Genomic DNA, 57,053 nt, shown 5'->3' with positions numbered 1-57,053 from the left:
CGCTGGCGATTGTCGGCGAGTCCGGTTCCGGGAAATCCACCCTCGGCCGTCTGCTGCTGCGTCTGCTGGCCGCCAGCGAAGGACGCGTGTTTTATCAGGGGGAGGAGATTACCCACGCCACAGGCGCCCGTCTGAACCAGCTCCGGCGCGAACTGCAGATTATTTTTCAGGATCCTTTTGCCTCGCTGAACCCGCGCATGACGGTGGAGCAGATCGTCGGTGAGCCGCTGTGGCTGCACCAGAACATGAAGAAAGCGGATCGTCAGTACCGCGTCGCGGAGCTGCTCAAGACCGTTGGCCTGCCTGCCGCCTGGGCCGGGCGTTATCCGCACGAGTTTTCCGGCGGGCAGCGCCAGCGTATCGGCATTGCCCGCGCGCTGGCTTCCGGGCCAAAGCTGCTGCTGGGCGACGAGCCGGTTTCCGCGCTGGATGTGTCGGTGCAGGCGCAGGTGGTTAATCTGCTGGAGAGCCTGAAGCACCAGCTGGGGCTGACGATGGTGATCGTCGCCCACGGTCTGGCGGTGATCCGCCACATGAGCGACCGCGTGGCGGTGATGTACCTTGGGCAGATCGTTGAGCTTGCCACCGTCGACGAGATCTTTGACGCACCGCTGCACCCTTACACCCAGGCGCTGATCGCCTCGGCGCCGCAGATGCAGCCGGGTGTTGAGCGCGACGCGCCGCTGCTGCAGGGGGATCTGCCGAACCCGGCGAACCCGCCGTCGGGCTGTCGCTTCCACACCCGCTGCCCGTACGTCACCGACGAATGCCGCCAGGTCGAGCCGATTAATCAGGTGCTCGACGGCGGGCGTCAGGTTGCCTGCCACCGCTGGCAGGAAATTAACCGCGATCGCAGCGTTATCCAGATCGCACCGCCATCCGCAGCCTTTCTGCGCCGCCGCGCGCTGTTTGAACACGCGGCCACTCACTCCTCCCTTCCTTCAAGGAACTCATGATAATGACAATGCGTAATTCTCTTTTGACCGTACTGGGAAGTGTTATGTTGCTTGGCGCGGCGCTGCCCGCCCATTCTGAAAGCGTGCTGCGAATCGGCCTGGGGGCAGACCCGGACATGCTCGACCCGCACCTGGCGCGCACCTACTATGGCCGCTTCGTGTTTGCCTCCCTGTGCGACAGGCTGGTGGACGTCGACGAGCATCTGAAGGTCGTGCCAGGTCTCGCGAAATCGTGGGCCTGGAGCGCCGACGGCAAAACGCTGACCATGGATCTGCGCGAAGGCGTGACCTTCCATGACGGAGAGAAATTCGATGCCGCCGCCGCGAAATACAACCTCGACCGTGCCCTGACCCTCAAAGGCTCCCTGCGGAAAAGCGAGATCTCCTCCGTGGAATCGGTAGAGGTCACCGGCCCGATGCAGATAGCGCTGCACCTGAAAACGCCGGACGCCGCGCTGCTGATGCAGCTTACCGACCGCGCGGGCGCGATGATGGCGCCCGAGGCCGCGAAAAAGCCTGACTTTGCCGCCCATCCGGTCTGTTCTGGCCCGTACAAGTTCGACAGCCGCGTGTCGCAGGACCGCATCGTTCTGACCCGCTTCGACAACTACTGGAACAAAGGCGCCTACCACTTCGACAAAATTATCTATCTGCCGATCCCGGATGCTTCCGTGCGTCTGGCGAACCTGCGCGCGGGCGATCTTGACCTGACCGAAGGCATCGCCGCCAGCGACGTCAAAACCGTCGAAGCCGACAGCAAGCTGGCGCTGGCGAAGGTCACCGGCCTGGGCTATCAGGGGATCACCTTCAATATTAACAACGGCAAGGTCCCGGCGAACGATCCGTTCAAAGATGCCCGCGTGCGCGAGGCGTTTTCTCAGGCCATCGACCGTGAAGCGTTAAACCAGGTGGTTTTCGAAGGCCTCTACACTCCGGCAAACCAGGCGTTTTCGACGGTGAGCCCGTATCACGTGAATCTGCCGGTTCCGCCGCGCGACGTTGATAAAGCCAAAGCGCTGCTCAAAGCGGCAGGCGTCACCGCGCCGCTGACCGTCAACCTGCTGGTGCCGAACAACCCAACCTCGCAGCAGGTGGGACAGGTATTGCAGGCGATGGTCGCCGAGGCCGGCTTCACGCTGAACCTGCAGATGACCGAATTTGCCACGCTGCTGGATCGCCAGCAGAGCGGTGATTATCAGCTGAGCTTCTCCGGCTGGTCGGGTCGCCCGGATCCGGACGGCAGCATCTACGGCTTTATCCACAGCAACGGCACGCTTAACGACGGCCGTTACAGCAACGCGCAGGTCGACGAATGGCTGACGCAGGCGCGCCAGAGCACCGACCAGGCCGCACGCCAGCCGCTGTATGACAAGGTGGTGAAGCAGCTGCAAACCGACATGCCGATTGCCTACCTCTACTTCGAGCCGCGCATTTTTGGCCTGAACAAGCGCGTGCAGGGCTTTAAGCCTTACCCGGACGGCATCGTGCGTCTGGCGGGTTTGACGCTGGCGAAATAAACGTCCTGAGGAGAACCCATGCTGGAACTGATTTGCAAACGTCTGCTGCTGGCCGTCCCGACGCTATTGCTGGTGAGCATGATGGTGTTCGGGCTGCAAAAGCTGCTGCCCGGCGACCCGCTGATTGCGATGGCCGGTGAGGAACGCGATCCGGCGGTGATCGCCCAGCTGCGCGCGGAGCTGAACCTGGATGCGCCGATCCCGGTTCAGTATTTCCACTGGCTGACGCGGGCGCTGCAGGGCGATCTTGGCGTCTCCTTGCGCACGCACGAGCCGGTGACCGAGCTTATCGCCAGCAAGCTACCGGTTACGCTGGAGCTGTCGCTGCTGGCGATGATTATTGCGCTGGTGTTTGGCATCAGCATGGGGATCCTTGCGGCGGTGAACAAAAACAGCTGGGTCGATCACGGGGCGAACTTCGTGGCGATTTCGGGGATCTCTATTCCCCACTTCTGGTTGGGGATCCTGCTGATTCTGGTCTTCTCGGTGAACCTGCAGTGGCTGCCCGCGTCCGGCTACGTGCCGTTCAGTGAAGATCCGCTTCAGAACCTGCGCACGCTGCTGCTGCCTGCGTCCGTGCTCGGAACCGGGCTGGCGGCGACGCTGATGCGCCATACCCGCGCGTCGATGATTGCGGTGCTGAAAGCGGATTATATCCGTACCGCACGCGCCAAGGGGCTGCTGCCGAAGGCGGTCATTCTAAAGCACGCGTTTCGCAACGCGCTGGTGCCGGTGATCACCCTCACCACGCTGCTGTTCGGCGAGCTGCTGGGCGGCGCGGTGCTGACCGAGCAGGTGTTCACCATTCCGGGCTTCGGCAAGATGATCGTCGACTCGGTGTTCAACCGTGACTACGCGGTGGTGCAGGGCGTGGTGCTGATCGTGGCGATCGGCTTCCTGCTGCTCAACCTGCTGGCCGACGTGCTTTATGTCCTTATCAACCCGAAAATGCGAGGTTAACGATGGCGGAACTGACGACGCAAACCGTAGCCCCCGCGCTGCCGCGCGCGCAGAACCGGGTGCTGAAGAAATTCCTCGCCAATAAAAGCGCGGTGATTGGCGCGCTTGTGGTGGGTTTCTTTGTGCTGGTGGCGCTGCTGGCGCCGTGGATCGCCCCGTTTGACCCGGTTAAAGCCAACTTCCTCGCGGTGCGCAAAGCGCCGTCAGCGATGTACTGGTTCGGCACCGACGAGCTGGGGCGCGACATTTTGTCCCGCATTATCTGGGGAGCGCGAACCTCGCTGATGGCGGGCTGTATGTCGGTGGTTATCGCGGTGGTCATCGGCGTGCCGCTGGGGCTGGTGGCGGGCTACTTCCAGAAGATGTGGGACGGCGTCATCTCGCGCTTTATCGAGGCGCTGCTGGCCTGTCCGTTCCTGATCATGGCGATCGCGCTGGGGGCATTTTTAGGCCCGAGCCTGACCAACGCGATGATCGCCATCGGTCTTTCGGCGATGCCGATCTTCGCCCGCCTGACGCGCGGGCAGGTGATCGCCATTCGCAACGAAGAGTACATCGACGGCGCGCGGGCGATTGGCCTGCCGGATCGCTGGATCATCATTAAATACGTTCTGCCAAACGTGATGTCGCCGATCCTGGTTCAGGCCACGCTGGCCATTGCCTCGGCGATTATTGCCGAAGCCAGCCTGTCGTTTTTAGGGCTGGGGCAGCAGCCGCCCAATCCGTCCTGGGGGTCCATGCTCAATACCGCGAAAGGTTTCCTTGAGCAGGCGCCGTGGATGTCCGTTTTCCCCGGCGTGGCGATTTTCCTTGCCGTGCAGGGCTTTAATTTACTTGGCGACGGGCTGCTCGATGCGCTCGATCCGCGCCACGACTAAGGAGTCATGATGACCAAAGCGCTTGATTTTACATCCGGTTACGCTTCACGCCGCCCGCCGATGATGGGCCACAACGCCGTTGCCACTTCGCAGCCGCTGGCGGCGCAGGCGGGAATGAAAATGCTGCAGCTGGGTGGTAATGCCGTCGATGCGGCCATTGCCACCGCCATGGCGCTGACCGTTGTCGAGCCGACCGGCAACGGCATCGGCAGCGACGCCTTTGCCATCGTCTGGGACGGTGAAAAACTTCACGGCCTGAACGCGTCCGGGCGCTCGCCGGCCAGCTGGCATGCGGATCTGTTTGCCGGTAAAAGCGCAGTGCCGGAAATCGGCTGGGACGCGGTGACGGTGCCGGGTGCGGTGTCGGGCTGGGTGGCCCTGGCGGAACGCTTCGGCACGCTGCCGCTGACCACGCTGGCGCAGCCTGCGATTGACTACGCGCGCAACGGCTTCCCGGTCTCGCCGCTGATTGGTCATCTCTGGCAGCGCGGCTATAACAAGCTGAAAGATCAACCTGGCTTTAGCGCCTGCTTTGCGCCGGAAGGCCGCGCCCCGCGCGTGGGGGAGATCTTCCGTAACCCGGCGCAGGCACATTCGTTGGAGCTGATTGCCAAAACCAACGGTGAAGCCTTTTACCGTGGTGAGCTGGCGCAGAAAATCGCCGCCTTCGCCCAGGAGCACGGCGCGCACCTGTCAGCGGAAGATCTGGCAAACCATCGCGTGGACTGGGTTGAACTGCTGTCGCGCGACTTCGCGGGCGGCTCGGTACAGGAGCTGCCGCCAAACGGGCAGGGGATCGCCACGCTGATTGCACTCGGTATTCTGGAGCAGTGCGGCATTGAGAAACATCATCCGGACTCCGTGCAGTCTCTGCACTTATCCATTGAAGCCATGAAGCTGGCGCTGGCGGATCTCGACCGCTACGTGGCGGATGAAGAACATATGGAGTTCGCAGCAAAAGAGCTGCTGAGCGACCACTATCTGAAGTCGCGTGCGGCGCTTATCGATCGCGATAACGCCTCTGACTTTGTGTACGGTTCACCGACGCAGAGCGGCACGGTCTACATCAGCACCGCGGACGCCAGCGGGATGATGGTTTCGTTTATCCAGTCCAACTTTATGGGCTTCGGTTCAGGCATTGTGGTGCCGGATACCGGAATCAGCCTGCAAAACCGCGGCTGCGGCTTTGTGCTCGATCCCAAACACCCGAACGCGCTGGCGGGCAGCAAGCGTCCTTTCCACACCATCATTCCGGGCTTTGCGATGGACGGCAACGGCAAGCCGCTGATGTCCTTCGGCGTGATGGGCGGCCCGATGCAGGCGCAGGGGCATATGCAGATGGCGCTGCGCATCATGCTGCACGGGCAAAACCCGCAGGCGGCCATCGACGCGCCGCGCTGGCGCGTGGTGCAGGGCAGGGAGGTGATTGTTGAATCGACGTTCGATCGCAACACCATTGCCGCGCTGCGCGAGCGCGGGCATCAGATCGTGGTGGAAGATCCGCTCCAGGATTACAACTTCGGCGGTGCGCAGGTGATCTATCGTATGCCGGAAGGGCACTACGTGGCCGCGACGGAGAGCCGCAAAGACGGGCAGGCGTTAGTGAGTTAAAAGAAGCGAGCAACATTGGTAGGCCGGGTAAGGCGTAGCCGCCACCCGGCATTTTTTCACCCAATGCTAAACGGATCCGCATCCTGCCACGCCGGGAACTTCTCGCGATACTCCTTCAGCGCCGTTAACGATAATTCAGCATCAATGCGCGTCGCCTGATGCGGTTCGGCGGTGGCGATGATCTCGCCCTGCGGATTCACCACCCGGCTGTCGCCGCGGTAGTGGTGGCCGTTGCCGTCCGTCCCCACGCGGTTACAGCCCACCACGTACGCCTGGTTTTCAATCGCGCGAGCCACCAGCAGCGCCTGCCAGTGCAGCGAGCGCGGCGCGGGCCAGTTGGCGACGTACAGCGCCAGGTCGTAATCGTTGCGGTTGCGCGACCACACCGGGAAGCGCAGGTCGTAGCAGACCAGCGGCAGGATGCGCCAGCCGCGCCACTCGAACACCACGCGTTCGTTACCGGCTTCATAATGATGATGTTCATCGGCCATGCGGAACAGGTGGCGTTTATCGTAAAAATGCACCTTTCCTTCCGGCTCAACCAGCAGGAAGCGGTTCACCGGGCCGCGTTCCGTCTGCAGTGCGGCGCTCCCGGCGATCAGCGCGTTGGTTTGCTGCGCTTTGGCATGCATCCAGGCGACCACCTCTTCCTGGGGCATCGACTGTTTCGCCGCTTCCATCGCGAAGCCGGTGGTAAACATCTCCGGCAGGACAATCACATCTCGCCCGGTAATCTCTTCCAGTTGACGATCAAAGTGGCGCAGGTTGGCAGGGCCATCCATCCACACTAAAGGCTGCTGCAAAATCGAAATCTTCAAACCAGGCACGATACAGACTCCTCAAACGACCCCTTTTTGACACTGTAGCACGTCATTACGAGAAAATGTGGCAATAAAAAACCCCGCACCGGGCGGGGTTTGTCAGAGCGAAGCGGGTTATGCCGCTTCAGGTTTGCGGTGCTTCTCCGGCAGCTTTACCGGCTGCGTCGCCAGCTCTTCCGGTTCGAAATCATCCACGTTAATACTGCGCAGACGGCTCTCTTCGGCTTTCACCAGCAGCGCAGCTTCGTCGTTATTGATAATGCCACCGGCCAGCGCCTGTTTCGCCAGTTCGTCCAGACGAGTAAACGGCAGGTTTTTACCCAGCTGTTTGCAGATTTTCTGGTGAATCGGGTCGGCGGCCATCACGTCCAGCAGCGCCTCTTCCAGCAGGCCCACCGGGTTATGCGGCGTTGGCGCCAGATACTGACCGCGGCCAATGCGGGAGCGGGTTGCGCTCGGAACCTGCAGGATCTTCGCCACCTTGTGGTCCAGCTTGTCGGACGGCGCCAGATGATGACGACCGGTCGGGAAGATCACCACGCGCAGAGCGCCAGCCACGAAGCGGTTCGGGAAGTTCGCCAGCAGGTCGTCAATCGCCTGTTCCGCCTGATACATCGCATCCTGCACGCCCCAGTGCACCAGCGGCAGATCCGCTTCCTGACGGCCTTCGTCGTCGTAGCGTTTCAGCACCGCAGAGGCCAGGAAGATCTGGCTCAGCACGTCGCCCAGACGGGCGGAGATACGCTCGCGACGCTTCAGGCTACCGCCCAGCACCGCCATGGAAACGTCGGACAGCAGAGCCAGGTTGGCGCTCAGACGGTTCAGATGCTGGTAGTAACGTTTGGTCGCATCGCCGGTTGGCGTCGCGCTGGTCAGGCCGCGCGTCAGGCCCAGCCAGAAGCTCCGCACCTTGTTGCTGCCCACGTGACCGATATGTTTGAACAGCAGTTTGTCGAAGGCGTCCACGTCGTTATTCTGCGCAGCGGCCATCTCTTCCAGCACGTACGGATGGCAGCGAATCGCACCCTGGCCGAAGATCATCATGCTGCGGGTCAGGATGTTAGCCCCTTCCACGGTGATGGCAATCGGTGCGCCCTGATAGCCGCGCGCCAGGAAGTTGCCTTCGCCGAGCATAATGCCTTTACCGCCCGCGATATCCATCGCGTCAATGATCGACTGCTGCGCGCGGTGGGTACAGTGGTACTTCACAATCGCGGACAGCACGGCCGGTTTTTCGCCCAGCATGATGCCGTAGGTAATCAGGGATGCAGCGGCGTCCATCACGTAGGCGTTGCCCGCGATGCGCGCCAGCGGCTCTTCGATACCTTCCATCTTGCCGATGGAGATTTTGAACTGACGGCGAATGTGGGCATAAGCGCCAATTCCCATCGCGACGGACTTCAGGCCGCCGGTTGAGTTCGACGGCAGGGTAATACCGCGACCCACCGACAGACATTCCACCAGCATGCGCCAGCCCTGACCGGCCATTTTCGGGCCGCCGATGATGTAGTCAATCGGCACGAAGATATCCTGGCCGCGGGTCGGGCCGTTCTGGAACGGCACGTTCAGCGGGAAGTGACGACGGCCAATTTCAACGCCCGGCGTCGAGGTTGGGATCAGCGCACAGGTAATGCCCAGATCCTCTTCACCGCCCAGCAGTTTTTCCGGGTCGGAGAGCTTAAAGGCCAGGCCCAGCACGGTGGCGATAGGCGCCAGAGTGATATAGCGTTTGTTCCAGGTCAGGCGCATGCCCAGCACCTGCTGGCCCTGCCACTCGCCCATACAGACCACGCCGGTATCCGGGATTGCGCCTGCATCGGAGCCTGCTTCCGGGCTGGTCAGCGCGAAGCACGGGATTTCCTGACCGCGCGCCAGTCGCGGCAGATAGTGATCTTTCTGCTCTTCCGTACCGTAATGCTGCAGCAGTTCGCCCGGGCCTAAGGAGTTCGGTACGCCGACGGTAATCGCCAGGATCCCGGAAACGCCCGCCAGCTTTTGCAGCACGCGAGCCTGCGCGTAAGCGGAGAACTCAAGACCGCCGTACTCTTTCTTAATGATCATCGCGAAGAAGCGATGCTCTTTCAGGTACGCCCACAGCTCCGGCGGCAGGTCGGCCATTTCGTGGGTGATAGCAAAGTCGTTCGCCATGCGGCACGCTTCTTCCACCGGGCCGTCAATAAAGGCCTGTTCTTCGGCGGTCAGGCGCGGCTGCGGATAGTTGTGCAGCTTTTTCCAGTCCGGGTTGCCCTGGAACAGGTCGCCTTCCCACCAGGTGGTGCCCGCATCAATCGCTTCTTTCTCGGTGCGCGACATCGGCGGCATCACTTTGCGGAAGCCTTTAAATACTGGCGCGGAGATCATCGACTTACGCATCGGGGCCAGGTTAAACGGCAGCAGAATGATGGCAAGAGGGACCAAAATCCAGATATTCCAGAGACCTGCGACGCCAAGCGCAGCCGTCCAGGCCAGAAGAATCAGGCTGCTCAGGAATAAACTGACGCGGTGATAGAACAACACACCGAGCAGTACAACGGTTGCGAGAATGCTCAAAATCATCATAAAGAAAAGCTCCCTTGCTTGTAGGAGGTCTGACCACTTGTGATGATATGGTTGTAGTTGATGTGAATTCCTTTAGCAATGTGTTTACAAAATAATTACAACCTGGTTCACATTGTTCGCGTTTTCGCCGGCACAAAAAATCAAAACGCCGGACGATTCGCATGGCTTTAGCTTCTCGCTTTTCCCGCTATCCGGTACACTCCACTGTGTTATTTCATCAATACTGAAGGATTATCCTCATGTACCAGGATCTTATTCGTAACGAACTGAACGAAGCGGCGGAAACGCTGGCGAACTTTCTGAAAGATGATGCCAATATTCACGCTATTCAGCGCGCGGCGGTCCTGCTGGCCGATAGTTTTAAGGCCGGTGGCAAAGTGCTCTCCTGCGGTAACGGCGGTTCCCACTGTGACGCCATGCACTTCGCCGAAGAGCTGACCGGACGCTATCGCGAAAACCGTCCGGGCTACCCGGCGATTGCGATTTCCGACGTGAGCCACATCTCCTGCGTAGGCAACGACTTCGGTTACGACCACATCTTTTCCCGCTACGTTGAGGCAGTAGGCCGTGAAGGCGACGTGCTGCTGGGTATCTCTACCTCCGGTAACTCCGCGAACGTGATCAAAGCGATCGCCGCCGCGCGTGAAAAAGGGATGAAGGTGATCATCCTGACCGGGAAAGATGGCGGTAAGATGGACGGTACGGCGGATATCGAAATTCGCGTTCCGCACTTCGGCTATGCAGATCGCGTTCAGGAAATTCACATCAAAGTGATCCACATCCTGATCCAGCTGATCGAAAAAGAGATGGTTAAGTAAGGCTTCGCTGGGGGGCACCGGTGCCCCCCGCTGTTGTGGAGGTGATGTATGTGCGAACTGCTCGGGATGAGCGCCAATGTGCCAACCGATATCTGCTTTAGCTTCACCGGGCTGGTTCAGCGCGGTGGGGGAACCGGGCCGCATAAAGACGGCTGGGGCATCACCTTCTACGAAGGCAAAGGGTGTCGCACGTTCAAAGATCCACAGCCCAGCTTTAACTCACCGATTGCCAAACTGGTGCAGGACTATCCCATTAAATCCTGTTCGGTGATCGCGCATATTCGCCAGGCAAACCGCGGCGAAGTTGCGCTGGAAAATACCCATCCCTTTACCCGCGAGCTGTGGGGCCGTAACTGGACCTACGCGCACAACGGGCAGCTTACGGGCTATAAATCTCTGGAAACGGGCAACTTCCGTCCGGTGGGCGAAACGGACAGCGAGAAGGCCTTCTGCTGGCTGCTGCATAAGCTGACAGAACGTTATCCGCGCACGCCCGGCAATATGGCCGCCGTATTCAAATACATCGCGACGCTGGCAGCCGAATTGCGTGAAAAAGGCGTGTTTAACATGCTGTTGTCTGACGGGCGCTACGTGATGGCGTTCTGCTCGACGAATCTCTTCTGGATCACGCGCCGCGCGCCGTTTGGCGTTGCTACGCTGCTCGATCAGGATGTGGAGATAGACTTTCAGAAGGAGACCACACCGAACGATGTGGTCACCGTTATTGCAACGCAGCCGCTGACGGGCAACGAAACCTGGCAAAAGATTATGCCAGGCGAGTGGGTGCTATTTTGTCTCGGGGACCGTGTAATTTGACGCCAGCTGCGGGTGGACGACTTCGTGGCTCAGCGGTTTGCTGACCACGTAACGGCCATCGACGATAGAGACTACCGGCGGCTTGTGGGTCTGCTCAAAGTAGTCATAACCCGGCTTCAGCTGTTTCCAGAAATCGGCGTAGTAAGAGTACTTATGGCGCGCCATATTGGCATCGGTCATGCGGAACGGATAGATGCTGACCTGAACGTTAGGCTGCCCAAAGACCAGTGCGCCGGTTACGAACTGGAAAATCTCATCAATGCCGGAGTCGGTCATCGCGTAGCAGCCGACAGACACGCAGGCACCGTGGATCATCAGGTATTTCCCTTCATAACCGTGAGCACGGTCATAGGCGTTCGGGAAACCAATGTTGATGGCTTTATAGAAGCGGCTATCCGGCTTTAGCTGGTTACGCTGAACGTTGTAAAAACCTTCCGGGCTTTTGAAATCGCCCTGACGCTGTTTCGGGCCCAGCCCGCCGGAATAGTTACAAATTTTGTAGCTATCAAGCAGCTGATATGTTTCGCCCATTTTTACAAACAGATCGAGCGTGCGCTCTTCCTTGAAGATTTGAATATAAACCGGGGATCCCATTAACTGCTGTTTATATTCTTTGCTGATCGGCGTGGTGGAGCTGTTGCTGCTGAGCAGCCCGGCAAACGACATGCACGGAATCAGAAGCATCGCAATGAACAATGCGATTTTACGCATACTACAAATTCCTTGATAAAACCTGGACTAACTTGCCAGGACGGCAAAAGAGACCCGAAATCAGATTATTCTGTTAGGTGCGCTCACATTAGCACCGCTATAGATTTTCGCAAGAGCCGGGCGGTGAGTTTACAAATTAGTTTTACTTTATAAACCATCAAAAACGCGCTGGCTCCAGGAACTTTGCGTAATAGCTCGCATTTTGGCGCGCCCGACCGTGGATCCCCTGCCCGAGAGAAGGGGAAAATGTTACACTTTGCGCCCACTGGATCGTTGTTTATGGAAACCTGCTAACCACATGTTTAAAATAAAAAAAGGACTTAATTTGCCGATTGCAGGCGTGCCTGAGCAGCACGTCTCGTGTGGCGCAAGCGTCCGTCATGTCGCAATTTTAGGTGACGATTATCTGGGCATGCGTCCCTCAATGCTGGTGCAGGAGGGCGATCGCGTGATCAAAGGGCAGGCGCTCTTTGAAGACAAAAAAAATCCCGGCGTCATGTTCACGGCCCCCGCCAGCGGCACCGTGGTAGCGATCAACCGCGGCGAGCGTCGCGTGCTGCAGTCGGTGGTAATCCGCATTGAAGGCGATGAACAGCGTGAGTTTGCTCGTTATGATGCGGCAGACCTCGCGACGCTTAGCCGCGAAGATGTGCAGGCTCAGCTGCTCGCGTCCGGCCTGTGGACGGCGCTGCGTACGCGTCCTTTCAGCAAATCACCCGTTCCTGATACCGCCCCGGCTGCCATTTTCGTGACGGCCATCGACACCAACCCGCTCAGCGCAGACCCGCAGCCCATTATCCTGGCGCAGCGTAAAGCCTTTGATGCCGGGCTGACCGTTCTGACTCGCCTGACGCCCGGAAAAGTGCACGTTTGCCAGGCCAGTGGCGGCAAGCTTGGCGGCCATCCGCAGGGACAGGTTACGTTTAATGAATTTTCCGGCCCGCATCCGGCGGGTCTGGTCGGGACCCATATCCACTTCCTTGAGCCGGTGAGCCTTAAAAAACAGGTCTGGCACCTTAATTATCAGGATGTCATTGCCATCGGTAAGCTTTTTACGACGGGTGAACTCTGCGCTGAACGGATTATCGTCATCGGCGGGCCGCAGGCCGCAAACCCGCGTCTGGTTAAGACGCTTCTGGGAGCAGACATTAATGAACTGCTGGCAGGGGAAACGAAAGAGGGTGAAAACCGCCTCATTTCCGGTTCGGTACTCAGCGGCCGCCGCGCTGTCAATGCGCACGCGTACCTGGGACGTTTCCATCTTCAGGTGAGCGTCGTTCTGGAAGGGCGTGAGAAAGAGCTGTTCGGCTGGGTTCTGCCTGGCGCAGAAAAATACTCCGTCACCCGCACCACGCTTGGCCACTTTCTGCGTCATAAGCTCTTTAACTTCTCGACCAGCACGAACGGCGGCGAGCGCGCGATGGTTCCGATTGGCAACTACGAACGTGTAATGCCGCTGGATATTCTGCCTACCGTGCTGCTGCGCGATCTTCTGGCAGGCGATACCGACGGCGCGCAGGCGCTCGGTTGTCTGGAACTGGATGAAGAAGATCTGGCGCTCTGTACCTATGTGTGTCCGGGTAAATACGAATATGGACCCGTATTGCGCGAGGTGTTAACCCGCATTGAGCAGGAAGGATAACCATGGGATTAAAACACCTCTTTGAAAAAATTGAGCCGCACTTTACCGAAGGGAAGCTCAAAAAGTACTACCCGCTGTATGAAGCGACGACGACTATTTTCTACACTCCGGGTCTGGTGACGAAAGGGGCAGCGCACGTTCGCGATGCCATCGACCTGAAACGCATGATGATCCTGGTGTGGTTTGCGGTTTTCCCGGCCATGTTCTGGGGCATGTACAACGTTGGTCTGCAAACCATTCCGGCGCTGCATCATATGTACGACGCCCAGCAGCTGGCGCAGGTGATCCAGTCTGACTGGCACTATCGTCTGGCGCAGTCGCTGGGCGTGAGCTTTGCGGCTGATGCAGGCTGGGTCAGCATGATGACGCTGGGGGCCGTCTTCTTCCTGCCGATCTACATGACCGTCTTTATCGTGGGCGGCTTCTGGGAAGTGCTGTTCGCCATCATCCGCAAACACGAGATTAACGAAGGCTTCTTCGTGACCTCCATTCTGTTTGCGCTGATTGTTCCGCCGACTCTGCCGCTCTGGCAGGCGGCGATGGGGATCAGCTTTGGCGTGGTGATTGCCAAAGAGATTTTCGGCGGCACCGGACGTAACTTCCTCAACCCGGCGCTGGCGGGGCGTGCGTTTCTGTTCTTTGCTTACCCGGCGCAGATTTCGGGCGACCTGGTGTGGACGGCTGCGGACGGTTTCTCCGGCGCGACGCCACTTTCACAGTGGGCGGCAGGTGGCGGCGAAACGCTGGTCAACAATGCTACCGGCCAGCCCGTGACCTGGTTTGACGCGTTTCTTGGCAACATTCCGGGCTCTATTGGCGAAGTATCTACCCTGATGATTTTGATCGGCGGGGCCATCATCCTCTTTGGCCGCGTGGCGTCCTGGCGCATCGTCGCGGGCGTTATGCTCGGCATGGTGCTTACCGCCACGCTGTTCAACTTCATTGGTTCAGACACGAACCCGATGTTCTCCATGCCGTGGTACTGGCACCTGGTGCTGGGAGGCTTTGCGTTTGGCATGATGTTCATGGCCACCGATCCCGTCTCGGCCTCCTTTACCGACAGGGGGAAATGTTGCTACGGCGCGCTCATTGGCGTGATGTGTGTACTGATTCGCGTGGTCAACCCGGCCTATCCGGAAGGGATGATGCTGGCCATTCTGTTTGCCAACCTGTTTGCGCCGCTGTTCGACTACCTGGTCGTGCGCGCCAACATTAAGCGGAGGAAGGCGCGTGGCTGAGGTTAAAAATAACGACAGCATCAGCAAAACGCTGCTGGTGGTTTTGGTACTGTGTCTGGTCTGTTCCATCGTGGTTGCCGGTTCCGCCGTAGGGTTAAAGCCGCTGCAGCAGGAACAGCGCGCGCTGGATAAACAGCGCAACATCCTGGCCGTGGCCGGGCTGATGCAGGAAGGCATGACGAAGGACGACGTCGCGGCCGTGTTTGCTGAACGCATTACCGCACGGCTGGTGGATTTAAAAACCGGCGAGCTGATGGATAAAGACCCGGCGAAATATAACCAGGCGCTGGCATTAAAGGATCCGCAGATGAGCACCGTGCTTGACGCCTCGCAGGATCCGGCTGGCATTAAGCGCCGCAGCAATGTCGCGGAGATTTACCTCGTTCGTGACGAGCAGAAGCGCATACAGGAAATCGTGTTGCCCATCTACGGCAACGGCTTATGGTCAATGATGTATGCGTTTGTGGCACTGGATACCGATGGCCGCACGGTCAAAGGTATTACTTATTACGATCAGGGCGAAACGCCGGGGCTGGGTGGCGAAGTGGAAAACCCTAACTGGCGTGCGCAGTTTATCGGTAAAAAAGTGCTCAATGATAACGGTCAGCCTGCGCTGAAGGTGGTGAAAGGAGGCGCGCGTCCTGGGGATGAATTCGCCGTTGACGGTCTTTCCGGCGCCACACTCACCTCTAACGGGGTGCAGCACAGTTTTGATTTCTGGATGGGTGAATTGGGCTTTGGTCCCTTCCTGAAGAACGTACGTGAAGGAGCGCTGAACAATGGCTGATACGGGTGAACTGAAAGAAGTTAAAAAGGTGCTGATTGGCCCACTTTTAGCCAATAACCCGATAACCCTGCAGGTGCTGGGTGTGTGCTCGGCTCTGGCGGTAACGACCAAGCTGGAAACGGCGGTGGTGATGACGCTGGCGGTAACGCTGGTGACGGCGTTTTCCAGCATGTTTATCTCGATGATCCGCCACCACATCCCCAACAGCGTGAGGATCATCGTGCAGATGGCGATCATCGCCTCGCTGGTGATCGTGGTCGATCAGCTGCTGCGCGCGTTCGCCTATGAAACCTCCAAACAGCTTTCGGTGTTTGTCGGGCTGATTATCACCAACTGCATCGTGATGGGGCGCGCTGAAGCCTACGCCATGAAAATGCCGCCGCTGGCGAGCTTTATGGACGGTATCGGCAACGGCCTGGGCTACGGCGTGATCCTCCTGACGGTCGGTTTCCTGCGCGAGCTGATTGGCAGCGGCAAGCTGTTTGGCGTTCAGGTGCTGGATACGGTACAGAACGGCGGCTGGTATCTGCCGAACGGCCTGTTCCTGCTGGCCCCAAGCGCGTTTTTCATTATCGGTTTGCTGATCTGGCTGATTCGTACGTTGAAGCCTGAACAGCAGGAAAAGGAGTAACCGACAATGGCTCATTACCTGAGTTTATTTGTGCGCGCGGTGTTTGTTGAAAACATGGCGCTCGCCTTCTTCCTGGGCATGTGTACGTTCCTTGCCGTCTCTAAAAAGGTCTCGACGGCATTTGGCCTGGGCGTGGCGGTCACCGTTGTGCTGGGGCTTTCGGTTCCGATTAACAACCTGGTGTTCAACTTCGTGCTGCGGGACGGCGCGCTGGTGGAAGGCGTCGATCTTAGCTTCCTGAACTTCATCACCTTCATCGGGGTGATTGCGGCGCTGGTACAAATCCTGGAGATGATCCTCGATAAGTATTTCCCGTCGCTGTACAACGCTCTGGGGATCTTCCTGCCGCTGATCGCGGTGAACTGCGCCATCTTCGGTGGCGTCTCGTTTATGGTTCAGCGCGATTACAACTTCAGTGAATCGGTGGTGTACGGCTTCGGTTCCGGTATCGGCTGGATGCTGGCGATTGTCACTATGGCGGGGATCCGTGAAAAAATGAAATATGCCAACGTGCCTGCGGGGCTGCGTGGCTTAGGGATCACCTTTATCACCACCGGCCTGATGGCGTTGGGCTTTATGTCCTTCTCCGGTGTGCAGCTATAAGGGCTAACAGATGGAAATTATTCTTGGCGTGGTGATGTTCACGCTGATAGTACTGGTGCTGTCAGGGTTGATTCTGGCGGCGCGCGCAAAGCTGGTTAATTCCGGGGATGTGATCATTGATATCAATGACGATCCGCAGAACCAGATCCGCACTCCGGCAGGGGACAAGCTGCTTAATACGCTCTCGGGCAACGGGATTTTTGTCTCGTCAGCCTGCGGTGGAGGCGGCTCATGCGGGCAGTGTCGTGTGACGGTGAAAGAGGGGGGCGGTGATATTCTGCCTACTGAACTGTCGCATATTACGAAGCGTGAAGCGAAAGAGGGGTGCCGCCTGGCGTGCCAGGTCGCGGTGCGTCAGAACATGAAGATTGAGCTGCCGGAAGAGATTTTCGGCGTGAAAAAATGGGAGTGCGAGGTTATCTCGAACGATAACAAAGCCACGTTCATTAAAGAGCTCAAGCTGCGTGTCCCTGAAGGGGAGAGCGTCCCGTTCCGTGCAGGTGGGTATATCCAGATTGAGTGTCCGGCGCACACCGTGGCCTATGCGGACTTCGACGTGCCCGATGAGTACCGGGCCGACTGGGATAAATTTAATCTCTTCCGCTTTGTTTCCGAGGTAAAAGAGCCCGCGCTGCGCGCCTATTCCATGGCTAACTACCCGGAAGAGAAGGGCATTATCATGCTCAACGTGCGTATCGCCACGCCGCCGCCAAACGTGCCTGACGCGCCGCCTGGCGTGATGTCGTCGTATATCTGGTCCCTTAAGCCAGGCGACAAGGTGACGATCTCCGGTCCGTTCGGCGAGTTTTTTGCTAAAGATACCGACGCGGAAATGGTCTTTATCGGCGGCGGTGCGGGTATGGCCCCTATGCGCTCGCACATCTTTGATCAGCTCAAACGTCTCGGCAGCAAGCGTAAAATCAGCTTCTGGTACGGTGCGCGCTCGCTGCGCGAAATGTTCTACGACGATGAGTTCGAACAGCTGGCGCGTGAGAATCCGAACTTTACCTTCCACGTGGCACTCTCCGATCCGCAGCCGGAAGATAACTGGACGGGCTACACGGGATTCATTCACAACGTGCTGTATGAAAACTACCTCAAACAGCATCCGGCACCGGAAGACTGCGAGTTCTATATGTGTGGTCCGCCAATGATGAACGCCGCCGTGATCAAGATGCTCAAAGATCTCGGCGTGGAAGATGAAAACATCCTCCTTGATGATTTCGGGGGCTGATAATGTTGACCTTTCTGGCAACCTTTGCGGTGTTTTTGTTGGTGGTGTTCGGTATGTCTTTAGGCTGGATCATCAAGCGTAAAAGCATTCAGGGCAGCTGTGGAGGTATCTCTTCCATCGGAATGGAAAAGGTGTGCGACTGCCCGGAGCCCTGTGATGCCCGTAAAAAACGGATGGCCCGGGATCAGCAGAGGATCATCTAGGAAAAGGCCGCTTCGTGCGGCCTTTATCATTTATTTTGCCCAGCTTTTGGCTTTGGCTGGTGAGTCTACAAGAACCCCTTCGGCACCCAGTGTTTTCGCCTTCTGGTAATCCTCTTCAGAGTTCACGCCGATAAAAATCAGATGGGCATTGCCCTGAGAGCGGAAGCAGTCAACGGCCTCTTTGTCCCACGTTAATGTTGCAGGAGAGACACCTTCGCCTAAGGTGAATTTCTCGACCACTTCTACTTTTCGGTTTAATTCAAGCCCATACCAGTAATCGTCCATTTTTTGTGAAGGAGGCAGACATTCATGGCTCAACGAAATCGTGGCCAGACGCGTGCGGGTTTCGCTGCGCGTGACAAAGCGGGGGATTTCGACAGGCAATGCTTCCATATAGCGATCTTCGGTTGAATAAACGCGAACGCGATTCAGGCTGTTGGTCTCTTTCAATACGTTAAGCAGCGCGTTGCCCATGGTCGCCGGATCGGCATCCGGCGATTTGATGTCAATGAAAAAACGCATATTTGGCCAGGCGCTCAGCACCGACTTCAGCGTCGGTATCGGGGAATTAAGCAGGCTTTCCGGCAGGCCCTTATCTTTCCACTTCACGCTGGCATCCGCCTTTGCCAGTTCTTCAGCGGTATACTGTGACACCTTTCCCTGCAGATTGGTTAACGCTTTCAGATCGGCAGGTCGATAGAGAACCGGTACGCCATCCCGACTGAGCTGCACGGTTATCCAGACGATATCTGCTTTGTTTTCGAGGGCGAGCTTAATGGCTGGCAGGGTATTTTCAGGTGCATCCGCAGTCCCGCCCCGGTGGGCAACGATCGCAGGGGTAGCAGATGCAGCACTCGCCAGAAACAGTAACGAAATCGAGAGAATTTTCTTCATGAATAATTACGCTCCATTGATTACATAAGTGTATGTATATAAAGGTTTTATTACGAATGTTTGTAACACGTTTATATGACAACCGTGAGTAAGGAAAATAGCTGACGCATTTTTTGCCTTTTGTTATACTGTATATAAATACATGTGTGGTATGACCGATGCGCAAAATAATCCATGTCGATATGGACTGCTTTTTTGCCGCAGTGGAGATGCGTGACAACCCGGCGCTGCGGGATATTCCCATCGCCATTGGCGGCAGCCGCGTTCAGCGCGGTGTGATCAGCACCGCCAACTATCCTGCACGCAAATTTGGCGTGCGCAGCGCCATGCCGACGGCGATGGCGCTGAAACTGTGTCCGCACCTTACTCTTTTGCCCGGGCGCTTTGACGCCTATAAAGAAGCCTCAAACCATATACGCGAAATCTTCTCCCGCTATACCTCACTGATTGAACCGCTTTCGCTGGACGAAGCCTATCTGGACGTCACCGACAGCCTGCACTGTCACGGCTCCGCTACCCTGATGGCGCAGGAGATCCGCCAGACCATTTTCAACGAGCTGAATCTCACCGCGTCGGCAGGCGTCGCGCCGGTAAAATTTCTCGCCAAAATTGCTTCCGATTTAAATAAACCCAACGGCCAGTACGTCATCACCCCTGAAGAGGTCCCGGCGTTTTTAAAAACGCTGCCGCTTGGCAAAATCCCCGGCGTAGGCAAAGTCTCCGCCGCGAAGCTGGAAAGTATGGGGTTACGCACCTGCGAAGACGTGCAGCGAAGCGACCTAGCTATGCTGCTCAAGCGCTTTGGGAAGTTTGGCCGCGTGCTGTGGGAGCGCAGTCAGGGCATTGACGACCGCGATGTAAACAACGAACGGCTTCGTAAATCGGTCGGGGTTGAGCGCACGCTGAGCGAAGACATCCATGACTGGTCGGAATGCGAAACCATTATTACGGAACAGCTCTATCCGGAGCTGGAGCGACGCCTGATCAAAGTAAAGCCTGATTTACTGATTGCCCGACAGGGCATCAAGCTGAAATTTAACGACTTTCAGCAGACGACGCAGGAGCACGTCTGGCCGCGCCTGAACAAAGAAGATCTTATCGCAACAGCGAAAAAGGCGTGGGAAGAACGACGAGGCGGACGAGGGGTGAGGCTGGTGGGACTGCATGTCACGCTGCTGGATCCGCAGCTGGAGCGTCAGCTGGTTTTGGGATTGTAGATTACACTCATCGTAGGCCCGGCAAGCGTAGCGCCGCCGGGCAACAGACGACAAATTACTTCGCAGGGATCGCCTTCAGCAGTTCCGTCAACAGCGTCCAGTAATGGCCGACGCTTTCAATATGAACCTGCTCATCCGGCGAGTGTGGACCGGTAATGGTTGGCCCGATGGAAACCATGTCCATGTCCGGATACGGCTTCTTAAACAGACCACATTCCAGACCCGCGTGGATCACCTGGATGTTCGGGGTGCTGTTGAACAGACGCTGATAAGTTTCACGCACCAGCGCCATCACCGGAGAGCTTGCATCCGGCTGCCAGCCAGGGTAGCTGCCTTTGGCGGAGGTTTTCGCGCCCGCCAGCGCACCCAAAGATTCCAGCATGCTTACTACATACTCTTTACCGCTGTCGATCAGGGAGCGGATCAGGCAGATAATTTCCGCACTGTCGTCGCTCATGGTCACCACGCCCACGTTCAGAGAGGTTTCCACCACGCCTTTCGCCACGTCAGAGTTGCGAATCACGCCGTTTGGCGTCGCGTTCAGCAGCTGAACGAAGCTGTCGCGAGACTGCGCGGTCAGGGCGGCTTTATCCGTAGACACGGATTCCAGCACCACGGTCAGGTTCTTCTCTTTCGCCGACAGTTCGTTTTTCAGGATATCCAGGTAGACGCTGGAGAGTTTTTTCAGCTCGTCCGCTTTCGCCGCTGGCACCGCCACGGTGGCGAAGGCTTCGCGTGGGATCGCGTTGCGCAGGGTACCGCCGTTGAAGTCTACCAGATGCAGGTCCAGCTCGGCCGCATGGCCTGCCAGGAAGCGTGCCAGCAGCTTGTTGGCGTTGCCGAGACCCAGATGAATGTCGCCGCCGGAGTGGCCGCCTTTCAGCCCTTTCAGCGTCAGCTTGAAGGTCTGGAAGCCGGCAGGGATCGCTTCGCGCGACAGCGGCAGGGTAGAGATGAAATCAATCCCGCCCGCGCAGCCCATGTAGATCTCGCCTTCTTCTTCGGAGTCGGTGTTGATCAGGATATCCGCCTGCAGCCAGTTCGCCTGCAGACCGAATGCGCCGTCCATGCCCGCTTCTTCGGTCATGGTCAGCAGCACTTCCAGTGGACCGTGCTCAACGCTGTCGTCCGCCAGCACGGCCAGGGCAGAGGCCATACCGATGCCGTTATCCGCGCCCAGGGTGGTGCCGCGCGCTTTTACCCAGTCGCCATCGATGTACGGCTGGATTGGGTCTTTAGTGAAGTCGTGCACGGTGTCGTTGTTTTTCTGTGGCACCATGTCCAGGTGCGCCTGCAGTACAACCGGTTTACGGTTTTCCATGCCTGCGGTAGCCGGTTTGCGGATCAGAATGTTGCCAACCTGGTCGCGCTCTGCGTGCAGACCTTTTTCCTTCGCCCAACCCATAATATGTTCGGCAAGCTGTTCTTCATGGTAGGAAGGGTGTGGAATGGAGCAAATTTTGGCAAAAATATCCCACAGCGGCTGCGGAGATAATTGAGACAGTTCAGACACGATAAGTCTCCTTGTCGAGGCGCTGCAAACAGGGTTGCAGGCCACAGGGTTAGCAGGTTAATAGTTACCACAAGACAGGCTTGCGAGATGCAACTGAGAATACCACTTTCTCTGCTGGCTGGTAGCATAAAGCATGTAAAAACTCAGGCAGGGAGCGCTAAACACTGGTTTTTAGTGCGCCAGATCTCTATAATCTCGCGCAACCTATTTCCCCCTCGAACACTTTTTAAGCCGTATAAAAACAGGCTGGGACACTTCACATGAGCGAAAAATACGTCGTCACCTGGGACATGTTGCAGATTCACGCACGCAAACTGGCTGCGCGTCTGATGCCTTCCGAACAGTGGAAAGGCATTATTGCCGTCAGCCGTGGCGGTCTGGTACCGGGGGCGCTGCTGGCACGTGAGCTGGGTATTCGTCATGTCGATACCGTCTGCATCTCCAGCTATGACCATGATAACCAGCGTGAGCTGAAAGTGCTGAAACGCGCTGAAGGCGACGGTGAAGGCTTCATCGTTATCGACGATCTGGTAGACACCGGCGGTACTGCGGTCGCTATTCGCGAAATGTACCCGAAAGCGCACTTCGTCACTATCTTTGCGAAGCCTGCTGGCCGTCCGCTGGTCGACGATTACGTGATTGATATCCCGCAGGATACCTGGATTGAACAGCCATGGGATATGGGCGTGGTCTTCGTACCGCCTATTTCTGGCCGTTAATTTCAGTACGTAACTTTACACGCCCGGCTATGCCGGGCGTTGTTCTTTTTATCCCGCCACGCGTTACAATGGGCACTATATGACGTATCCATGGAGGCAACGCAATGACGCAGGCAAATCTCACCGAGACGCTTTTCAAACCCCGTTTCAAACACCCTGAAACGTCGACGCTGGTCCGTCGGTTTAATCCGGGAACCATGCCTGCCGTCCAGTCTGCGTTAGACGGTAAAAACGTGCCCCACTGGTATCGCATGATTAACCGCCTGATGTGGATCTGGCGCGGTATCGATCCCCGTGAAATCCTCGACGTGCAGGCGCGTATCGTAATGAGCGAGTCGGAGCGTACCGACAGCGAGCTCTACGACACGGTGGTGGGCTACCGGGGCGGGAACTGGATCTACGAATGGTCTAAACAGGCGATGCTCTGGCAGCAAAAAGCCAGCCAGGAAGAGGATGCCACGCGAAGCGGCAAGCACTGGCTGCATGCGGCCAACCTCTACGCCATCGCCGCCTATCCGCATTTGAAAGGGGATGAGCTGGCCGAGCAGGCTCAGGCGCTGGCGAATCGTGCCTATGAGGAAGCTGCTCAACGTCTGCCGGGTCAGATGCGCGAGCTTGAGTTCGCCGTTCCGGGCGGTGCGCCCGTCACCGGGTTCCTGCACATGCCTGAAGGCGACGGCCCGTTCCCGACCGTGCTAATGTGCGGCGGGCTGGACTCTCTGCAAATCGACTATTACAGCCTGTATGAGCGCTACTTCGCACCAAAAGGGATCGCGATGCTGACGCTCGATATGCCTTCTATTGGATTCTCATCGAAGTGGAAGTTAACGCAGGATTCGAGCCTGCTGCACCAGCATGCGCTTAAAGCGCTGGAAAATGTTCCGTGGGTTGACCACACCCGCGTCGCGGCGTTCGGCTTCCGTTTTGGTGCCAACGTTGCGGTGCGTCTGGCTTACCTTGAATCTTCACGTCTGAAGGCCGTCGCCTGCCTGGGCCCGGTGGTTCACGCCCTGCTCAGCGATCCTGCCCGTCAGGGCAGCGTGCCGGAGATGTATCTGGACGTCCTTGCCAGTCGACTTGGCATGCATGATGCCTCAGACGAAGCGCTGCGCGTCGAACTCAATCGCTACTCGTTAAAAACGCAAGGGTTGCTTGGACGCCGCTGCCCGACGCCGATGCTGTCCGGTTTCTGGAAAAACGATCCGTTCAGCCCGGAGGAAGAGTCACGCTTAATCACTTCGTCATCTGCGGATGGCAAATTGCTTGAGGTGCCGTTCAGTCCGGTGTATCAGAATTTTGACAAAGCCTTGAAAGAGATCACGCGCTGGATCGCCCAGAGAGTGTGTTAATAGATTGCTAAATTTCGCTGGTTTGGTAAAACAGTGGCTTCACAAAAGGAGATCGCAATGACGTTACCGAGTGGACACCCGAAAAGTAGGCTGATTAAGAAATTTATGGCTCTCGGCCCGTATATTCGAGAAGAGCAGTGTGAAGAGAATCGCTTTTTTTTCGACTGCCTGGCTGTATGCGTCAACGTGAAGCCTGCACCCGAAAAACGTGAATTCTGGGGCTGGTGGATGGAAATGGAAGCAGAGGAGAAACGTTTTACGTATAGCTATCAGTTTGGCCTGTTTAACAAAGACGGTAACTGGCAGGCCACGACCATCAAAGATCAGGAAGTGATCGATCGCCTAGAATACACCCTGAAAGAGTTCCACGACAAAGCGAGCGCGCTGCTGGCCACCCTGGACCTTAAGTTCGAGCCTGCGGATGACTTTTCCAGCGAAGCGGTGAAGCTGACCGCGTAATGGTTTTTCCCTCTTCCTGTGGAAGAGGGCCGGGGTGAGGGCAGCAGACCGCATTTACCCAGGGCAAAAAAATCCCGGCTTGTATGCCGGGATTTTCTTATTTGGATAATCTTAGAACTGATACGTCACACCCAGCGCAACGATATCATCGCTGCTCACGCCCAGCTTATTATCGTCGTCAATCTGGTTGATTTTATAATCAACAAACGCGGACATGTTTTTGTTGAAGTAATACGTGGCGCCCACGTCAATATATTTCACGATATCTTCGTCGCCAATGCCTTCGATATCCTTGCCTTTGGACTGTACATAACCCACGGATGGGCGCAGACCAAAGTCAAACTGATATTGTGCAACCACTTCGAAGTTTTGCGCTTTATTTGCAAAACCACCGGAGATAGGGGCCATATTGCGGGTTTCAGAATAAATAGTGGCCAGGTAAATATCGTTCGCGTCGTATTTCAGACCGGTTGCCCAGCCCTCGGCTTTTTTACCTTCACCGCGCGCCTGCAGGTTCTGCGCGTTGGTGCGATCGGAGCTGGCATAAGCACCAATGACGGAGAAATCGCTGCCGCCGAAATCGTAGGCCAGAGACGTACCAAAGCCGTCACCGTTCTGCTTTTTCACGTCGCGGTTTTCGTTTTTGCCCTGGTATTGCAGGGTCATATCAAGACCGTCTACCATGCCAAAGAAGTCGGTATTGCGGTAGGTGGCCAGTCCGGAGGCACGTTTCGTCATGAAGTTGTCGGTCTGTGCCAGGCCGTCACCGCCGAACTCAGGGAACATATCGGTGTATGCCGCGACGTCATAAAGCGCGCCCAGGTTACGACCGTAATCCAGTGAACCAAAGTCTTTCAGTTTAATACCGGCGAACGCCAGACGTGTTTTCTGCGAGGAGTCGCTTTCAGCTTTGTTACCTGCGAATTCAGCTTCCCAACGGCCGTAGCCCGTCAGCTGATCGTTAATCTGGGTTTCGCCTTTAAAACCGAAACGAACGTAAGTCTGGTCACCATCTTTGGTGTCATCATCACTGATATAGTGCATAGCTTTCACTTTGCCGTACACGTCCAGTTTATTACCGTTTTTATTATAAACTTCTGCTGCGTGAACAGATGCGGAAGCCACCACGCCCATAACCACTAATGCCAGAGTGCTCTTTTTCATTTTCGATCCTGTCTTATAAACGCGCTTTAAAAATTCGCTGGACGATAAGCTGATGCTTAAGTCCCGTGAAAAAACAGGAAGGGTTTTATCGTTCTGGAATGAAACTTTTATGACAAACTAAGAATAATTTTAAAAAACTGTGATTTATTATTACGGTAATAAATTTGTCAAATTCTGCCGCTACGCTTCCTGATCCCGCGCAACAAAGTGCCTGGTGATGCACTAAGGCAGTTGGCAACCGGGCTGACTCCTGTTAAAACGTTCGTTCGACATTACTTTCCCTTATCGTTGAACGGCAGAGAATCATGAGTGACAGCCAGACGCTGGTGGTAAAACTCGGTACCAGTGTGTTAACAGGCGGATCGCGCCGCCTAAATCGCGCCCACATTGTTGAGCTTGTACGCCAGTGCGCTCAGCTGCATGCCGCAGGGCACCGTATTGTGATTGTGACCTCCGGGGCGATTGCCGCCGGGCGTGAACACCTGGGTTATCCCGAACTCCCCGCGACGATCGCCTCTAAACAGCTGCTGGCCGCCGTGGGACAAAGCCGACTCATTCAACTCTGGGAACAGCTGTTCTCTATCTACGGTATTCACGTCGGGCAGATGCTGCTGACGCGTGCGGATATGGAAGACCGGGAGCGCTTCCTGAACGCCCGCGATACCCTGCGCGCGCTGCTGGACAACAATATTGTTCCCGTTATCAACGAAAACGATGCCGTTGCCACCGCTGAAATAAAAGTAGGCGATAACGATAACCTCTCTGCGCTGGCCGCCATTCTGGCCGGGGCCGATAAACTCCTGCTTCTGACCGATCAGCAGGGGCTGTTCACCGCCGACCCGCGCTCCAACCCGGAAGCCGAGCTGATTACCGATGTTCATGGTATCGACGATGCGCTGCGCGCCATCGCCGGTGACAGCGTGTCCGGCCTCGGAACGGGCGGGATGGGGACCAAGCTGCAGGCCGCCGACGTGGCGTGCCGCGCCGGTATCGACACCATCATTGCCGCGGGCAGCCGCCCTGGCGTGATTGGCGACGTGATGGAAGGCATTTCCGTCGGCACCCGCTTCCACGCCCAGGAATCCCCGCTGGAGAACCGCAAGCGCTGGATCTTTGGCGCGCCGCCTGCCGGTGAACTCACCGTTGATGAAGGGGCAACCGCGGCGATTCTGGAACGAGGGAGTTCATTGCTTCCTAAAGGAATTAAAAGCGTGACAGGCAACTTCTCCCGTGGTGAAGTGATCCGCATCCGTAACCTGGAAGGTCGCGACATCGCGCATGGCGTAAGCCGCTATAACAGCGATGCCCTGCGCCGCATTGCGGGCCACCACTCGCAGCAGATCGACGCTATTCTGGGCTATGAATATGGCCCGGTTGCCGTGCATCGCGATGACATGATTATTCGTTAAGGAGCCAGAACATGCTGGAACAAATGGGCGCAGCCGCGAAGGCCGCCTCTTACAAACTGGCGCTCCTTTCCAGCCGCGAGAAAAACCGCGTGCTGGAAAAAATCGCTGATTATCTGGAAGCACAGTCTCAGGACATTTTGCTTGCCAACGAGCAGGATCTGCTGGAAGCGCGTCGAAACGGCCTGAGCGAAGCGATGCTCGACCGCCTGGCGCTGAACCCGGCGCGTCTTAAAAGTATCGCCGACGATGTTCGTCAGGTTTGTAATCTGGCCGACCCGGTAGGGCAGGTGATTGACGGTGGGCTGCTCGACAGCGGTTTGCGTCTGGAGCGTCGCCGCGTGCCGCTCGGCGTCATCGGCGTGATTTATGAAGCCCGTCCAAACGTGACGGTTGACGTCGCTTCCCTGTGCCTGAAAACCGGTAATGCCGCAATTCTGCGCGGTGGGAAAGAGACCTGGCGCACCAACGCCGCGACGGTGAAAGTCATCCAGCAGGCGCTGGAAGAGTGCGGCTTGCCGGCGGGGGCCGTGCAGGCGATTGAGAGCCCTGACCGCGCGCTGGTCAACGAGATGCTGCGCATGGACAAATACATCGACATGCTGATCCCACGCGGTGGCGCGGGCCTGCACAAGCTGTGCCGTGAGCAGTCGACCATTCCGGTCATCACGGGCGGCATCGGCGTATGCCATATCGTGGTGGACGACAGCGCCGAAATTGAGCCAGCGCTGAAGATTATCGTCAACGCCAAAACCCAGCGTCCAAGCACCTGTAACACCGTGGAAACGCTGCTGGTGCACCAGGGGATTGCGAGCGCTTTCCTGCCTGCTCTGAGCAAGCAGATGGCGGAGAGAGGGGTGACGCTGCACGCTGATACCAATGCCCTCGCGCTGCTCCAGGGTGGCCCGGCTAGCGCGGTTCCCGTAAAAGCGGAGCAGTACGACGACGAGTTCCTGTCGCTGGATCTGAACGTGAAGGTGGTTGCGGATCTCGACGACGCTATTGCGCACATTCGTGAACATGGCACGCAGCATTCTGACGCGATCCTGACGCGTACGCTGCGCAATGCCGATCGCTTTGTGAATGAAGTGGATTCCTCTGCGGTATATGTGAACGCCTCCACCCGCTTCACGGACGGCGGCCAGTTCGGACTTGGCGCAGAAGTGGCGGTCAGCACGCAGAAACTGCACGCGCGCGGTCCGATGGGCCTTGAAGCGCTGACCACCTATAAGTGGATCGGCTTCGGTGACGATACGATTCGTGCGTAAATAGTCACGGGTGATGCAAAAACAGCCGTTTGATTCAAAAGGGCATTGACGCATCATCCGGTTAGATCTAACCTTTTGCCCCGTGGTTACACTCGTAACCGGCCTCTCAGGGCCGATATAGCTCAGTTGGTAGAGCAGCGCATTCGTAATGCGAAGGTCGTAGGTTCGACTCCTATTATCGGCACTCACACAACAAAATCCTATAAAAACACTGACTTAAGGCGATTATCGCTCTCAAGGTATAATCTTTTTTTAAGGGATTCTATGACCAACAGTTGCCGCTATGGTTAACAGTGGCTACTCAGGGATGTGAGCACGTAGCGGCCTGTAGTTGTAAAGCTCGAACAGGTACAAAGCGTGAACAGTCCCCACGAACCGCTATCAACTCGAAGCTGATGACGCTGCCAATGTCTCTAAAACCTCCCGAAACAGATTGATCACACGCATTCAAGCCCGATGTGCGGCCTTGTGGCTGCGTAAACAGGTGAATAGTGGTAATGCTCCGGTAGCTACAGATCCGGCTCTGCCAGCGCTTCGCTCACGCTCCGAAAGGTACATGAGCACCCTGATAAGGTGTGATCCCTCTGACAATCTGATTTGGTCACTGGTGACTTTCGCAAAGCGAAACCAACCAGGTTGGCCAGATGAAGTCGCTACGCTCCGCTTGTCTTCTTACCACTAACGGGGCTTTATGGCTTCTATTGTCTGAAATCTGCTACATTGCACAAACATCATATGGATTACTGTAAAGTTCATCATTATGATTATGTGTGCCATTGCCAGTTAAGAAATGCGGAGAGGACAATATGGATGTTACTGATGAGGCTTTGTTGAGTTCTGGCTTTACACCATCGGATTTGAAGAAGATAAAGAACAACGTTGAAAGCTATGGTGGAACGTTGGGGAATGCAATCAGGGACCTGGCCAGGCGATTTATTCTAGCCGTGTGGGTTGTATCCGGTTGCCTTGCTGTATTCATTTTTCTTGTGATGTTCGCATCTGAGCAGAGTGTTTTCTCTGGTGCTATTGGCCTTTCTTGTGGCGCAGCGGTTGCAATTTTTATACAACCGCCTGTACTTGCTTATAAATCTTGGCGATTCTGTAGAGCGAACAAATCTTAATTAGTACTGTTATCAGTAGCCAGAAGATCAAAAATGACTTTCGCTTTGACACCATATCCAGCGATTTTCATCGTTAGCTTAGGCTTGCTCATTGTGTCAACTTTTCGGTAGTAATCACGCGGCAGCCAACGGAATAATCGCCAAGCTCCGGGTTTCCTTGCTAAGCCGAAGATACTATAGACACTCGCCCCTAGAGTCACCGTATTATAAAGAGCTAATCCACTTTTTGGGCTAAACCCCATAAATTGTGCGGTCTCCATTGCGCCATCAGCAAAAATCCCTTCCGATTTGGATTGTTCACCATAGCGAAGATGGCTTGCTTCTTTTGTTATACCGTTAATACCATCAACAAATAAAACGGCTCCTGCAAGAACTCCAACAGGGGTCATAGTGGACATCATAACCATCCCACCAAATAATGCTGCTCCAGATACCACTATATGGATTGCCGAAATAACGTATCCGACGATTTTATTGTTTTCCCTGACAAACTCGACCTTTGCATAAAGTTGGGCGGCTCTGGTTCTTAACAGGCGTTCTTGTTCTTGCAGATTATCTGTTTCGGCACGCAGATTTTTGATGCATGCAATGCATTCTTCATCGGTTTTGGCCCGTCGTGCAGTTTCAAATTCTTTCTCTACGACCTGCCTTATCTCTTCGACAAACTTGATACGTGTTATCCCATCTTGCAAATAGAATGCTGATAGCCGATTTGCAGTTTCGACGAGTTTCCGGGCTTCCAGATTTACCATGGTATCTGACCATGTTCTGTTCCAGCCCCTGTTGAGCAGCGCAATATCCATTAAAGACTCCTTCCCAAAATGTGTCTGGTCATTTTACGTGCAATAAGGTCGAAGATAACAGGAAATACTTTCACAACCCGCCCCCGTGGGTGTCCCGTTGTTTTATCCTTCCAGTTTACATTCTCCTGCTGAAAATATCCCCGCCTCTGTTGGACCGCTGCTAGGCCGTCAGCCCAGGCCCTCGGTGAAAAGCGCTTTTCTTCGCCAAATTGGCTTTTTTGGTCAGGTATTGCTTTTCGGCGCGTTGGCGTGAAGCGGGGTATACAACAGCGATTTGATCAACAGAAGGATAGCATTCGGGAGGATTTGAGGTGAGTTTACTTGTTCAAGGATTTTGGATGAGTTTGTCTGGTCACCCCACAACTTCAGGTTTCAGGCCTTTGATTCTGCCAGAGCATTAAACGCCATAAAAGCATATTTTTCTATTCACCAGCAGATGCAAAGTCACCACGGCGACGTTACCACAACGGGTAGAAGGTCTACCCTCACCTGGCGAAATTCTCCCGTCCTGGCGGTCATAGATGCGTATCTTTTTCCACACCAGCGCATGCAGTCCCATCAATCCCTTCTACGCTTCACCAGAAGCCCTCAGCGGCGATTTCTAGCACCAGATAGAACTGGCGTACCGATTATCCATGACTTCCCACGGCGCGATACAGGATTCACCAGAGGGCATCTGTCTTGATGACAGTACGTCGTCTTGCCCTTGAATAGCATTAAGTGTCGCCGCATAAGCAACTTAATCCTCGTCATCACTCTGTAATACCCTACGCAGGATTCGGCTCGATTCCAGTATCGGCAGATCTTCCATTAATAACGCCGATCGCGATGGCAATTTATTAAACAATCGCTCTGTTTGCGAGGCGAGATAGGCCACCAGAGGATGTGCGTCAGGGTCGCCTGAAATCAACTCCACGTTGTATTGCGTGACCGTGCCTTCACCAAAGACCCCCGAGCAGTAGGTGGTCCCGCCCAAGTATCTGAAGTCTTCAATAAAAAAGCTGAACATGCGCATTATTTTGTGAGCATCGCGTTGGTCAGTACGGTTGTCTGCTATCCGAAACAGTATGGTATTACCTTCAATGTCATATTGATAACGAAGGCGGTGCTGCTTAAATAGCAAGATAAGCAGTAAACGATTTATCCTCCTGAACTGTTCCGTCACCCTGACAACGTTGTTAATCATAGTATCTGACCGCTTTTTCATTTTCGCGTGGCGATGCGCCGCGCTTTTGCCGGGCCGAAGCTGTGGCTTTTCGATTCCCTGAAGGAGCTGAGCATCAATGACCCCATGTTCAATGACGTAATGAATATGCTTAATGGCGGGCTCCAGCGCCTCAATGGAAAACAGCTCGGTATAGCCGTCGCCGGCATCAATGCCCGTTTGATATTTGGCCAAAAGAAAATGCAGCATTTTTTCCAGCTTAAAGACCTCGGACTGTGGTAACGCAATGCGGTAAGAATGGGCATAATCCACATCGCCCCAGACCCGTTTTAGCGACTGAATGCGGTTATAGATATTATTGGCTTTACCCACTTTCATCATCTTTTTGGCCGGGAAAAGCAATAAATAGAGAAAAGAAGGGGTGTCCATAAAGCGCCTGTGAATGCGGTAACGGAAAAAGCAATGATAGAAGTTTTTTCATGCCAGGCGTAGCGCAGCGTTCACAATGCTGAGCGCTTCATGCTTAAGGCCGGTATAGCCCCAAAAGGCTATACCGCCACTCCCTCCTATCGTGCAATTAACGCAAACACGCCCCAGCCAATATATTCCCTTGTGTAAGCCACATGGCGCTTAGGCGCTGCCGTCAGCTCCGCGCGCACCTCCTGTGCAAAATCATCGTCGGGGTTTTGATCCAGCCAGCGGCGCAGGGTCATCCATTTCGCGGCTTCGTATCTGTCCCAGCCTTCCTGATCTGCCAGCACCATTTCGACCAGGTCATAGCCCTGGCGATCGAAAGACGCGACAAGGTCGGGCAGGGTGAGAAAGTCTGCCGTGGACGAGACGCCGCAAGCCCGAGCCGTCTCCTCCGTTGCGGGAACCTGTCGCCAGTAAGGTTCACCGATGAGCATGATTCCCCCGGGCTTAAGGCTTTGTGCCAGCAGTTCCATCGTCCCGGCAACGCCGCCCGCAATCCATGTGGCGCCAACACAGGCCGCCACGTCGCATTGTTCATCAGCCACGTAGCCAGCCGCGTCGTTATGCACAAAATGGACGCGTTCGCTGACGCCGAGCACCTCTGCGCGCCGCGTTGCCTGCGCGGTAAAGAGCGGGCTCATGTCGATGCCAATACCAGTAATTCCGTGATCGCGTGCCCAGGTGCAAAGCATCTCTCCCGAACCGCTGCCGAGATCGAGAAGGCGCGCGCCTGGCTTCATGCGTAACACGCGCCCCAGCGTGGCGTACTTTTCTGGCGTGAAGGGGTTATGAATGCGGTGTTCGCTTTCGCTAACAGTAAATATGCGTGGGATATCCATCATCCTCTCCTTAACGATTATCAGGCTGGGCACGGACGTTGTTCAGCCCGGTAGTATTAATGCGGTAGGGCTGACCGTTAACGGATTTGATCAGCTTTTTGGTTTTGAGTTTTTTGAAGACGGCGAGCGTGCAGTCGCTGAGCAATAGCCCTTCGCGGCTGTAACATTCAACGGCGGTGACGCGGCCGGACGTATCGCGGACGTGCACAATACGGCCACCTTTGGCGAGAACGTGTAAGGTACGCTGTTCCTGACGGGATAAATTCATACTGGAAAACCTGTTTAATCATCATGTGCAAAACGTGCAAACACACAGCGGTGTCCGCATTCGATTTCGGCGCATTGATAATCAGTCCGGCCTGAAAAGGTCGGGGAGCTGATTATCGGATGATTACATTCTCCAGCATCAAAGCCTCGGATTGAGTTGAAAGGTATTTACGGGGTGAATGATAACACCCGGTCATTGTATGTGTATACCCAGGGTTGAAAAGTGTGATCCCGGTAAGATCACACTGTACCGTTTTTTATATTTTTATCGATTTCAGCCTGTGGCTTTCCGAACAGATAGCCCTGCACGAGATCGCAGCCCAGCGCCTGAAGCCGTTCAAGCTGCGCTTCGGTTTCCACACCTTCTGCAATGACCCGCATATTGAGGCTCTTCGCCATGCCGGTTATCAGTTTAACGATATTAAGCGCATCGTCTTGGGTGGATATCGGATTCACAAAGGATTTATCAATTTTAATTTTATCAAAATTGAGTTCACTCAGCCTCGAGAGCGAGGAATAACCCGTTCCAAAATCATCAATGGAGATTTTTACCCCCAGCGATCTGAGCTTTTTGAGAATAGTGAGCGGCGTGTTGCTGTCACTGAAGAGCGAAGACTCCGTAACTTCCAGCTCAAGGCGGCTGGCCGGCAAGCCTGTCTCTTTCAGGATGGACTGAACCATTGCAGTAAATGATTTAGTCCCCAACTGAACAGGTGAGACGTTTACCGAGATTCTGGCCGGAACCGCCCAGGAAGCTGCCTCCCGGCAGGCAAGTTCAAGCACATTTTTGCCAATCTCATTAATCATCCCTGTTTTTTCAGCAACAGAAATAAAGTAATCAGGCGACAAAATCCCCTTTACTGGGTGTATCCAGCGAATAAGCGCTTCATAGCCGTAAATTTCATTGCTGAATGAATCGACAATAGGCTGGTAATAAACAACGAATTCATGGTTGCTGATCGCGAGAGCCATATCATGCTCAAGGGTTCTGCTTTCCTGCAGCTTCTGCAGCATCCACTGACGGAAGACTTTTATCTGCTGTGAGCCCTCTTTTTTGGCTTCGTAGAGGGCCAGATCGGCAAATTTATAGAGATAATCAGAGCGCCGCTCATTATCAGATAAAACGATACCTACACAGGTGGCAATTTTTATCAGCTGGTTATTGATCGTATAGGGCAGACTGATGTGAGCGCTGATCTCTTTGGCGCGCGAAACCGCCGCGTTCTCGGTCAGGCCGCTGGAGAGAAGTGCAAATTCGTCACCGCCCAGGCGGTAAAACGTATCCGTCGCGTTACTCATTGAGGTAAGCCGTCGGGATACCTGATTCAACAGTAAATCGCCGGCGTCATGGCCATAGGTATCGTTGACCTCTTTGAACCGATCTAAATCAAATAACATCACCGTGACAGGGGTATGGTTTTTATCTGCCTGAAGGGTAATTTTATTGAGATCGTCCCAGAAGAACAGACGGTTTTTCATGCCGGTAAGGGAGTCATGATACACATCATATTCCAGCTTCGAATTCTGTATTTGCAGTGTTTCTTTTGACCGCTGAAGTTCGTCAGCGAGGGTTTTAACCTGCATGTGGGCTTTAAGAATATTTTTATTCTGATAGATCATTAAGAATCCCAGAATAAAGCTTAATATCACCAGAAGTAACGAAAGTACGGAGTAAATATAATATAGGATCTGTATTTTATGGTTGGATTCATTAATTGTGTTAATATCTTTGGTTAATGCGCTTGAAGACAGTTGACTGAGCGGCGCGTCGAGCAGGTGCATATTTGCCAGGTACTTTTTTAATTCCTCATGGCTCATTTTTTCCAGGTTACTGTCCAGATACGCCAGTATTTCTTTCAGGCGTGCAGCGATCTCTTGATGCGTTTTATCGCTCTCAATATAGCGGCCTAAGTCTCCCCCGTTCAGTAACTCGCCCTGGCTGAGCATAATTTCGAGCCGCATGCGGGCCTGGTCTATCGTAACGTCATCGGTATCGGTTGCGTATAGACCAAGCCATGATTCAAATCGGTAATACTCTGATACCAGTTGAGCCACGGACCAGGACTCAGTGTAGTGAGTCAGTTTTTGCAGCTCTTGCTGACGATCGTAAACAAGAAATGCAATATATCCCGTCGTGATAAAAAGAGAAAAAATGATACCAACCAGTATCCTGTTCATTATGTTCTCCTGAACTGCTATTCAATCTTCATTTTGCTAACCTGCCATGCTGAACGCGAGTAATAAATTTGATTATTCAACTCGGGAAGACTGTCATAAGGGTATACAATGAATGATGGGCCTTTATCGCGGATACGCATATATTCGCCATTAATCTTTAAGGCAAGAATAGCATTATATTTCTTAAAATCGCTGAGAGGAATAGCGGTAGCGTAATCATTAAGGGCAATAACATTAACGACAGAACCCTTTGCTCCAACATAATCCATGAGTTTGTTCATTGGAACACCCTCAAACTTCGTCCTGCCCGTATACCAGGGAGATGTCGTCTCGAAACTCACCATCCCGAGTTTTTCAAGGCTTGCGAGATCAAACACTGCTTTTCCATCTTCGTTAGTATTTTCTATATTCCCGTAAATCGTCAAAATGGGTTTTCCGGCGGGTTTCGGCAGTTCACCCGCCCAGGCTAAACTCTGAACCAGACAGCATACCAGCATTAGGATTAATCGCATTATGGCCTCCACTTTTGCACAGAAGTATATGAATTATAATTTAGTTATCACAGTAGTTTATGTATTTTATTGCGTCGCTATTACTTCTGTACGCGAATGTGGGGTAATTTCAATGTAATCAAATGGTTACGTGATTGCGGAAGAGTGATTTCAATCACATACAACACCTCTTTTTTTTGAGGCACGCTACGCTTACTTGAATAAACTCTCTTACGTTTAAAAAACGATCGCTTTAATTGAGCGTTATTTCCTCACCTCAAAGAATGTACCTGTGATGGACAGGTAAAAAAAACGCCACCCGATGGGCGGCGTCGTCATATTTAGCGATTGTTCAGCACGGTGCACCGTTACTTTTTCGTGGCCGGTGAAGCGCTGGGAGGTAAACGCCATAGCTCGTAGCGTTCATGACCGGGTTTGACCGCGCCAGCAAAGTGGTCATTGAGGCTGCTTGAGGTGAAGATCAGGTCACCGTCCGGACGAATAGCCGGCCTTTCTCGCTGATTTATGCGCCTCACCGGCGTCAGTCGGCAGCCACCCGGGCCATGATCGATCTTCTGACCACGGAACAATGACGCGGGTGTCTCCGTCATGAAAAAAGTGTCTTATTCTTAACCCGCCTCCAGCATCCCAAAACTCACAATTCGCGAGCGTCCCAGCTCTTTCGCCCGGTACAGTGCCACGTCCGCGGCGCGCAGCAGGTTGTCACTTTGAGCATGCTCTGGATAGCTGGCGATACCAATCGACACATCCACCGGCCCAATCTCGGTCAGCCCGTAGCGAAGCGATAGCGCATGCACGCCGTTGTAAATCTTCTGCGCGCAGGCGTGCGCTTCTGCTTCACCGGCCCCGGGAAGCAGAACCAGAAACTCCTCGCCCCCGTAGCGGAATGCCAGCCCGCCGTCGTGCGCGGCTCGCTGAACAATCGTCGCCACGTTTTTGATTACCTGATCGCCGGCCTCGTGACCGAAGCGGTCGTTAATGCTTTTAAAGTGATCGATGTCGATCATCATGCAGCTTAACGGCTCGCCGTTGCGCATGGCCTGCGTCATTTGCGTGTGCAGGGTGTCTTCCAGATGATGACGATTACGCAGGCCGGTAAGCGGGTCAAACAAGGCTTTTTCCAGCAGCGCGTCGCGCAGGCGCTGATTCGCCAGCGCCAGTCCGAGCGCCTCGGCCATCAGTTCCAGATACGCGCGTGCAGGAGCATTTTCCGGGGTGATGTTCTGGAACGAGAGCAACCCAATGGCCTCGCCCTGGGCGATAAGCGGTACGCACAGCGCGCTTTCCGCCTGTGATTCCGGGAGATGATAGCAGGCGACATCCGGTTCACCGTTAACCGGCGGATGGCTCTGACCGCGACGCACGGCCCAGCACGCATCGGGGTGGAACGTGGCCTCATCATCTGCCGGTGAAAGCCACTGGGCGACGCAGCGCATTTGCCACGGATCGCGGTCAAAAACGTAGAGCCGGCCCGCTATCCCCGGCGCGATATTGGGCGCAAACAGCTCCGCCACGTTGATCACATCGTCAAAGTTTTCACACCCCTGCAGCCGCTGCGTCATGCGCGCCAGCAGCTCGCGGATGGCCCAGTCGGCGTCACGCTCTTTTTCCAGACGCTGTCGCGCAAGGCCGTTTTCACGAAAGATGCGGATGGCCTGGGCCATATCGCCAATCTCATCAATCTGGTTAAAGTTGGGCGTTTCAACGGCGAAGTCCTGAGAGGCCAGACGGTGAACCACGTCGCTCAGGCGTACCACCGGGCGCAGCACGCGGCGTTTTAATATAAAGCCGAGCACAAACAAGAACAGCAGGGCGGTCAGGCCAACCATCACTTCAGAAGCCGTGCGCAGCGCTTTCGATTTTTTCGTCGCCTCCCGCACGGAGGCAATGACACGTTTGTCGAGTATCTGGCGAAAGCGATCGATTTGGGTTTGTGCGCGCTCAAGCTCCTGCTCGTAGGGCATGCCATAGAGCAGGGCAACGGCCTGCGCATCTTCACCCCGGGCCGCGCTCGTCAGTGCTGCCTGCTGCTCATCCTGCAGTGCATCAATGATTTTTAAACCATCATGTAGCAGGGCCAGCTCGTCATCTGAAGCGCCGGTGTCCTGCAGTTTCTCCAGCTTCAGCTCGATGCTCTTCAGTTTTTTCTCTGACGCATTGTACTCATCCAGGATTTGCGGATTTTTTTTGATGACATACAGGCGCGCTAAATCGGACTGTTTCCAGGCGTCGGTTTCAATATTTTCTGTAAGCTCATCAAAATTTTGACGTAGTTCAATGGCCTGACGTTCGGCAGTGTCAGCACCGGAGGCCATCAGCATGATAATGCCGGAGGCGATAGTCAGGCAGACCGTGGCACCGTAGGCCCAGTTGGTTATTGTCGCGATTCGCACCTGGAGATCCTTTTACTGCATAAAGAGGATGGCGTTCTTCAAATTATAGAAAACGTATGATTTAAGGCGAAAAAAAAGGCGGCACAGCGCCGCCTGATGTGGTCGTTATCGTCACGTCCCTACAAATCTGGAGAGTTTTTTCCCTCTTCGATGAACTCGGCGTCCAGCTCTTCGGCATTCCCCGCGTGATCGCGGCCGGAGAAGAGGTTCCAGCAGGCGATAAACAGCGCGGCGATGAGCGGCCCAATCACAAAGCCGTTAATGCCGTACAGCTCCATACCGCCGAGGGTAGTGATTAAAATCAGGTAGTCCGGCATTTTGGTGTCTTTCCCCACCAGCAGCGGGCGCAGGATATTGTCCACCAGCCCGACAATAATCACGAAGAAGCCAACAATAAACAGCCCCTGCCAGAGCTGGTGCGTGGCGAACAGGTAAATGGCGGCTGGCACCCAGACAATCGCCGAGCCGACGGCGGGGACCAGCGAGAGGAACGCCATCAGCGCGCCCCAGAGCACGCTGCCGTCGATGCCCACGATGGCAAACGCGATCCCGCCGAGCGTGCCCTGAACGACGGCCACCACTGCCGTCCCTTTCACCGTCGCCCGGGAGACGCCGACGAACTTGGCGAACAGGTGCTGTTTAACAAAATCAGACAGCGGCAGGGAGTCGAGGATCTGGCGTACCAGATACGGTCCATCCTTCAGCAGGAAGAACAGCAGGTAAAGCATGATGCCGAAGCTAATCGCAAAGCCAAACGTGCCTTTGCCGATCAGGAACGCGCTGCCTGCCAGATACTGCCCGCCCTGCAGCGCAACGTCGGAGAGTTTTTTCTGGATCTGCGCCGCGTTGGTCAGGTTGTGATCCGCCAGGAAGCCGCTGGCCCAGTCCGGCAAGTGGTTGAAGATGCTCGCCACTACCTCCGGGAATTGGGTGTTGTTCTCCTGAAGCTTCGTGTAAACCACGTTCAACTCAATGGCGAGCGAGGAGAGGATCACCATCAGCGGGATAAAGACGATCAGGCAGATAATGCCAATCGTCAGCAGCGAGGCCAGCCCGTTGCGATCCCCCAGCGCGGCGCGCAATTTGTTTTTTACCGGGTTGAAAATGACGGTCAGAATAGCGGCCCACAGTATCGCGGAGAAGTAGGGCGACAGCACGTCGAAGAAGGCCCAGGTCACAAGGGCGAGAATGAAAATAAAGAAACCTTTGGTCAGTCCGTTAAAGCGCATCAGTCAGTCCTGGTTACTAAGAAACTGTGACGACTATAGAACCGATTGCGAGAATTACCAACCCGGCGGCCAGTTCAGCAATATCGCAGTATGAATTTGCGCTTCACGGATAGCACTTTTGACTGACCGAAGATCGCACGCTCCCGCACCATGCTGTTAGTATCTGCTTGCGGAGGTGCTTATGGCCTGGCGTCCCATTCTTTATGTGATCCTCACAACCCACCCCAGACTCAGCGCGCGGCGTGCCCGTTTACGTCTGGTCATCTAGCTTTTTATTAACAATCGCGGTATAACACCTTCTTTGGATGTTTAGATGTCCATACGTATAGAAGGTAATATGCAAACACAACAAGAAAATGGACAGCTTAAGCGCACCATGAAAACACGCCACCTGATAATGCTCTCGCTGGGCGGCGTGATTGGGACAGGGTTATTCTTCAATACCGGATACATCATTTCCACCACCGGGGCGGCGGGCACGCTGCTGGCGTACCTGATCGGCGCGCTGGTGGTCTGGCTGGTGATGCAGTGTTTGGGTGAGCTCTCCGTGGCGATGCCGGAAACCGGCGCGTTCCACGTCTATGCCGCCCGCTATCTCGGCCCGGCGACGGGCTATACCGTGGCGTGGCTCTACTGGCTCACCTGGACGGTGGCGCTCGGCTCGAGCTTTACCGCCGCCGGGTTCTGCATGCAGTACTGGTTCCCGCAGGTGCCCGTCTGGGCGTGGTGCGTGGTCTTTTGCGTGGTGATATTCGGCCTTAACGTCATCTCCACGCGCTTCTTTGCCGAAGGGGAATTCTGGTTCTCGCTGGTGAAGGTCATCACCATCATCGCCTTTATTATCCTTGGCGGGGCGGCGGTCTTTGGTTTCATCCCGATGCAGGACGGTTCACCCGCGCCGGGCTTAAGCAACCTCACCGCCGAGGGCTGGTTCCCGCACGGCGGCCTGCCGATCCTGATGACCATGGTGGCGGTGAACTTTGCCTTCTCCGGGACCGAGCTTATCGGCATCGCAGCGGGTGAAACGGAAAATCCGCACAAGGTCATTCCGGTTGCGATCCGCACCACCATCGCGCGGCTGATCATCTTCTTTATCGGCACCGTGTTTGTGCTGGCGGCGCTGATCCCGATGCAGCAGGCGGGCGTGGAAAAAAGCCCGTTCGTGCTGGTGTTTGAAAAGGTCGGTATTCCCTACGCGGCGGATATTTTTAACTTCGTGATCCTGACGGCGATCCTCTCGGCGGCGAACTCCGGGCTGTACGCCTCCGGGCGCATGCTGTGGTCGCTCTCGAATGAGAAAACGCTCCCGCGCTGCTTTGCCCGCGTGAACAAAAACGGCGTGCCGCTGACGGCGCTCTCGGTTTCCATGCTCGGCGGCGTGCTGGCGCTGTTCTCAAGCGTGGTGGCCCCGGACACGGTGTTTGTCGCACTCTCGGCCATTTCTGGCTTTGCGGTGGTGGCGGTGTGGATCAGCATCTGCGCGTCGCACCTCGTTTTCCGTCGCCGTCATCTGCAGTCCGGTCAGCCGCTCTCTGCGCTGCAGTACCGCGCGCCGTGGTATCCTCTGGTGCCGGTGCTCGGTTTTATCCTCTGCGTGGTGGCCTGCGTCGGCCTGTGGTTTGACCCCAGCCAGCGCATTGCCCTTTATTGCGGGCTTCCGTTCGTCGCCCTGTGTTATGGTGCCTACTACCTGACCCGAAATATGACATCGCAGGAGCCTGAACATGTCGCAGAATAATCCGCTTACCGCCATCCTTGAAAAACAGCCGTTTGTGGTGCTGGATGGCGCAATGGCAACGGAGCTGGAAGCGCGCGGCTGTAACCTTGCTGACAGCCTCTGGTCGGCCAAAGTGCTGGTGGAAAACCCGGATCTTATCCGTGAAGTGCATCTTGATTACTACCGCGCGGGCGCGCAGGTGGCGATCACCGCCAGCTACCAGGCCACGCCTGCGGGCTTTGCGGCACGCGGTCTGGATGAGGCGCAGTCCCGCGCGCTGATTGGCAAAAGCGTGGAGCTGGCGCGTAAGGCGCGCGAAGCGTACCTGGCCGAAAACCCGCACGCGGGCACGCTGCTGGTAGCGGGCTCCGTTGGGCCGTACGGCGCGTATCTGGCAGATGGCTCAGAGTATCGCGGCGACTACGTGCGCAGTGCCGAAGAATTCACAGAATTCCACCGCCCGCGCGTGGAAGCGCTGCTGGACGCGGGTGCAGACCTGCTGGCCTGCGAAACGCTGCCGTCGTTCACGGAAATAAAGGCGCTGGCCGCGTTGCTGACGGCGTATCCCCGCGCGCGGGCGTGGTTCTCCTTCACCCTGCGCGACAGCGAGCACCTGAGCGACGGCACGCCGCTGCAGGAGGTGGTTTCTTCTCTGGAGGACTATCCGCAGGTCGTCGCGCTGGGCATCAACTGTATCGCGCTGGAAAACACCACGGCGGCGCTGAAGCAGTTGCAAAGCCTGACGCCGCAGCCGCTGGTGGTCTACCCGAACTCGGGCGAGCATTATGATGCGGTAACCAAAACCTGGCACCACCACGGCGAAGCGTGCGAGACGCTGGCGGGGTATCTGCCGCAGTGGCTGGCGGCGGGAGCGAAGTTAATCGGCGGATGCTGTCGCACCACGCCGAAGGATATTGCAGAGCTGAACGCGCAGCGCTGAGTTTGTGCCGGGTAAGGCGCAGGCGCCACCCGGCACAAACCAACCGCACAAAATCAACTATCCTTTCCCGCTTTTTTTCTAAAAACGAATCGTCATTAGCGATTCTTTTTTATTCCTTTATCAAAATTCCCGCGCCGGAAATACTGCCCTCATAACAACAGGGGAGCAGGCATTATGGCAATTTCATCGCGAATCACACTTCTCGGCGCGCTGGCGCTGTGGGCATTTCAGGCGCAGGCGGTGGACGTTACCGTCGCGTATCAAACCTCGGCTGAGCCGGCGAAGGTTGCGCAGGCGGACAATACCTTTGCGAAGGAGAGCGGCGCGAAAGTCGACTGGCGCAAGTTCGACAGCGGCGCGTCCGTCGTGCGTGCGTTAGCGTCCGGCGACGTGCAGATTGGCAATATCGGCTCCAGCCCGCTGGCGGTCGCGGCCAGCCAGCAGGTACCGATTGAGGTTTTCCTCCTCGCCTCGCAGCTCGGTAATTCCGAAGCGCTGGTGGTGAAGAAAAACATCGCCAAACCGGAAGACCTGATCGGCAAACGCATCGCCGTGCCGTTTATCTCCACCACCCACTACAGCCTGCTGGCGGCGCTCAAACACTGGGGCATCAAGCCGGGGCAAGTGCAAATCATCAATCTTCAGCCGCCGGCGATTATCGCCGCCTGGCAGCGCGGGGATATTGACGGGGCCTACGTGTGGGCACCGGCAGTAAACGAGCTGGAAAAAGACGGCACCGTGCTGACCGACTCCGAGAAAGTGGGCCAGTGGGGGGCGCCGACCCTCGACGTGTGGGTGGTGCGCAAAGACTTCGCCGAGAAACATCCTGAGGTGGTGAAAGCCTTCGCCAAAAGCGCGATTGCCGCCCAGCAGCCGTACATCAGCAACCCGGATGAGTGGCTGAAGCAGCCCGCCAATCTGGAAAAACTCTCCCGCCTGAGCGGCGTGCCGGAAGCGGACGTGCCGGGGCTGGTGAGGGGCAATACCTATCTGACCCCCGCGCAGCAGGTGCAGCAGCTAAACGGGCCGGTGAGCAAAGCGATTGTAGATACCGCCACCTTCCTGAAAGAGCAGGGCAAAGTGCCTGCGGTCGCGGCGGATTACAGCCAGTACGTCACCGACCGCTTTGTGAAATAAGGAGTCCGCCATGCTGAACATTACGAACCTGTATGCCGATTACGGTGGTAAACCCGCGCTGGAGGACATCAACCTGACGCTGGGCAGCGGTGAACTGCTGGTGGTGCTCGGCCCGTCCGGCTGCGGAAAAACCACGCTGCTGAATCTGATCGCCGGGTTTGTACCGTATCAGCACGGCACCATTCAGCTGGAAGGCAAAAAGGTGGATGGCCCTGGCGCCGAGCGCGGCGTGGTCTTTCAGAACGAAGGATTGCTTCCGTGGCGCAACGTGCAGGAGAACGTGGCGTTTGGGCTCCAGCTTGCGGGTGTGAACCGTGAACAGCGGCTGGCAACCGCGCGGGCGATGCTGAAAAAAGTGGGGCTGGAAGGGGCGGAAAAACGCTTTATCTGGCAGCTTTCCGGCGGCCAGCGTCAGCGCGTCGGGATCGCCCGCGCGCTGGCGGCGAATCCGCAGCTGTTGCTGCTGGACGAGCCGTTCGGGGCGCTGGACGCCTTTACCCGCGAGCAGATGCAAACTCTGCTGCTGCGCCTGTGGCATGAGACGGGCAAGCAGGTGCTGTTAATTACCCACGATATCGAAGAGGCGGTGTTTATGGCGACCGAGCTGGTGCTGCTCTCGCCGGGGCCGGGGCGCGTGCTGGAGCGGCTGCCGCTGGATTTCGCACGCCGCTACGTCGCGGGGGAGCCCGTGCGCAGCATCAAATCCGATCCGCGGTTTATTGAGCAGCGTGAATACGTCTTAAGCCGCGTGTTCGAACAGCGGGAGGCCTTCTCATGAGCATCGTCTTTAGTGAAAAAACGCGCCGCACGCGTCTGGCGCTGCGCTGGCCTTTCTCACGTCAAATTACGCTGAGCGTCGGTACGCTGCTGGTGCTGCTGGCAGCGTGGTGGGCGGTTGCGGCCCAGCAGTGGGTCAGCCCGCTGTTTCTGCCGCCGCCGGGACAGGTGCTGGCGAAACTCATCTCCATCGCCGGGCCGCAGGGCTTTATGGACGCTACGCTCTGGCAGCATCTCGGCGCAAGCCTGACGCGCATTCTGGTGGCGCTGCTGGCGGCGGTGGTTATCGGTATCCCGGTCGGGATCGCGATGGGCCTAAGCCCGACGGTGCGCGGCATCCTTGACCCGCTGATTGAGCTTTACCGCCCGGTGCCGCCGCTGGCCTATTTGCCGCTGATGGTGATCTGGTTCGGTATCGGCGAAACGTCGAAAATTCTGCTGATTTATCTGGCGATTTTCGCGCCGGTTGCCATGTCGGCGCTGGCGGGCGTGAAGAGTGCCCAGCTGGTGCGCATTCGTGCGGCGCAGTCGCTGGGGGCCAGCCGTACGCAGGTGCTGCTGTTCGTGATTCTACCCGGCGCGCTGCCGGAGATTTTAACCGGGCTGCGCATCGGCCTCGGCGTGGGCTGGTCCACGCTGGTGGCGGCAGAGCTGATTGCCGCCACGCGAGGATTAGGGTTTATGGTTCAGTCGGCGGGAGAGTTCCTGGCGACTGACGTGGTGCTGGCAGGGATCGCGGTAATTGCCGCGATCGCCTTCGGATTAGAACTGGGGCTGCGCGCGCTACAGCGCCGCCTGACACCCTGGCATGGAGAAATACAATGAGTGAACGACTGACCATCACCCCGCTGGGGCCGTACATTGGCGCGCAGGTGTCGGGCCTGGATGTGTCCCGCCCGCTGAGCGATAACCAGTTTGAGCAGCTGTACCACGCGGTGCTGCGCCATCAGGTGGTGTTCCTGCGCGAGCAGGCGATCACCCCGCAGCAGCAGCGCGCGCTGGCGTTGCGTTTTGGCGACCTGCATATTCACCCGGTCTATCCGCATGCGGAAGGGGTGGAGGAGATTATCGTTCTGGATACCCACAACGATAACCCGCCGGACAACGACAACTGGCACACGGACGTCACCTTTATCGAGACGCCGCCCGCCGGGGCAATTCTGGCAGCAAAATTACTGCCAGAGACCGGCGGCGATACGCTGTGGGCGAGCGGAATTGCGGCGTTTGAGGCGCTCTCTGCGCCGTTCCGGACGCTGCTGAGCGGCCTGCGGGCGGAGCACGACTTCAAAAAATCGTTCCCGGAATATAAGTACCGTAAAAGCGAAGAGGAGCATCAGCGCTGGCTGGAGGCGGTGGCGAAGCACCCGCCGCTGCTGCACCCGGTGGTGCGCACCCATCCGGTCACGGGCAAGCAGGCGCTGTTCGTGAACGAAGGATTCACGACGCGCATTGTGGACGTGACGGAGAAAGAGAGCGACGCGCTGTTAGGTTTCCTGTTCGCGCATATCACTAAACCGGAGTTTCAGGTGCGCTGGCGCTGGCAAGAGAACGACCTGGCGATCTGGGATAACCGCGTGACGCAACACTACGCCACCGCGGACTATCTGCCGCAGCGAAGGATTATGCAGCGGGCGACGATTTTGGGGGATAAGCCGTTTTACCGCCCCTGATCCTGTAGTACCCGTAGGCCGGGTAAGCGCAGCGCCACCCGGCGAAAACGGTGCACAATTGCCGGCCAATTAAAGGTGCGCCTCAATATACCGCTGATAGCGGTTCGCCTTCAGGTAGCACAAATCCACCAGCACCAGACCGTCTACGCAGTTGTTGAACGCCGGGTCGCTGCCAAAATCAATAAACTGCACGCCGCCGGGCTCGCATAGTTCGGAATACTGTTTATACAGCGGCGGTATGCCGCAGCCCAGATTGCCGAGCAGGGATTTCAGCTTCGTCAGATCGTCCACGTAATCCACGCCGCCAAACTGTGCCAGCACGTCCGGTAAGGATGCCGGATACGGCTGACGTGACGCGGCTAGCGGATGCGTCGCCGGGAACCACAGGCGGTAAAAGGCGACCAGCAGATCCCGTGCCGCAGGCGGTAAGCCGCCGGAGATGGAGACGGGGCCAAACAGGTAGCGATAATGTGGGTAACGCGCCAGGTAAGCCCCGATGCCAGACCATAAATAGTCCAGACCGCGACGCCCCCAGTAGCGCGGCTGAATAAAGCTGCGCCCGAGCTCAATGCCGTGCTCAAGCACGTCCTGCATTTTGTCGTCGTAGTGGAACAGGCTGTAACTGTACAGACCTTCAACGCCGCGCTTTTCGATCTGCATGGCCGTCGGCATAAAGCGATACGCCCCGACGATCTCCAGATCCTCTTCATCCCAGAGGATCAGGTGCAGATAATCGTCATCGTAGCTGTCGGTGTCCCGGCGTTTACCGCTCCCTTCCTCCACCGCGCGAAACGCAATCTCACGCAGGCGGCCCAGTTCGCGCAGAAGAGGCGCCTCTTCCTGCCCGTTGCGCTGCCACAGGTAGATGGTTTTACCGTCGCTGGTTTTACCCAGACACTCCGCCTGCGCCAGCTCGCGTTTCAGGGTGGCCCGGTCTTCCGGACGAGCAATGGCGCACTGGGTTTTGAAGACGCCAGGCAATCCCTTGCCAAGACGTATCACGTGCTGACGGCACTGCTCGGCCATCTCACGTGACGAAAGAGTGGCGCTATGCCAGTGATGCCAGGCGATTTGCTGGCCGATTTTAATCGGCAGCTGGCTGTGGCGGCGGCGGAACATCTGTTGCATTAGCAGCAGCATCGACAAGGTCGGCGACACCAGCGTGCTGGCATAAAAGAGCAGGCTGTTATGCGCCTGAATATGCACCGGCAGCAGCGGGGCGCGCAGCTTGCTGGCGAGTTTGATAAAGCCGGAGTGCCATTTTTTATCGCGAATGCCTTTGCGCGTGGGGCGTGAAACTTCACCCGCCGGGAAGAAGATCAGCACGCCCGCGTTTTGCAGATGCTGCTCCATCTGAACCAGAGACGATTTCGCCGTCCTGCCGCCCATATTGTCCACCGGAATAAACAGCGAACTGAGAGGCTCAAGGTGGGTCAGCATCCGGTTGGTCACGACTTTAACGTCGCGCCGCACGCGGGAGACGGCGTACATCAGCGCCAGCCCGTCCAGCGTGCCTGTCGGGTGGTTGGCAATAATAACCAGTGGGCCATGTTCGGGGATTTGTTCGAGATCGCGGGCGGAAACGGTGCAGAGAATATCAAGGTGCTCCAGAACTTGCTCCACCATATCCAGTCCTTTCAGGTGGCGGTGAGCGGCGGCAAACTGCTGGAATTCTTCTTCGTAAAACAGCCTTTTTAACAGACTTTTTTGCCAGGGTGCAGGCCTCGCCTGAGGCCAAAGATCGTCGAGAACGCTATCGAGGCTAAACATGATTACTCCTCCTGCCGTCTTGCGAAGACAGTAGAAGGAGCAGATGTCGGTTGTATTGCAGTTTGGTGAAGATTAGCGGAGGATTTTTTTCTCGGCCAGATCCAGCGCGAAGTAGCTGAAGATCAGATCCGCGCCCGCGCGTTTGATCGCGCCCAGGCTTTCGAGGATCACTTTCTCTTCGTCGATGGCACCGGCCAGCGCAGCGAATTTGATCATCGCGTATTCACCGCTCACCTGGTATGCCCCCAGCGGCAGTTCGGTGCGCTCGCGGATGTCGCGCAGAATATCGAGATAGGCGCCAGCCGGTTTCACCATCAGGCAGTCTGCGCCCTGGGCTTCATCAAGCAGGGATTCACGAATCGCTTCCCGGCGGTTCAGCGGGTTCATCTGGTAGGTCTTACGATCGCCCTTCAGCGCCGTACCCGCCGCTTCACGGAACGGGCCGTAGAAGGAAGAGGCAAACTTGGTGGAGTAGGACATGATGGCGGTGTCGGTAAAGCCTGCCGCATCCAGCGCCTGACGGATAGCCTGAACCTGTCCATCCATCGCCGCAGAGGGCGCGATAAAGTCCGCACCCGCAGCGGCAGCCACGACCGCCTGCTTGCCGAGGTTCAGCAGGGTGGCATCGTTGTCCACGCCGTGATCGCACAGCACACCGCAGTGCCCATGGGAGGTGTATTCGCAGAAGCAGGTGTCGGACATGACCACCATTTCTGGAACGGTATCTTTGCAGATGCGGGACATGCGGGCCACGAGGCCATCCTCTTTCCATGCATCGCTGCCGGTGGCGTCGGTATGGTGGGAGATGCCGAAGGTCATCACCGAGCGGATCCCCGCGTTGGCAATGCGTTCAATCTCGCGGGCCAGGTATTTTTCAGGAATGCGCATCACGCCCGGCATGGCTTCGATGGCTTTGTAGTCATCAATCTCTTCTTCAACAAAAATCGGCAACACCAGATCGTTTAAGCTCAGTGTTGTCTCTTCAAACATAGCGCGCAGTGCGGGTGACTTACGCAGGCGGCGGGGACGTGCAATTAAATCGGTCATGGTATGCCTGATGTTTGTGGAACAAAGAAGGTTAGTGTACCTCAAAGTGAAGTGAGGTGTTTTACTAAAGTGGGCATTTTGATACCGATTAATGCGGCCTGTCTATGATTGCCACTGAATTATATATAATTAACTAATCCTGCGGAATGTCGGTTCGAATTATTGATGTTAATTCTATTACGAAGGGAATGTATAAATAAAAATGATCTGTTTATAAAACTTATATCACCTTTGCTTGTTTAGTTTATTTTGACTTTTTCTTTATAGTATTTATATTTAGCGCTCTTTTTCTCTCGTTTTACATCTGCTGATTGTCTGGATACGGACTTAAATGAATCATTCATTGAACCTTTTCTGAATGAAACTGCATAATTCACTCCGCAATTAAACATTGCTAATTGATTTACGGACAAACATGCTTACGTCCCTGAGGAGGGATGACCCAATGCAAACATGGAAAAAGAAACTGGTTGTATCTCAACTTGCATTAGCTTGTACGCTGGCTATCGCTTCTCAGGCTAATGCGAAAGATATTTCCGGTACGACATATAATACTTTTGGATATGATAATACCGCATCTACGCCGTGGTATTATGGCTACGCAGATTGGGATTACTCGGATGCCACCCATGATGGTGACATTTATCCGGTCATCAATAAATCAACCGTAAACGGTGTTATTTCGACTTACTATCTGGATGATGGGGTCAATGGCCGTGCGAACGCGTTGAGTATTTCTAACAGCACCATTAACGGCATGATCACGTCAGAGTGTATGACCACGACGTGTGCAGATGGCGTGGATACTGACGGCACCAGTCATACCCAGTACGATCGTTTTAGCCTGACCGTTGATAACTCCACCATCAACGATGCCTACGAGCATTACGCGTATGATGTCGTCAATGGCGAGAATACTGAAACGCATTATCTGGACACCTATGGTCTGGGTAACGCAATTACCCTGGACGTTGAATCTGATATCGTTATTCAGAACAACTCCCACGTCGCGGGTATCACGCTGACGCAGGGTTATCAGGAGCTGGATAACACACCATACGACGGCGTTGAAGGCGTTGCTAACAGCAGCAATGTCTTTACCGATACGCTGGTGGTGAAAGACTCCGTGCTGACCTCTGGTGCGTACAGCGATCTGGGCACCAACGGGTTCTACGGTCAAACGGCGAAGCCGAGCGACTACGGTGAAACCAACGCCTCGGCTGCGGATGATGCGGCGCTGATCGTTGCGGCCGGCGCGTCTGATAACGCCATGCAGACCACCGCTACCTTCGATCACTCTACCGTAACGGGTGACATTCTTTTCTCCAGCACCTTTGATAACAACTTCTACGAGAATGGCGATCCGGCAACGGATACCACTGAAGATGGTGTCTATAACCCAACCACCAACGGCTGGGACGGTACCGATACACTGGATGTTACGCTGACTAACGGCAGCAAGTGGGTCGGTGCAGCGCAGTCCAGCGTTGAAGCTATCGGCACTGCGCAGATGTATGGCCAGGGCTACAGCAACGTTGACTGGCACGCTCTGTCCCCGAACAGCATCTGGCCTGATTCTACCTTCGACAGCAACGGTCACGTTGCCGGTGAAGAGGTGTACCAAAGCGGCCTGTTCAATGTGGCGCTGGATAACGGTTCCGAGTGGGATACCCGCAAGGTCTCCAACATTGATGCGCTGACGGTGAACAACCAGTCTCAGGTCAATGTTGAAAACTCCGGCCTGCTGGCGGATTCAATCACCCTGACCAATGCTTCAACCATGAATATTGGCGACAGCGGAGCCGTGGCAACCGACAGCCTGTATCTGGACAGCTATAGCCGTGCGGCACTGACTGAAGAGACAGCAGAGCTGTATGCCAACACCATTACCGTAGACAACGGTGCCGAGCTGGCGCTGGGTCTGGGTCAGGTTGATACGCACAATATGGTACTGACCGATGGCGGCGTGCTCAACGTTGCCAGCCGTGATTATGTGCTGAACAGTGATCTGAACAACGCACGCTATATCACCAACGATCGCTACAACGCGGAGTATGACTACGGTGTTGTCGCGCTGAACTCCGACGGCCATCTGGCGGTGAACGGTGACGTTGCCGGTAACTACAAGGTGCGCATCGACGATGCAACCGGCGCTGGTTCAGTTGCCGACTACAAAAACAAAGAGATCATTCGCGTCTACGACAATAACGCAGATACCGCAGCCAGCTTTACTGCTGCAAACAAAGCTGATTTAGGTGCTTATACCTATCAGGCGCAGCAGGAGGGTGACACCGTTGTTCTCCAGCAGAAAGAGCTGACTGACTACGCCAACATGGCGCTGAGCATTCCTTCTGCCAACACCAATATCTGGAATCTCCAGCAGGATACCGTGGGTACGCGTCTGACCAACAGCCGTCATGGCCTGGCAGACAACGGCGGAGCGTGGGTGAGCTATTTCGGCGGCAATTTTGACGCGGATAACGGCACCGTCAGCTACGATCAGGACGTAAGCGGCATTATGGTCGGTCTGGACACGCAGATTGACGGTAATAATGCGAAGTGGATCGTCGGTGGTGCGGCTGGTTTTGCGAAAGGCGATATCAGCGATCGTACGGGTCAGGTCGATCAGGACAGTCAGACGGCGATGATCTACGCATCGGCGAAGTTCATGAACGATCTCTTCCTGGACAGTTCCCTGAGCTACACACGCTTCAACAACGAACTCTCAGCTACGATGAGCAACGGTCAGTATGTTGACGGTGATACAACCTCTGACGCTGTCGGCTTCGGGATGAAGCTGGGCTATGACTGGAAACCAAACCTCTCAGGCTATATCACCCCTTATGCGGCGATTTCCGGCCTGTTCCAGTCAGGCGACGACTACCAGCTGAGCAACGACATGCGTATCGATGGTCAGTCTTACGACAGCATGCGTTATGAACTTGGCCTGGATGCGGGTTATACCTTCAACTACGGCGGCGAACAGGCGCTGACCCCGTACTTCAAGCTGGCTTACGTCTATGACGATGCTGACAATAATGCTGATATCAACTCTGACAGCATTGATAACGGCGTCGAAGGCTCTGCGGTTCGCGTTGGGCTGGGCACCCAGTTCAGCTTCACCAAAAACTTCAGTGCTTACACCGATGCGACTTATCTGGGCGGCGGTGACGTTGACCAGAACTGGGGAGCAAACCTGGGTGTGAAATATACCTGGTAAATAGAAATTGCGGGGGATATTTTCCCCCGCTTTTTTATATGGTTTAAAAATAATAAAGAACCGACAGATACAGATGCTTTGAGGTATGCATGAACGTTAATGCGAAACCACTTTCTGAATTAAGCCGGCTCGCAAAATGTCTGGAAGTCGCCGGTACCCCCTTTAAGATCGAACCACAGCAATTAATAACAACCGGCAATAATGATGATGAGCCATTTACTTTTGTAATACAGTCTGGTCTTACCGCTATCCATCGTAAATCTGATGAACTTCTGATGGGCATTGCGCAGGCACCTTTTATCTATGGTTTGAATGCATGGATAAATGATAGTTATCTGGAATATTCCATGATGACACACACAACCTGTTCTGGATTTTATTTACCGGTCTCTGCCACGCGTCAACTTATTCAGCAAAATCATCTCTGGCAGGATGCTTTCTGCTGGGTGTCATGGATTAACCATATTCTGGGCAAGCGTGACCTGCAGCTGGTGGGAAATAACTCTTATAGTCAGATCCGGGCGATGTTGATCAATATGGCCGAGTGGGATGACTCGCTGCGCTCAAAAATTGGCGTTATGAATCATATTCAGCGTAGCACACGTATTTCACGTTCGGTCGTTGCAGAAGTCCTGGCTGCGCTGCGTCAGGGGAACTACATCAATATGAGCCGGGGCAAGCTGGTCAGCATCAACCGCTTGCCCACGGAATATTAAGATCAGTTAGACGCAGTAAGCACCTGGGCTTTATTGGCGCTCAGTTCGGCCACCAGGTTATTGATGCCGTCACTCATATTAACGAAGCGCGTGTTCGGAGAACGGGTGACTACCACAAACGCGCCCACGTTGGACTGCGGAATCATTGCCATGTAGGTAATGAATCCGCCGCCGCCGCCGGTTTTCTGAATGATGCCCGGACGACCATTTTTCGGTGCCATATAGACCCAGCCCAGGCCGAGCGCATCGGCTTTACCCGGCACGTCCATCCCGATGACGCGATGCAGCTGAGTACGCTGATAGATAAGAGTCTGCATACGATCGGCCTGGCTGCTGCGGGAGTAAAAATCCGAAGAAAGGAACTGCTGCATCCAGCGCATCATGTCGCCAGGGGTGGAATAGACCCCGCCGCTGCCCACGGCTGCCAGCGTGTTGTTACAGGGGCTTGCGCCTTTCTCTGCCACCATCAGGCGTTTGCACTGGTCCGGGGAAGGGGTAAAGGTGGTGTCTTTCATGCCCAGCGGACGCGTGATCTGCTCTTCAAACAGCTGCGGGTAAGGTTTGCCCGCCGCCGTTGAAAGCGCATCCGCCAGCAGATCGAACGCCAGGTTCGAGTAAGAGGCCTGCGAGCCCGGGGCGGATTTCAGCGTGGCGGTGCTCAGATAGTTCCAGCGCTGTTGGCGCGTTGGCCAGACAAAAACGTCGCGGTGCGCCGCGCCGCCCGGCTGCTCGCGCGGCAGAGCGCTGGTGTGCGTCGCGAGGTTCACCAGGCGAATTGGCGTGCCCTGATACGTCGGCACGCGGGCACCCGGCGGGGCGTATTTGCTGAGCGGATCGTCGAGCTTTACCACGCCCTGGTCGAGCAACTTCACCAGCATTTCGCTGGTCATCAGCTTGGTTAAGGACGCGACGCGCACAACGGAATCCAGCTGCGGACGAACGTTATTACCTGGACGCGTTTCACCAAAGCTGCGGAAAACGCGCTGGTTGCCGTCGATGACCGCCATTGCCATCCCGGTCGCGCCGCTGCCGTAATAGATAAGGTTCGCGTAGCGATCGGCAATATCGGAAGCCAAAACGGGCGCCGTCAGCGGCTGGGCTGCCTGGGCGGTGGAGAAGCTCACCGCACACAGCGCGGCAAAAGAGAGCAGACAACGTTTCAACGAAAAGCATCCATGAAGTGAATGAGGAAAGTAATGGGTATTTATACTACTAATCGGCACCGTGCAATGCCCCGAATAGCATAACCATAGCGAGAAAAACGTAACCATGGGTAAATATGAAGAATTTCCCTGCGAGCGCTCTCCCATTTTGTGACATCGGGCTTATGATAGGCACCAGTGTTACTCAATCTTGCGGAGAACGGTATGTCTGAAAAGCGTGTGGTAATGGTGGTTGATATGCAGAACGGGGTGTTTGAAACCCCGCGTCATCAGCGCGAGACGTGTGTCTCTCTGATCAACCAGCTTACGCAGGCTGCCGACACGGTGATTTTTATTCAGCATGCCGAGGCCGGGGGGCTGGAAGAGGGAAGTGACGGGTTTGCGTTGCTGCCTGAACTCCATCAACCTGCTGGCGCGCTGTACGTGACCAAAACCGCCTGCGATGCCTTCTATAACACCGGGCTTGAGGCGCTGTTACGCGAGCAGGGCATTCGCGAGTTTGTCATCTGCGGCTGCGCCACCGATTACTGCGTTGACGCCACGGTCAAGAATGGCGTCAGCCGGGGTTACCACATTACCGTGGCGGAAGATGCCCACACCACCGCCAACCGCCCGGCTGCCGAAGCACAGATCTTGATTCACCACCACAACGACGTCTGGCGAAACTTCATTGCGCCAGCGAACCCTGTCGCGGTGAAACGCACCGAAACAATTCTCGAAAACTGGAAAGCGAACTAATAATCAACCCACGGGTCTGACCTTTTTGCCCGAGCCGGGGTCCGGCTCGGGCAAGGTATTCGTGTGGTAATGTGTTGAGCACAGCAACAACCATAACAACAAGAAGGAAGTATCATGTTTAAGTCTTTTTTCCCAAAGCCGGGGCCTTTTTTCCTGTCGGCATTTATTTGGGCACTGATCGCAGTCGTGTTCTGGCTGGCGGGCGGCGGTGCATGGCTGACACGCATCGTGGGGGCGACAGGCGAGGTGCCGATTAGCGCGGCGCGATTCTGGTCGTTCAGCTATCTGCTGTTTTATGCCTATTACGCGCTTTGCGTCGGGCTGTTTGCGCTTTTCTGGTTTAATTATTCCCCTCATCGCTGGCAGACATGGTCCATTCTCGGAACGTCGCTGATTATTTTTGTCACCTGGTTTCTGGTCGAAGTGAGCGTAGCCATTAACGCGTGGTATGCCCCGTTCTACGATCTCATCCAGAAAGCGCTTAGCGCCCCTAACAGGGTGCCAATTGGCGAGCTTTATAATCAGTTAAAAATTTTTATGGGCATTGCGATGATCGCTGTCACCGTGGCGGTGCTGAATAATTTCTTCGTCAGCCATTACGTCTTCCGCTGGCGTACGGCGATGAACGAATTCTACATGACCCACTGGGAGCGTCTGCGCCATATTGAAGGTGCTGCTCAGCGTGTTCAGGAAGACACCATGCGTTTTGCGTCAACGCTTGAGGATATGGGCGTCAGCCTGCTTAATGCCATCCTGAAACTGTTTGCGTTCTTACCGATTCTGGTCGCGCTTTCTCCCCATATTTCAGCATTGCCGATTGTCGGACATTTACCGTACGGCCTGCTCATCCCGGCGCTGATTTGGTCGCTTATGGGCACAGGCCTGCTTGCCGTCGTCGGGATTAAGCTGCCGGGCTTAGAGTTTAAGAATCAGCGTGTGGAAGCGGCCTATCGTAAGGAGCTGGTCTACGGAGAGGACGACCCAACGCGCGCTGCGCCCCCGACGATAAAAGAGCTGTTCCGCAACGTCCGTTTCAACTATTTCCGGCTCTATTTCCACTACATGTATTTCAATATTGCCCGTATTTTCTATCTGCAGGTCGATACTGTTTTTGGACTATTCCTGTTGTTCCCGTCTATTGTTGCGGGAACAATCACGCTGGGCTTACTGACCCAGATTACCAACGTGTTCGATCAGGTCAGAAACTCGTTCCAGTATCTGATCAACTCCTGGACCACGCTGGTGGAGCTGATGTCCATCTACAAACGTCTGCGCAGCTTTGAACATGAGCTGGACGATCGGGACCTGCAGGAAGTCACCAACACATTTAGCTAATACAGGGAGTTGCTATGTCTTTTGCCGTACCGCGTGCGTTACCGCTGTCCTTGCTGGCTGCCCTCGTTCTGGCGGGCTGTGCCGAAAAAGGGGCTGCTCCGCTTAAAAAGGGCGAGAAGCCCGTGGATGTCGCAAGCGTTGTGCGGCAAAAAATGCCCGCCAGCGTGAAGGATCGCAATGCGTGGGCGGATGCGCTGGCAAAAACCTTTGAAAGCCAGAAGATTGCCCCAACCGAGGAGAATATCTGCTCGGTGCTGGCGGTGGCGCAGCAGGAGTCGATGTACCAGTCAGACCCGGTGGTGCCGGGTCTCAACAAAATTGCCTGGAAAGAGATCGACCGCCGCGCGGAATCGATGCATATCCCGGTATTCCTCGTGCATACCGCGCTGAAAATCACCTCGCCAAACGGCAAAAGCTACAGCGAGCGGCTGGACACGGTGAAAACCGAAAAACAGCTTAGCGCCATCTTTGATGATTTCATTAACATGGTGCCGATGGGGCAGAAACTGTTTGGCTCACTGAACCCGGTTCACACCGGCGGCCCGATGCAGGTGAGCATTGCGTTTGCCGAGAAGCATACCGACGGCTACCCGTGGGAAATTGACGGTACGGTGCGTCAGGAGGTCTTCTCCCTGCGCGGCGGGCTGTGGTTCGGCACGTATCATCTGCTGAACTATCCGGCGAACTACAGCGAGCCCTTGTACCGCTTTGCAGACTTTAACGCGGGCTGGTATGCCAGCCGTAACGCGGCGTTTCAGAGCGCGGTTAGCCGCGCAAGTGGCGTCAAGCTGGCGCTGGACGGCGATCTTATCGCCTACGGCAGCAGCGAGGCGGGAAGCACCGAGCGGGCGATCCGGAAATTATCGACAACGCTTGATATGAGCAACAGCGACATTCGCCGTCAGCTTGAGAAAGGCGACAGCCTGGCATTTGAGAAAACGGATCTCTACAAGAAAGTGTTTGCGCTTGCCGATAAGAAGAGTGGGAAAACGTTGCCGAGGGCAATTCTGCCGGGGATTCAGCTGGAAAGCCCGAAGATCACGCGTAACCTGACCACCGCATGGTTCGCAAAACGCGTGGACGATCGCCGGGCTCGCTGTATGGGGCTTTAATGGCGACGACGAAAGCGCAGGACGAGCGCGACAACGCCTAAAATCATACACCCCGCGAGGAAGGGAACGAGGCCAAACAGCGTGCTCACGCCAAACCCGATTTCAACCCGCGGGCGTCCGTTATCCTGCACCTGCATCAGGTGTTCATAAACGCCCGGCGCGTGCACCAGCATATTAAGCAGCTGGGAGCCAGCCCAGAAGCAGAACAGGACAAACAGGGCATACGCGATATTACCCGCCGTGGAGGTTTTTGGTTTGCCGCCAAAAATCGGTTTCGACAATGTAAAGTCAGCCATGTTGACCTCCCGAAATATCACTCTGTTTTAATACGCGTCTTACGGGGTGAGTTTGACAGGTCATCGCATTTGTCAATATCAGAATCGTGGTAATTTTCGCTCAGGATTTCTCCTGGATTTTTGATTTCTGCAGCATGTCACAATTTGTTAACTTAAATGAAACTGCACCGCATTTCAGAATTTCCGCATCTGCCACAGACCTGGCGGTGAAACTGTGAGAGGATGTCTTTTTTTCCTGCCGGAGTTGTTATGAAGCTCACGTCCAAACTTCGCCGTGACTGGCACTACTACGCCTTTGCTATCGGGCTGATCTTTATTCTTAACGGCGTCGTGGGGCTGTTGGGATTTGAAGCGAAAGGCTGGCAAACCTATGCCGTGGGCCTGGTGACCTGGGTAATCAGTTTCTGGCTGGCAGGGCTGATAATCCGCCGCCGTCCGGAAGAGACGACAGCGGAGGAGA

Annotated in this window: 51 protein-coding genes, 1 tRNA gene and 1 pseudogene (2 of these 53 only partly in view); 35 read left to right on the top strand and 18 right to left on the bottom strand. The window is 55.7% G+C overall.

The genetic code is table 11. The features are described from left to right. The 5 genes in view from IM265_RS05495 to IM265_RS05475 are tightly spaced (at most 18 nt apart) and all read left to right on the top strand, a layout consistent with a single transcriptional unit that may run on beyond the window. Positions 1 to 956, top strand: partial view of an ABC transporter ATP-binding protein gene (locus IM265_RS05495; protein WP_049137444.1) — the 3' portion only. Its footprint begins 127 nt before the window's first position; 956 of the gene's 1,083 nt are visible here — the last part of the coding sequence; its start codon lies beyond the left edge, outside the window; the stop codon is at positions 954 to 956. Between the two features lie 2 nt (positions 957 to 958). Continuing rightward, positions 959 to 2,473 carry an ABC transporter substrate-binding protein gene (locus IM265_RS05490; protein WP_074171829.1) on the top strand — a complete coding sequence of 505 codons (1,515 nt, stop codon included), beginning with the start codon at positions 959 to 961 and terminating at the stop codon, positions 2,471 to 2,473. Positions 2,474 to 2,491: 18 nt separating this feature from the next. Then, positions 2,492 to 3,433: an ABC transporter permease gene (locus IM265_RS05485; RefSeq protein ID WP_028012068.1), complete on the top strand. Its 942-nt coding sequence runs from the start codon at positions 2,492 to 2,494 to the stop codon at positions 3,431 to 3,433. A gap of 2 nt (positions 3,434 to 3,435) precedes the next feature. Beyond that, positions 3,436 to 4,311, top strand: a complete 876-nt coding sequence (locus IM265_RS05480; protein WP_193031451.1) for an ABC transporter permease — start codon at positions 3,436 to 3,438, stop codon at positions 4,309 to 4,311. Between the two features lie 9 nt (positions 4,312 to 4,320). Further along, positions 4,321 to 5,922: a gamma-glutamyltransferase family protein gene (locus IM265_RS05475; protein ID WP_193031476.1), complete on the top strand. Its 1,602-nt coding sequence runs from the start codon at positions 4,321 to 4,323 to the stop codon at positions 5,920 to 5,922. A gap of 56 nt (positions 5,923 to 5,978) precedes the next feature. Here IM265_RS05475 and IM265_RS05470 read toward each other — a convergent pair whose 3' ends face one another. Further along, positions 5,979 to 6,749: an amidohydrolase gene (locus IM265_RS05470; RefSeq protein WP_041911141.1), complete on the bottom strand. Its 771-nt coding sequence runs from the start codon at positions 6,747 to 6,749 to the stop codon at positions 5,979 to 5,981. A gap of 108 nt (positions 6,750 to 6,857) precedes the next feature. Further along, a complete protein-coding gene (gene fadE / locus IM265_RS05465; RefSeq protein WP_028012072.1) occupies positions 6,858 to 9,302 on the bottom strand; it encodes an acyl-CoA dehydrogenase FadE in 2,445 nt (814 codons plus the stop codon). 239 nt (positions 9,303 to 9,541) lie between these two features. On the opposite strand from fadE, the gene lpcA reads away from it, so the two are divergent. Continuing rightward, positions 9,542 to 10,120, top strand: a complete 579-nt coding sequence (lpcA, locus tag IM265_RS05460; protein WP_193031449.1) for a D-sedoheptulose 7-phosphate isomerase — start codon at positions 9,542 to 9,544, stop codon at positions 10,118 to 10,120. 48 nt (positions 10,121 to 10,168) lie between these two features. Beyond that, positions 10,169 to 10,936, top strand: a complete 768-nt coding sequence (locus tag IM265_RS05455; RefSeq protein ID WP_028012073.1) for a class II glutamine amidotransferase — start codon at positions 10,169 to 10,171, stop codon at positions 10,934 to 10,936. On the opposite strand, the gene dpaA is transcribed toward IM265_RS05455, so the two are convergent. Further along, positions 10,907 to 11,647, bottom strand: a complete 741-nt coding sequence (dpaA, locus tag IM265_RS05450; RefSeq protein ID WP_041911140.1) for a peptidoglycan meso-diaminopimelic acid protein amidase — start codon at positions 11,645 to 11,647, stop codon at positions 10,907 to 10,909. The two genes, IM265_RS05455 and dpaA, sit on opposite strands and share 30 nt — an antisense overlap. A 298-nt stretch (positions 11,648 to 11,945) precedes the next feature. On the opposite strand from dpaA, the gene IM265_RS05445 reads away from it, so the two are divergent. From IM265_RS05445 to nqrM, 7 genes are read left to right on the top strand one after another with little or no spacing between them, the layout of a single operon-like run. Next, positions 11,946 to 13,289, top strand: coding sequence for a Na(+)-translocating NADH-quinone reductase subunit A (locus IM265_RS05445; protein WP_193031447.1), 1,344 nt, complete (start codon positions 11,946 to 11,948; stop codon positions 13,287 to 13,289). 2 nt (positions 13,290 to 13,291) lie between these two features. After that, the gene (locus tag IM265_RS05440) at positions 13,292 to 14,527 is read left to right on the top strand and encodes an NADH:ubiquinone reductase (Na(+)-transporting) subunit B (RefSeq protein WP_193031445.1); all 1,236 of its coding nucleotides are present in this window, start codon (positions 13,292 to 13,294) and stop codon (positions 14,525 to 14,527) included. Next, positions 14,520 to 15,314, top strand: coding sequence for a Na(+)-translocating NADH-quinone reductase subunit C (locus IM265_RS05435; RefSeq protein WP_041911137.1), 795 nt, complete (start codon positions 14,520 to 14,522; stop codon positions 15,312 to 15,314). The genes IM265_RS05440 and IM265_RS05435 overlap by 8 nt, the downstream gene beginning before the upstream one ends. Then, positions 15,307 to 15,945 (top strand): NADH:ubiquinone reductase (Na(+)-transporting) subunit D, encoded by a 639-nt coding sequence (locus tag IM265_RS05430; RefSeq protein ID WP_028012078.1) that lies wholly within the window; start codon positions 15,307 to 15,309, stop codon positions 15,943 to 15,945. The genes IM265_RS05435 and IM265_RS05430 overlap by 8 nt, the downstream gene beginning before the upstream one ends. A gap of 6 nt (positions 15,946 to 15,951) precedes the next feature. Then, complete coding sequence (gene nqrE, locus IM265_RS05425) at positions 15,952 to 16,548, top strand: NADH:ubiquinone reductase (Na(+)-transporting) subunit E (protein ID WP_003863217.1); 597 nt, start codon at positions 15,952 to 15,954, stop codon at positions 16,546 to 16,548. 10 nt (positions 16,549 to 16,558) lie between these two features. Beyond that, positions 16,559 to 17,782, top strand: a complete 1,224-nt coding sequence (gene nqrF, locus IM265_RS05420) for an NADH:ubiquinone reductase (Na(+)-transporting) subunit F (RefSeq protein ID WP_045259789.1) — start codon at positions 16,559 to 16,561, stop codon at positions 17,780 to 17,782. A 2-nt stretch (positions 17,783 to 17,784) separates the two neighbouring features. Then, positions 17,785 to 17,985 carry a (Na+)-NQR maturation NqrM gene (nqrM, locus tag IM265_RS05415; RefSeq protein WP_041911135.1) on the top strand — a complete coding sequence of 67 codons (201 nt, stop codon included), beginning with the start codon at positions 17,785 to 17,787 and terminating at the stop codon, positions 17,983 to 17,985. A gap of 30 nt (positions 17,986 to 18,015) precedes the next feature. Here nqrM and IM265_RS05410 read toward each other — a convergent pair whose 3' ends face one another. Continuing rightward, entirely contained in the window at positions 18,016 to 18,879 is an 864-nt protein-coding gene (locus tag IM265_RS05410) for a glycerophosphodiester phosphodiesterase family protein (protein WP_193031443.1), read from the bottom strand. A gap of 158 nt (positions 18,880 to 19,037) precedes the next feature. Between IM265_RS05410 and dinB the strand changes: the two genes are divergently transcribed. Next, positions 19,038 to 20,096 (top strand): DNA polymerase IV, encoded by a 1,059-nt coding sequence (gene dinB / locus IM265_RS05405; RefSeq protein WP_041911133.1) that lies wholly within the window; start codon positions 19,038 to 19,040, stop codon positions 20,094 to 20,096. Positions 20,097 to 20,151: 55 nt separating this feature from the next. Here dinB and pepD read toward each other — a convergent pair whose 3' ends face one another. Further along, the gene (gene pepD, locus IM265_RS05400; RefSeq protein WP_193031441.1) at positions 20,152 to 21,609 is read right to left on the bottom strand and encodes a cytosol nonspecific dipeptidase; all 1,458 of its coding nucleotides are present in this window, start codon (positions 21,607 to 21,609) and stop codon (positions 20,152 to 20,154) included. A 260-nt stretch (positions 21,610 to 21,869) separates the two neighbouring features. On the opposite strand from pepD, the gene gpt reads away from it, so the two are divergent. The 3 genes from gpt to crl all read left to right on the top strand — a co-directional run bounded on the left by gpt (position 21,870) and on the right by crl (position 24,136). Continuing rightward, a complete protein-coding gene (gpt, locus tag IM265_RS05395; RefSeq protein ID WP_003863205.1) occupies positions 21,870 to 22,328 on the top strand; it encodes a xanthine phosphoribosyltransferase in 459 nt (152 codons plus the stop codon). 104 nt (positions 22,329 to 22,432) lie between these two features. Next, a complete protein-coding gene (frsA, locus tag IM265_RS05390; protein ID WP_028012084.1) occupies positions 22,433 to 23,677 on the top strand; it encodes an esterase FrsA in 1,245 nt (414 codons plus the stop codon). Between the two features lie 57 nt (positions 23,678 to 23,734). Beyond that, entirely contained in the window at positions 23,735 to 24,136 is a 402-nt protein-coding gene (gene crl, locus IM265_RS05385) for a sigma factor-binding protein Crl (protein ID WP_008500249.1), read from the top strand. Positions 24,137 to 24,247: 111 nt separating this feature from the next. Here crl and phoE read toward each other — a convergent pair whose 3' ends face one another. Continuing rightward, on the bottom strand, positions 24,248 to 25,300 hold the full coding sequence (phoE, locus tag IM265_RS05380) for a phosphoporin PhoE (RefSeq protein ID WP_028012086.1): 1,053 nt from the start codon (positions 25,298 to 25,300) through the stop codon (positions 24,248 to 24,250). Positions 25,301 to 25,605: 305 nt separating this feature from the next. Between phoE and proB the strand changes: the two genes are divergently transcribed. The 4 genes from proB to IM265_RS05360 all read left to right on the top strand — a co-directional run bounded on the left by proB (position 25,606) and on the right by IM265_RS05360 (position 29,095). Next, on the top strand, positions 25,606 to 26,709 hold the full coding sequence (gene proB, locus IM265_RS05375) for a glutamate 5-kinase (protein ID WP_014882684.1): 1,104 nt from the start codon (positions 25,606 to 25,608) through the stop codon (positions 26,707 to 26,709). Positions 26,710 to 26,720: 11 nt separating this feature from the next. Continuing rightward, positions 26,721 to 27,974, top strand: coding sequence for a glutamate-5-semialdehyde dehydrogenase (proA, locus tag IM265_RS05370; RefSeq protein WP_193031439.1), 1,254 nt, complete (start codon positions 26,721 to 26,723; stop codon positions 27,972 to 27,974). A gap of 111 nt (positions 27,975 to 28,085) precedes the next feature. Next, positions 28,086 to 28,158, top strand: a tRNA-Thr gene (locus tag IM265_RS05365). Between the two features lie 622 nt (positions 28,159 to 28,780). Next, complete coding sequence (locus IM265_RS05360) at positions 28,781 to 29,095, top strand: hypothetical protein (RefSeq protein WP_015673660.1); 315 nt, start codon at positions 28,781 to 28,783, stop codon at positions 29,093 to 29,095. Here the strand turns inward: IM265_RS05360 and IM265_RS05355 are convergent. The 6 genes from IM265_RS05355 to IM265_RS05330 all read right to left on the bottom strand — a co-directional run bounded on the left by IM265_RS05355 (position 29,092) and on the right by IM265_RS05330 (position 35,333). Next, the gene (locus IM265_RS05355; RefSeq protein ID WP_023306876.1) at positions 29,092 to 29,898 is read right to left on the bottom strand and encodes a DUF4225 domain-containing protein; all 807 of its coding nucleotides are present in this window, start codon (positions 29,896 to 29,898) and stop codon (positions 29,092 to 29,094) included. The two genes, IM265_RS05360 and IM265_RS05355, sit on opposite strands and share 4 nt — an antisense overlap. A 739-nt stretch (positions 29,899 to 30,637) precedes the next feature. Further along, the gene (locus IM265_RS05350) at positions 30,638 to 31,492 is read right to left on the bottom strand and encodes a GIY-YIG nuclease family protein (protein ID WP_193031437.1); all 855 of its coding nucleotides are present in this window, start codon (positions 31,490 to 31,492) and stop codon (positions 30,638 to 30,640) included. Between the two features lie 137 nt (positions 31,493 to 31,629). Next, positions 31,630 to 32,376 carry a cyclopropane-fatty-acyl-phospholipid synthase family protein gene (locus IM265_RS05345; protein WP_193031474.1) on the bottom strand — a complete coding sequence of 249 codons (747 nt, stop codon included), beginning with the start codon at positions 32,374 to 32,376 and terminating at the stop codon, positions 31,630 to 31,632. 10 nt (positions 32,377 to 32,386) lie between these two features. Further along, entirely contained in the window at positions 32,387 to 32,644 is a 258-nt protein-coding gene (locus tag IM265_RS05340; protein ID WP_028012097.1) for a YjhX family toxin, read from the bottom strand. Positions 32,645 to 32,883: 239 nt separating this feature from the next. Continuing rightward, on the bottom strand, positions 32,884 to 34,821 hold the full coding sequence (locus tag IM265_RS05335; RefSeq protein ID WP_047367578.1) for a bifunctional diguanylate cyclase/phosphodiesterase: 1,938 nt from the start codon (positions 34,819 to 34,821) through the stop codon (positions 32,884 to 32,886). Positions 34,822 to 34,838: 17 nt separating this feature from the next. Next, positions 34,839 to 35,333 carry a molybdopterin-dependent oxidoreductase gene (locus tag IM265_RS05330; RefSeq protein WP_028012099.1) on the bottom strand — a complete coding sequence of 165 codons (495 nt, stop codon included), beginning with the start codon at positions 35,331 to 35,333 and terminating at the stop codon, positions 34,839 to 34,841. A 470-nt stretch (positions 35,334 to 35,803) separates the two neighbouring features. On the opposite strand from IM265_RS05330, the pseudogene IM265_RS21990 reads away from it, so the two are divergent. After that, a pseudogene (locus tag IM265_RS21990) lies at positions 35,804 to 35,905 on the top strand (LysR family transcriptional regulator); the annotation flags it as partial. 36 nt (positions 35,906 to 35,941) lie between these two features. Here the strand turns inward: IM265_RS21990 and IM265_RS05320 are convergent. Further along, positions 35,942 to 37,726, bottom strand: coding sequence for a diguanylate cyclase (locus tag IM265_RS05320; RefSeq protein WP_088205249.1), 1,785 nt, complete (start codon positions 37,724 to 37,726; stop codon positions 35,942 to 35,944). Between the two features lie 119 nt (positions 37,727 to 37,845). After that, a complete protein-coding gene (locus IM265_RS05315) occupies positions 37,846 to 38,955 on the bottom strand; it encodes an AI-2E family transporter (protein WP_047367583.1) in 1,110 nt (369 codons plus the stop codon). Between the two features lie 337 nt (positions 38,956 to 39,292). On the opposite strand from IM265_RS05315, the gene mmuP reads away from it, so the two are divergent. From mmuP to tauD, 6 genes are all read left to right on the top strand, one after another. Next, positions 39,293 to 40,693 carry an S-methylmethionine permease gene (gene mmuP, locus IM265_RS05310; protein ID WP_182034008.1) on the top strand — a complete coding sequence of 467 codons (1,401 nt, stop codon included), beginning with the start codon at positions 39,293 to 39,295 and terminating at the stop codon, positions 40,691 to 40,693. Beyond that, on the top strand, positions 40,680 to 41,612 hold the full coding sequence (gene mmuM / locus IM265_RS05305; protein WP_182034007.1) for a homocysteine S-methyltransferase: 933 nt from the start codon (positions 40,680 to 40,682) through the stop codon (positions 41,610 to 41,612). The genes mmuP and mmuM overlap by 14 nt, the downstream gene beginning before the upstream one ends. Before the next feature lie 174 nt (positions 41,613 to 41,786). Then, the gene (tauA, locus tag IM265_RS05300; protein WP_182034005.1) at positions 41,787 to 42,749 is read left to right on the top strand and encodes a taurine ABC transporter substrate-binding protein; all 963 of its coding nucleotides are present in this window, start codon (positions 41,787 to 41,789) and stop codon (positions 42,747 to 42,749) included. A gap of 10 nt (positions 42,750 to 42,759) precedes the next feature. Then, positions 42,760 to 43,527, top strand: coding sequence for a taurine ABC transporter ATP-binding subunit (tauB, locus tag IM265_RS05295; protein WP_048957570.1), 768 nt, complete (start codon positions 42,760 to 42,762; stop codon positions 43,525 to 43,527). Then, entirely contained in the window at positions 43,524 to 44,351 is an 828-nt protein-coding gene (tauC, locus tag IM265_RS05290; protein WP_182034003.1) for a taurine ABC transporter permease TauC, read from the top strand. Before tauB ends, tauC begins: the two co-directional genes overlap by 4 nt. Next, positions 44,348 to 45,196 carry a taurine dioxygenase gene (tauD, locus tag IM265_RS05285; RefSeq protein WP_182034001.1) on the top strand — a complete coding sequence of 283 codons (849 nt, stop codon included), beginning with the start codon at positions 44,348 to 44,350 and terminating at the stop codon, positions 45,194 to 45,196. Before tauC ends, tauD begins: the two co-directional genes overlap by 4 nt. 69 nt (positions 45,197 to 45,265) lie before the next feature. Here tauD and IM265_RS05280 read toward each other — a convergent pair whose 3' ends face one another. Further along, a complete protein-coding gene (locus tag IM265_RS05280) occupies positions 45,266 to 46,966 on the bottom strand; it encodes a lysophospholipid acyltransferase family protein (protein ID WP_126345138.1) in 1,701 nt (566 codons plus the stop codon). 72 nt (positions 46,967 to 47,038) lie between these two features. Beyond that, entirely contained in the window at positions 47,039 to 48,013 is a 975-nt protein-coding gene (hemB, locus tag IM265_RS05275; RefSeq protein ID WP_045259875.1) for a porphobilinogen synthase, read from the bottom strand. Positions 48,014 to 48,458: 445 nt separating this feature from the next. Between hemB and IM265_RS05270 the strand changes: the two genes are divergently transcribed. Together IM265_RS05270 and IM265_RS05265 are read left to right on the top strand one after the other, a co-directional pair. After that, entirely contained in the window at positions 48,459 to 51,233 is a 2,775-nt protein-coding gene (locus tag IM265_RS05270) for an autotransporter outer membrane beta-barrel domain-containing protein (protein ID WP_193031435.1), read from the top strand. A gap of 89 nt (positions 51,234 to 51,322) precedes the next feature. Beyond that, on the top strand, positions 51,323 to 51,949 hold the full coding sequence (locus tag IM265_RS05265) for a helix-turn-helix domain-containing protein (RefSeq protein WP_028012114.1): 627 nt from the start codon (positions 51,323 to 51,325) through the stop codon (positions 51,947 to 51,949). Positions 51,950 to 51,951: 2 nt separating this feature from the next. On the opposite strand, the gene ampH is transcribed toward IM265_RS05265, so the two are convergent. Then, positions 51,952 to 53,112, bottom strand: a complete 1,161-nt coding sequence (gene ampH / locus IM265_RS05260; RefSeq protein WP_193031433.1) for a D-alanyl-D-alanine-carboxypeptidase/endopeptidase AmpH — start codon at positions 53,110 to 53,112, stop codon at positions 51,952 to 51,954. Between the two features lie 204 nt (positions 53,113 to 53,316). On the opposite strand from ampH, the gene IM265_RS05255 reads away from it, so the two are divergent. The 3 genes from IM265_RS05255 to IM265_RS05245 all read left to right on the top strand — a co-directional run bounded on the left by IM265_RS05255 (position 53,317) and on the right by IM265_RS05245 (position 56,297). Then, entirely contained in the window at positions 53,317 to 53,850 is a 534-nt protein-coding gene (locus tag IM265_RS05255; RefSeq protein WP_041911110.1) for an isochorismatase family protein, read from the top strand. Positions 53,851 to 53,964: 114 nt separating this feature from the next. After that, the gene (gene sbmA / locus IM265_RS05250; RefSeq protein WP_028012117.1) at positions 53,965 to 55,185 is read left to right on the top strand and encodes a peptide antibiotic transporter SbmA; all 1,221 of its coding nucleotides are present in this window, start codon (positions 53,965 to 53,967) and stop codon (positions 55,183 to 55,185) included. A 14-nt stretch (positions 55,186 to 55,199) separates the two neighbouring features. Then, positions 55,200 to 56,297 (top strand): DUF1615 domain-containing protein, encoded by a 1,098-nt coding sequence (locus IM265_RS05245; protein WP_045259878.1) that lies wholly within the window; start codon positions 55,200 to 55,202, stop codon positions 56,295 to 56,297. Here IM265_RS05245 and IM265_RS05240 read toward each other — a convergent pair. Then, positions 56,294 to 56,593, bottom strand: a complete 300-nt coding sequence (locus tag IM265_RS05240; protein WP_014882725.1) for a DUF2755 family protein — start codon at positions 56,591 to 56,593, stop codon at positions 56,294 to 56,296. The genes IM265_RS05245 and IM265_RS05240 overlap by 4 nt on opposite strands. 249 nt (positions 56,594 to 56,842) lie before the next feature. On the opposite strand from IM265_RS05240, the gene IM265_RS05235 reads away from it, so the two are divergent. Then, on the top strand, positions 56,843 to 57,053 hold the 5' portion of the coding sequence (locus IM265_RS05235; protein WP_028012119.1) for a DUF2754 domain-containing protein. 20 nt of this gene lie beyond the right edge of the window; only the first 211 of its 231 coding nucleotides appear in the window; it begins with the start codon at positions 56,843 to 56,845; its stop codon lies off the right edge, out of view.

The organism is Enterobacter cloacae complex sp. P17RS (assembly GCF_014895885.1).
GTDB lineage: Bacteria > Pseudomonadota > Gammaproteobacteria > Enterobacterales > Enterobacteriaceae > Enterobacter > Enterobacter bugandensis.
This window is presented reverse-complemented; position numbering and strand designations above follow the sequence as displayed.

What these genes read in the sequence shown, in the direction of transcription:
- IM265_RS05265 (WP_028012114.1), top strand. Translation starts at nt 51,323, where the DNA reads ATGAACGTTAATGCGAAACCACTTTCTGAATTAAGCCGGCTCGCAAAA.
- proB (WP_014882684.1), top strand. Translation starts at nt 25,606, where the DNA reads ATGAGTGACAGCCAGACGCTGGTGGTAAAACTCGGTACCAGTGTGTTA.
- mmuM (WP_182034007.1), top strand. Translation starts at nt 40,680, where the DNA reads ATGTCGCAGAATAATCCGCTTACCGCCATCCTTGAAAAACAGCCGTTT.
- IM265_RS05485 (WP_028012068.1), top strand. Translation starts at nt 2,492, where the DNA reads ATGCTGGAACTGATTTGCAAACGTCTGCTGCTGGCCGTCCCGACGCTA.
- IM265_RS05270 (WP_193031435.1), top strand. Translation starts at nt 48,459, where the DNA reads ATGCAAACATGGAAAAAGAAACTGGTTGTATCTCAACTTGCATTAGCT.
- IM265_RS05410 (WP_193031443.1), bottom strand. Translation starts at nt 18,879, where the DNA reads ATGAAGAAAATTCTCTCGATTTCGTTACTGTTTCTGGCGAGTGCTGCA.
- sbmA (WP_028012117.1), top strand. Translation starts at nt 53,965, where the DNA reads ATGTTTAAGTCTTTTTTCCCAAAGCCGGGGCCTTTTTTCCTGTCGGCA.
- frsA (WP_028012084.1), top strand. Translation starts at nt 22,433, where the DNA reads ATGACGCAGGCAAATCTCACCGAGACGCTTTTCAAACCCCGTTTCAAA.
- proA (WP_193031439.1), top strand. Translation starts at nt 26,721, where the DNA reads ATGCTGGAACAAATGGGCGCAGCCGCGAAGGCCGCCTCTTACAAACTG.
- lpcA (WP_193031449.1), top strand. Translation starts at nt 9,542, where the DNA reads ATGTACCAGGATCTTATTCGTAACGAACTGAACGAAGCGGCGGAAACG.
- IM265_RS05340 (WP_028012097.1), bottom strand. Translation starts at nt 32,644, where the DNA reads ATGAATTTATCCCGTCAGGAACAGCGTACCTTACACGTTCTCGCCAAA.
- IM265_RS05440 (WP_193031445.1), top strand. Translation starts at nt 13,292, where the DNA reads ATGGGATTAAAACACCTCTTTGAAAAAATTGAGCCGCACTTTACCGAA.
- tauC (WP_182034003.1), top strand. Translation starts at nt 43,524, where the DNA reads ATGAGCATCGTCTTTAGTGAAAAAACGCGCCGCACGCGTCTGGCGCTG.
- IM265_RS05445 (WP_193031447.1), top strand. Translation starts at nt 11,946, where the DNA reads ATGTTTAAAATAAAAAAAGGACTTAATTTGCCGATTGCAGGCGTGCCT.
- IM265_RS05480 (WP_193031451.1), top strand. Translation starts at nt 3,436, where the DNA reads ATGGCGGAACTGACGACGCAAACCGTAGCCCCCGCGCTGCCGCGCGCG.
- nqrM (WP_041911135.1), top strand. Translation starts at nt 17,785, where the DNA reads ATGTTGACCTTTCTGGCAACCTTTGCGGTGTTTTTGTTGGTGGTGTTC.
- IM265_RS05475 (WP_193031476.1), top strand. Translation starts at nt 4,321, where the DNA reads ATGACCAAAGCGCTTGATTTTACATCCGGTTACGCTTCACGCCGCCCG.
- gpt (WP_003863205.1), top strand. Translation starts at nt 21,870, where the DNA reads ATGAGCGAAAAATACGTCGTCACCTGGGACATGTTGCAGATTCACGCA.
- crl (WP_008500249.1), top strand. Translation starts at nt 23,735, where the DNA reads ATGACGTTACCGAGTGGACACCCGAAAAGTAGGCTGATTAAGAAATTT.
- IM265_RS05245 (WP_045259878.1), top strand. Translation starts at nt 55,200, where the DNA reads ATGTCTTTTGCCGTACCGCGTGCGTTACCGCTGTCCTTGCTGGCTGCC.
- IM265_RS05350 (WP_193031437.1), bottom strand. Translation starts at nt 31,492, where the DNA reads ATGGACACCCCTTCTTTTCTCTATTTATTGCTTTTCCCGGCCAAAAAG.
- dpaA (WP_041911140.1), bottom strand. Translation starts at nt 11,647, where the DNA reads ATGCGTAAAATCGCATTGTTCATTGCGATGCTTCTGATTCCGTGCATG.
- IM265_RS05315 (WP_047367583.1), bottom strand. Translation starts at nt 38,955, where the DNA reads ATGCGCTTTAACGGACTGACCAAAGGTTTCTTTATTTTCATTCTCGCC.
- IM265_RS05455 (WP_028012073.1), top strand. Translation starts at nt 10,169, where the DNA reads ATGTGCGAACTGCTCGGGATGAGCGCCAATGTGCCAACCGATATCTGC.
- tauB (WP_048957570.1), top strand. Translation starts at nt 42,760, where the DNA reads ATGCTGAACATTACGAACCTGTATGCCGATTACGGTGGTAAACCCGCG.
- IM265_RS05360 (WP_015673660.1), top strand. Translation starts at nt 28,781, where the DNA reads ATGGATGTTACTGATGAGGCTTTGTTGAGTTCTGGCTTTACACCATCG.
- IM265_RS05335 (WP_047367578.1), bottom strand. Translation starts at nt 34,821, where the DNA reads ATGAACAGGATACTGGTTGGTATCATTTTTTCTCTTTTTATCACGACG.
- mmuP (WP_182034008.1), top strand. Translation starts at nt 39,293, where the DNA reads ATGCAAACACAACAAGAAAATGGACAGCTTAAGCGCACCATGAAAACA.
- IM265_RS05430 (WP_028012078.1), top strand. Translation starts at nt 15,307, where the DNA reads ATGGCTGATACGGGTGAACTGAAAGAAGTTAAAAAGGTGCTGATTGGC.
- fadE (WP_028012072.1), bottom strand. Translation starts at nt 9,302, where the DNA reads ATGATGATTTTGAGCATTCTCGCAACCGTTGTACTGCTCGGTGTGTTG.
- IM265_RS05355 (WP_023306876.1), bottom strand. Translation starts at nt 29,898, where the DNA reads ATGGATATTGCGCTGCTCAACAGGGGCTGGAACAGAACATGGTCAGAT.
- nqrF (WP_045259789.1), top strand. Translation starts at nt 16,559, where the DNA reads ATGGAAATTATTCTTGGCGTGGTGATGTTCACGCTGATAGTACTGGTG.
- IM265_RS05255 (WP_041911110.1), top strand. Translation starts at nt 53,317, where the DNA reads ATGTCTGAAAAGCGTGTGGTAATGGTGGTTGATATGCAGAACGGGGTG.
- IM265_RS05345 (WP_193031474.1), bottom strand. Translation starts at nt 32,376, where the DNA reads ATGGATATCCCACGCATATTTACTGTTAGCGAAAGCGAACACCGCATT.
- hemB (WP_045259875.1), bottom strand. Translation starts at nt 48,013, where the DNA reads ATGACCGATTTAATTGCACGTCCCCGCCGCCTGCGTAAGTCACCCGCA.
- IM265_RS05280 (WP_126345138.1), bottom strand. Translation starts at nt 46,966, where the DNA reads ATGTTTAGCCTCGATAGCGTTCTCGACGATCTTTGGCCTCAGGCGAGG.
- dinB (WP_041911133.1), top strand. Translation starts at nt 19,038, where the DNA reads ATGCGCAAAATAATCCATGTCGATATGGACTGCTTTTTTGCCGCAGTG.
- tauD (WP_182034001.1), top strand. Translation starts at nt 44,348, where the DNA reads ATGAGTGAACGACTGACCATCACCCCGCTGGGGCCGTACATTGGCGCG.
- tauA (WP_182034005.1), top strand. Translation starts at nt 41,787, where the DNA reads ATGGCAATTTCATCGCGAATCACACTTCTCGGCGCGCTGGCGCTGTGG.
- phoE (WP_028012086.1), bottom strand. Translation starts at nt 25,300, where the DNA reads ATGAAAAAGAGCACTCTGGCATTAGTGGTTATGGGCGTGGTGGCTTCC.
- IM265_RS05490 (WP_074171829.1), top strand. Translation starts at nt 959, where the DNA reads ATGACAATGCGTAATTCTCTTTTGACCGTACTGGGAAGTGTTATGTTG.
- nqrE (WP_003863217.1), top strand. Translation starts at nt 15,952, where the DNA reads ATGGCTCATTACCTGAGTTTATTTGTGCGCGCGGTGTTTGTTGAAAAC.
- IM265_RS05330 (WP_028012099.1), bottom strand. Translation starts at nt 35,333, where the DNA reads ATGCGATTAATCCTAATGCTGGTATGCTGTCTGGTTCAGAGTTTAGCC.
- IM265_RS05240 (WP_014882725.1), bottom strand. Translation starts at nt 56,593, where the DNA reads ATGGCTGACTTTACATTGTCGAAACCGATTTTTGGCGGCAAACCAAAA.